Raw genomic sequence first — 46,318 nt, forward strand, 5'->3', positions numbered from 1 at the left:
GCGAATTCTACAGCGTTACACGCTGCTGTCAACACCTCTTTTTCAACTTCCTTTTGGCTTCGATGAACTGAAGCAACTTGCTGCCGAAAACTGCATAACTCATTGTTTACCAAGGAGTTTTCCGTTTCGACTGCGCCGGAAGTGGGGCGAATTATAGGCTTCCAGAATCTGTCGTCAACACAATTATTCGGTTTTTCTATCAAATACCTCAAAAACCCGATATTCCCACTATATAGATAGCTACAAGTCAGTACTTGAGCAATATATTGCTCATTCACTGACAGGCAAGCATCATAGCGCCACGTATTTATCGATCATGACTTCGGAAGAACTACCGCAATGACCACTCCACCTCGCAGCCTGGCAACCGCATTGTTTCCGATCGGCCTGCTATTGATCGCCATGGCGTCCATCCAATCCGGCGCGTCATTGGCCAAAAGCATGTTTCCTATTGTTGGCGCACAAGGCACGACTGCTCTGCGTTTGATTTTCGCCAGTGTGATCATGCTGGTGCTATTACGCCCATGGCGCGCCACGCTGACAGCCAAGTCCTTGCGCACGGTGATCATTTACGGGATGGCGCTGGGCGGCATGAACTTCCTCTTCTATATGTCCCTTCGCACCGTACCGCTGGGGATTGCCGTAGCACTCGAATTCACAGGCCCGCTTGCCGTCGCTATCTATGCCTCGCGCCGAGCTGTCGACTTCCTGTGGATTGCCCTGGCTATCATCGGCCTGCTGCTGTTGATTCCGACGGGCGAGGCCAGTAGCGGTATCGACTGGGTCGGCGCGGCGTACGCACTGGGCGCAGGCGGATGCTGGGCCTTGTATATTTTGTTCGGCCAAAAGGCTGGGAACGACAATGGTGTTCAGACCGCCGCACTCGGCGTAATGATTGCCGCCCTGTTCGTCGCACCGATCGGCATCGTGCATGCGGGCGCCGCGCTGCTGACGCCCGCCCTGATCCCTATCGCCATTGGCGTCGCGATTCTGTCCACCGCCTTGCCCTACACCTTGGAGATGGTCGCACTGACTCGCCTCCCCGCTCGCACCTTCGGCACGCTCATGAGCATCGAACCAGCGTTCGGCGCCCTCTCCGGCCTGCTCTTTCTGCATGAGCACTTATCCCTGGCCCAATGGCTGGCCATCACCTGCATTATCCTGGCTTCCGTAGGCGCCACGTTGACGATGCGCAACGAATCCAAACCACTGGTGCCTGCCGACTGATCATCTTTAAAGCCAGCTCTGGTATTTGCCGCTCATTTAGGCCATGTTTAGTCCGTAACCGAATGTCATTCATGGAGAATTTCGACACGGACAGCATGAACGCTTCGCTCGAGAGCGAGTAAAGCGGCTCTGTTATTTTGCAGGGCGGCTATTAAGGATGGGAATGAAACGAATTTTGATACTGTTGCTGGTTGTGGGCATCGCTGGCTGTGCTGCAACCACAAAAACAGAAGTGAAACGGGGTAAAAAAGGGCTGCATATCAACTGTTCGGGCCTGTCCTCCTCCTGGGACCAGTGCTACACCAGTGCAGCCAATTCATGCGGTGCCAAGGGCTACCGGGTGATAGCCAAATCCGGCGACAACTCCGAGGAGCCTGGGGACTATCCCTTCGGCCTCAACCCTGCCGGCTATACCAGCCGCAGTATGATCGTCATCTGCAAATAGCTGCCCGAGCAGTCTTTCCTGACTGCTCATCTTAAATTCCGGCCAATTGCGGCACGAAGGCTAAACTCCTGCTCGATCATCGAGCCAATGGAGTTCCCATGCCGCACAACAAGAAAATCGTATTAGTAGTGGGTGCCGGTGACGCAACCGGCGGCGCCATAGCCAAACGCTTTGCCCGCGAAGGCTACATCGCCTGCGTCACCCGTCGCAGCGCCGACAAACTGCAGCCCCTGGTAGAAAGCATTCAATTGGCAGGCGGTGAAGCCCATGGTTTTGCCTGTGATGCCCGCAAAGAAGAAGACGTGATCGCACTGGTCGAGCAAATCGAAACCGAGCTGGGGCCTATTGAAGCGTTCGTCTTCAACATCGGCGCCAATGTGCCTTGCAGCATTCTGGAAGAAACCGCACGCAAGTACTTCAAAATCTGGGAGATGGCGTGCTTCTCCGGCTTCCTGAACGCACGGGAAGTCGCCAAGCGCATGGTCATGCGTAACCGCGGCACTATCCTGTTCACCGGCGCCACCGCCGGCTTGCGCGGAAGCGCGGGGTTTGCCGCCTTCGCTGGCGCCAAGCATGGGATACGCGCGCTGGCACAAAGCATGGCGCGGGAGTTAGGCCCGATGAACATCCATGTCGCCCATGTGGTGGTCGACGGTGCCATCGATACCGACTTCATTCGCGAGAACTTCCCGCAAAAATACGCCCTCAAGGATCAGGACGCCCTCCTCAACCCGGACCATATTGCCGACAACTACTGGTTCCTGCATCGCCAGCCACGGGACGCCTGGACGTTCGAACTGGACCTGCGTCCCTGGAACGAAACCTGGTGACTCCCTCTATAACAATAAGTAGTGAGTACAGACCATGAGTAAAACCCTGGAGTTCTTCTTTGATCTCGGCAGCCCCGCCACTTACCTGGCCTATACCCAGTTGCCGGCGCTGTGCGCCAAAACGGGCGCACAGGTGGTGTATCAACCGATGCTGTTGGGCGGTGTATTCAAGGCCACGGGCAATGCCTCGCCGATCATGGTACCCGCCAAGGGTCGCTACATGCTCGATGACCTGGCGCGTTACGCCAAACGCTACAACGTGCCGCTCAGGTTCAACCCGCACTTTCCCATCAATACCTTGGTGCTGATGCGCGCCGTCACCGGCATTCAAATCCACCAGCCTGAGCGTTTCCTCGACTTCATCGACTGCCTGTTCCGCGCACTCTGGGTGGAAGGCCGTCACCTGGGCGACCCAGAGGTCGTGGCCAATGTGCTCACCAAACAGGGGTTCGATCCCGAGCAGGTACTGGCCCTGTCCAATGACGCAGCCGTCAAGGACGCTCTCAAGGACAAAACCGAACAAGCCATTAAACGCGGCGTGTTCGGCGCTCCCAGTTTCTTTGTAGGAAACCAGCTGTTCTTCGGCCAGGACCGTCTGGACTTTGTGCGTGAAGCCCTCAGCTAGATGTTGATTGCGGCCGGCAATGCCTTGGCCGCAACCGATCAAATCGCCGCAGTGCGCACCTGCAACCATTCAAGCGCTGCACCCTTGAGCAGCGGGCTCAAACGCTCACGCACCTGGGCGTGATACGCGTTGAACCATTCGCGCTCATCCGCCGTCAGCAACGACGGCTCCAGGCAGCGGGTATCAATCGGGCACAGGGTCAGGGTTTCGAACTTGAGAAATTCGCCAAACTCGGTCTTGCCCGCTTCACGGTTCAACACCAGGTTCTCAATGCGCACGCCCCAACGGCCAGGGCGATAAGTACCCGGCTCAATTGAAGTGATCATCCCTGGCTGCATCGCCGTTTGTGGCGCCGCAGCAGCCTGATAGGCAATCACCTGCGGGCCTTCATGCACGTTGAGGAAATAACCTACGCCATGGCCTGTGCCGTGACCGTAGTCGACGCCTTCTGCCCAGATCGGCGCACGGGCAATGGCATCCAGCAACGGTGAAAGAATGCCCTTGGGGAACTGCGCACGGGACAGAGCAATCACGCCCTTGAGCACTCGCGTGCAATCGCGTTTCTGCTCCTCACTCGGTGTACCGACAGGCACCATCCGCGTGATGTCCGTGGTTCCGCCCAGGTACTGGCCGCCGGAGTCGATCAAAAGCAAGCCATCACCTTCGATCAGCGCATGCTCTTCTTCGGTGGCGTGGTAATGCGGCATCGCGCCGTTGGCATTGAAAGCGGCAATGGTGTTGAAACTCAGCGATACATAGCCGGGGCGGCGGGTACGCGCAGCGGTCAGGTGCTCGTCAATCGTCAGTTCGGTAATGCGTTCACGGCCCAGGGCGCTATCGAGCCAGGCAAAGAATTCACACAGCGCCGCCCCATCCTGCTCCATGGCTTGGCGGATATGTTCCGCGTCCGCCAGGCTCTTGCGGGATTTGGCCAGTGTGGTGGGGTTGAGGCTTTCAACCAGCTTGACGCCCGCGTCGAGGTTTTCCAGCAAGCCGGCGGTGACGCGGGCGGGGTCTACTTGCAAGCTTGCGCCCGCCGGTACCGCTCGCAGCGCTTGCGCCACCTCGCTGTAACCACGCAGGGTCACGCCATCCTGCTCAAGCACCGCCCGCAGTTGCGCATCGACCTTGCCCAACGCCACAAACAAAGTGGCCTGTTGCTGATTGATCAAGGCAAAGGACACAAACACCGGATTGAACGACACATCAGCGCCGCGCAGGTTGAATAGCCAGGCGATGTCATCCAGCGTCGCGATGAAATGCCAATCGGCGCCCTTGTCTTTCAAACTGGCACGCAAGGCGGCCAGTTTCTCGCCACGACTGACGGTGGCTTGGGGCGGCAGATGCTGATAAATCGGCTGGTTCGGCAACGCCGGGCGGTCTTGCCAGACTTCATCGAGCACATCGATATCGGTACGCAGACGCGCGCCACGCTCGGCCAACTTGCCACCCAGGGTACGTGCCGAGGCCACGGCCATGACCGCACCGTCCACCGCCACCACGCCACCCTCAGGGGTTTGCTCGGCCAGCCACTCCAGCGGACCGGGCTGACCCGGTTGCAGCTTCACCAACTCGATACCGCTGCCCTTGAGCTCCTTGGTCGCCTGTTCCCAATAACGGCTATCCGCCCAGACCCCGGCGAACTCCGCCGTGACGATCAGAGTGCCCACCGAGCCATGAAAACCGGACAACCACTGGCGCCCTTGCCAGTAACCCGGCAAATATTCGGACAAATGCGGGTCCGCCGATGGCACCAGCAAGGCATGAATGCCTTCGCGGCGCATCAGTTCACGGGTGTGCGCCAGGCGCTGGGGAACCGTTCCATGGGTCAAAGGCTGCGTACTCATTGTGTCTCCTGCTAACCACTAATAATTGTTATGTATTGCGAATGAAGTATCAGACAGCCCAGAACGCTGGTGCGCTGGCCTGTACCGTCTTGATCAATTGCACAGCGTCGTCGATATCCCGTTCGGTGGTGAACCGGCCCAGGCTCAAGCGAATAGTGCGACCAGCGCTGCGGGCATCATGCCCCAGGGCCACCAGGACGTGGGACGGTGCATTGCTCGCCGAATTGCACGCTGAAGTCGCCGAAAAGGCAATGCCCGCACTCAAGGCGGCAGCATTGAATTCGCCTTCACTGAACGTCAGGCTGAGGGTGTGGGGAATACGCTGGGTTGAGCTGCCATTGAGGCGTACTCCGGGAATCGACGCCAACTGGTCCAACAAACGCTCACGCAAGGCCACGATCTGCGCCTTTTCCTCAGCAAAGTACGCCGCCGCCAGAGCGAACGCCGTGCCCATGCCCGCAATCTGATGCGTCGCAAGGGTGCCCGAACGCAAGCCACCTTCGTGGCCGCCGCCATGAATTTGCGCCAACACTTTCTGCTGCGCACGAGGCCCAACGTACAGCGCGCCGATGCCTTTGGGGCCGTAGAGCTTGTGGGCGGAAAAAGACATCAAATCCACCGACCACTGCGCCAGGTCAATGGCAACCTTGCCCGCCCCCTGTGCCGCGTCCACGTGAAACAGCGCGCCCTGCTCACGCACCCGCGCGCCGATAGCCGGAATGTCGTTAAGGGTGCCCAGTTCATTATTGACCAACATTAAAGACACCAGGAAGGTGTCCTCACGCAATGCCTCACTGACAGCCTGAACGCTGATCAAGCCATCGGCATCGGGCACCAGATAGGTCACAGCCACGCCGGCTTCCTGCAACTGCCGCGCGGTGTCGAGTGTGGCCTTGTGCTCGATCTGGCTGGTGATGATATGCCCACCCGCCAGCCCTCGCGCCTGGGCCACCCCTTTGATCGCAAGGTTGTTGGACTCGGTGGCACCGGAAGTCCAGACAATTTGCTCTGGCTGGGCGCCGACCAATTCGGCCACCTGCCGTCGCGCCTGTTCAACCGTTTGCCGGGCCGCCTGGCCGAATGCATGGGAACTGGACGCCGGGTTGCCAAAATTGGCATTGAAACCCAGGCACTCGACCATCACCTGGATAACTCGCTCATCCACTGGCGTGGTGGCGGCATAGTCGAAATACAACGGACGTTTATTCATGGCGTAAAACTCGCAGAGCGTGTTCCCGAGAGCGGCGTCCCGGGGGCATCGAACAGAACAGAGGTCGTCAGGTTTAACTGATCGAGTGCCATTGAAGAAGAATCACGTGATGTAAATGTGCGTAGGAACGCTCCTGATTTTCAGCTTAACAGGCTCAAAGGCGATTGGGTGCAAATGCAAAAAGCCGAAAAATCCGCCATACGGACTTTTCGGCTTTTAGTGCAGCGCCAGGCGACTCAAACGTTAGTAAACAACCCGCTCACAGGATCGATGTTTCCGTTGTAGGGCACAACGGTTCCGGCTGCCCGGGCGATGGTGGCCCAGATTCGCTGCATATCGACCATTTTATTGCCAATGACCGGGTTGCCTTCTTGTTGACGATCACCCTGGGCCGTGATGTTGAAATAGCGTCCTGCGCCATCGCCGCTCTTCAACAACCCGCTGGCCCCGCCCATCAGTACCAGCGGCATATCCTTCGTATGCTCCGGGGCACCATCGGCCATCTCGCTGGTGAATACCACAAGCGTGTGTTCAAGCAGGCTGTCACCCGGCACATCGGGATCGGCATGCTTCGCCAACTCGTCCATGAACAACTTGGCTCGCTGGGTATACCACTGCCGGGATCGTTTCCATACGTCCAGCCCAGCATAACGATGGGCGCAGTCATGGGGGTTGGTCACATTGCTGACGTCCAGGATATTGAGCGACTCCGCCGAGCGCCCGACTTGAATTGTCGCTACACGCGTGATGCCACACCCCAGCGCTGTGGCAACCACCTGATGGTGGTGATGCTGTACCTGGTTACGAAATTCCGCAGATTTGAACGGCAACGTGTCCATCTGCAAAGGCGAACATTCGCCAATGGGTGGCAGAGTTTCTTCCATGTCTTTCATGACCTGCTCAACCGAATCAAGCTGCATATCGAGCTTCTGCTTTTGCGCCCCCGCAAGCCTGCCTCGCAGCTCGTTGATATCCGCCAGCACCGGATCAAATACATGCATGTTTCGCACCTGCTGCTCGCGCACCTCACGACTGACCGCGCCAAAGATTTTCTCGTACATCAACACCGGGTCCTGCTCAGGCCTGCGCATTGCGCCGCCATTTTCCGGCCCTTCCCAGGATACCTGCCAGGCGGTCCCGTCAATGCCTGAATGCGGTCCGGCAAAAAGACTCCGCTGGGACGGATCGGTCCCCGGCATATGGCGGCCAAGCAACACATCAATCGACGCCATCTTCTTCTCACGGTCGCGCAACGCCCACGTCCAGCCGTTATGGCCTTCATTGCCAGGGCCCAGAATCGTGCCACGCAGGTACAAGGACTGGTCTTTATAGGCCGCAAGCTCCTGGCTGACCTCGTTGAGCTGGAAGTCGGAAGTGTCCAAAGCTTCGGCAGCGGGATGCCAGAGGCCTCGACCATCACTGGAATAGGCGGTTGCAGAGTCGACTGCCAGGCCATCAGGTACCACAAAGAAAACCACTTTTAACTTGGCCTGCTGGTTTTGCCCGGCCAAGGCCATACGCGCCAGGCCACACTGGGTGAGCGGGCCGAACACACCTACCGCAGCCAGGCCGGCCAGAAAGCGACGACGACTTTTCAAGATATCCATGATCAATCCCTCTGCGTCTTGAATTGGAACGCGTTGGAGGTACCCAGCGTGCGCAGCATCCCTGGTAATGAGCCATTGCCCTTCAGCCCGTCGACCAATGCCTTGACCGTTGCGGAAGTGGACTCGTCGGATTTGTTGCCCGAAGCGAAACGGAAATAGCTATCCGCCATGCAGAACAGAGACGCCGAGTTGTGCGCGATCAGCTTGGAAATACCTCGCACATCGTCGATAGGCACCGCGCCATCAACCCCAATGAACGGACCGGACGCTTTGATCGGCAACTGCACAGGGAACTGCGCGTAGTTATAGGCAGGCTCCTGCTGGCGATAGCGCCCGGCAGCGTCGTAATGCTCCATCGATGCGCCGGTGTCGTTCATGTACTGATGACACTGCCAGCAACGCCCTCCCGAAGCCTGCTCACCATTAATCAGGTCCCAGCGTTCACGGGTACTGATCGCACGCGCAGGGTAGGCCGGCTCTGTGGGCTCGGCTTCGACCGGCGCCCCAAACTCCCGGCAGAAAAGCTGCTCGCGAATGGCAATGCCGCGCTTGACCAGTGAGGTGACCTGATAGTCAGAGGTAGAGGCCTGAAAAAGCCCCAAGTGCAACAAGCCACCCCGTTTCTCATCCACGGCGACTTTGTGCAGCGTGTCACCGGTTACGCCGCCGATACCGTAGTGTTCGGCCAGAGCCTTGTTGAGGAACGTCACACCGGGGTTGAACAGCTCGTCCAACGTCCCCTTGCCGTCGAGCATCACGTGACGGGTCAACAGGGCCTGCTCCTGGGTCATCAACTGGATCATCTGTGCGCTCAGGCCGGGCTTCTCCTGCACCCCGCGCTGAGTCTTGATGTAGTAACTGATGAACCGATTGAACTGCTCAAGCCCGCGCTCACTGCGCATCATTCGGTCTATTTCTGCGCTGATTTGCTGCACTGTCTGCAACTCGTTGCGCTCTGCCTTGGCCAGCAGTTGCGCGTCCGGAGTGGTGCCTTGATAGGTGTAGGACAATGCGGTTGCGGTCTCATAAGGGGTGAGCTTGTAGACCTCGGCCTGCCGTGCGACAGCCTGGCCCAACTCCGAGCGATACAGGAAGTTGGGCGACAACAGCAGCGCAGCGATCAGCGCCCGCTCCCCGTGCTCATCCAACACCGTCTGATAACGCGACAACTCAGACGGGCTCAAAGGACGACGGAACACTTGATAACCCAGGGCACTGACCTCAAGGGTACCGGCAGTGGATTTGAAGCGTTTTACACGTTGAGGTGCCACCTGCTCGGCGATCGACACCGCCATGCCATACAGCTGCTTGATGTCTTCAGCCTGCAGCAGCCCTTCGCTGGCTTCACCTGGGAACTTGAAGTCTTTCTCGGATTTATCTGCCGGCAGCTTCTGGGTATTGACCTCCACGCCGAGTATGTCCTTGACACTGGCCGCGTATTCATCGCGCGTCAGCAAGCGCAACTGGCGCTGACCGTGAGCCTCGTTCGGGCTCAGGTAAGGCGCCCACACCACCTCAAACAAATGCTTGCTGATTTCGGTCGCACAGGTGGTGTCGCAATGCCCGGCCACCGGCATGCTCTGGATTTGCCGCACCAACGCATCCTGGCCAGCACTGCTCCACGCCACCGCCATGCGCAGGTTGTTGAAAAACTCCACCGCGTGGCATTTGGTGCAGGATTCGGCAAGCACTGTTTCGCCCAACTTCGCTTCATGACGGTAACTGATAGGTGTCAGTTGCTCGTCCTGGCTGTCCTCGTTGATACGCAGCGCTACCTGTTCCGGCTGTGGCAGTTCCTGTGGGTAAAAGGGATAGATGACCTCGTAATCCCCATAGTCCAGAAGCTCGGTGACACTTTCGCCCCAAGGCACCTGCACCACTTTGGGCTCGGTGCTCGTAGAGCCCTTGAGCTTGAGGGTGAAATGCCAAGTGGAATCCGTTACTGACGCAGGCTTGGGCGGCGCCAACACCGTGATGTTGATATCCAGCTTGATCGGCCGCTCACGGTACTGCATGTTCAACACGTGCTTGTTGTCGTCGGCAGACAAGGTAAGTGAAGTATTGCGCGTCTGTGGAATCCAGTTTTTCACATCATTGAGCCGAACCTGGTAAGTCCCGTAGGGCAAACCCTTGAGCACCAATGCGGCATAACTGTCAGCAGGGTTGAAGGATGCATGGAACTGGCGGGTATTACCGCCCGGCGCAATCAACGTGCCACTGATCATCTCATTCTCCAGCTCAGGTGCCGGTGCGAGCGCCGGCCGCAGGGTCAACTCTGTGTTCGGCAACCCTGCTGGGTCATAACTGACGCGATAAATCACCCCGGCGACGTCATCGGAGATCAGCAGGCTGTTGTCCGGTAGCACCAGGAAGTCAGCCGGCCGACCAATGCAGGAGTCGTCCAGGCAATACACATCGAAACGCAGGGGGTCTTGGATAAACCCATTGATCAACGGGATCTGATTGACCACTCGCGTTCCGTCCTGGATCGAGACGAGTCGCACATCCATACCCGGCCGCTCGGCCGTGCCCGCCCCATGCACGGCAACCAGCATGTTCTGCGAACGTGCGCGAGCCGGGTAACCACTCCAGAACTTCAGCCCCAGAGGTGCGGTGTTGGTACCCAGCTCGAAGGCGGCAGGCACGTAGTCTTTCGGGTCGATCTGCTGCCGGGACTTATCGGAAACAATCGCTCCCTGAACCAAGGGCGGCTGGATCACCGCCGGGTTGCCAAACTCCTCATCGGTGAAACCCGGCGTGCCTTTGCCAAACAGATAGGGCACACCGAAGTGCTGGTTTGGGCCGCTGATGCGGTTGATTTCGTCGGGGTTGGGGTAGCCCTGGCGGTTGTTGTCGGTGAACCAGATTTCACCGGTCTGCGGGTTCCAGTCGAACCCCACAGAGTTGCGCACCCCTTTTGCAAGAATCTGCGCTTTACCGGTCACGGTGTCATAACGCAGTAACGTGCCGTAACGCGGGTCAGGCGGGATCATGCACAAGTTGCAAGGAATGCCGACGGCGGTGTACAGGCCAGTGTCGGCGGGGTCCAGCGGGTTGAAATGCAAAGGGTGCTTCATATGCCAGAAGCGCGTGCTGGAGCCAGACGCCACGGAAGGCAGAGGAAATGGCGCATCGTCGGCGGGGAATTTGAACACCCGCTCAGGCGAAGGATCCTTGTAATGCGCATCGGCATCGCGCAAACGATAGAGGCCGCCAGTGGTCGAGTAGTACAAATCACCGTCGCGATACACAACCCCGTGCGGCTCCTCCAACCCGCTGGCAATCACGTAGATGCCGGTGGGTTTGCCGGCATTGTCCAGGGGCAAGGCATAGATCATATCGGCGATTTTCCCGTCATAGACGTAGGATGGAATCGCACTGGAGCCCACATAGAGCACGTCCTTGCCCATCGCCATCTGCCGAGGCTGTATCAGCCCCTGGGCAAACAATTCAATCTTGACCCCTGGCAGGCCGCTGAGCCTGCCCACCTGCACCGGTGGCCGATACTTCAGGGTGACCGCCTGTTCTTCGCCCTCCTCTCGCTGGAAGGAAACGATACGCGGTGTGTTCAAGGGCACAAACCCACCAGCAGGGTTCATCACCAGTTGGTAGTCGCAGGCCTTCAGGTTATCGAGGTGAATAGTTTCGCCGGACTTGGCACTGATCGGGATTTCCTCGGCTTTGCAGCGCAATACGCCAGTGACTACCTGATCGGCCCGCGCCACGCCCGGGGTTGGCTGGCTGATCGGCCCCCGGCCGCTTAACGTGCTGAAGTTCAGGGTCAGACGGTTACCCTGGAAGCCACCGCATTCCCCCAGATCCTTCCAGGCATCGCCCCAAATCTCGACACCATGAGAGGATGGCTGCCCGGGGTTGTAATCGGACTGGTTGCACCATTGCCAACTGCCCGGCCCGTGCGGCGACTTGTCAGTGTCTTTCCAACATTCAAACTCGTGGGCTTTGTCCTGCTGGTTTTTGTTCTGCACCCGATTGCCTTGTTCATAGACGGTCCCAGCTTTGTAGGCAGGTGCCGTAAAGGCCGCCGCCGAAACCTCCACACTCAGCAACGCGAAGAACACGCCAGGCAAACCCCAACCACAGCGCGAAACAAGCAAACCCCACCCGATCGACATCCTCATGATCACCAGCCTCAATGGCAGGCCAGGCGTATTTCTATCGAAGAAAGACTGCGCAGTTTTACGATCCCGTCAGAAAGCACCCGGCACGGAGTCACGCGCCCCGAACGGCTGACGCAACCCGAAGTACATTCAATTTGGAATGTCTTGCAATGCTATTCCACAGCGAAACTACGACATGGCACGAAGCCAAAGAGACAGGAAAAATCAGACACTCGACTCAACCATCCGCCTGCATCATGCAGCCGTGATGCGTTGCTAAGGCTAAGTTCTAGCCGACAGATATCAGCTCGTCAAACTGGAAGACGTACCTATCGTCACCCGGCTCTCAACTCGCACGGCCGCTGCGCTGTGCGGCGCGCTGTGCGTTCATTTCAGCCTGCTGATCAAAGCCAAAGGTTTTCTGTGGCTGGCCAGTCAGGGCAGCACGCTGCTGTTGGTATTCATCAAATGACAACCCGCGACGACTCAACGCTTCCAACGCCAACTGTTTGGTTTCTTCTGCCGTGTAAGGGCGCATCTCAGGCGATGGGTGAGTCGCGCACCCGGCGAGAACAGAGATGACAAACAATAACGAAATAGCGAATAGACGGTTCATGGCGGCGGTCCTGCTGAGGAGGTTTCGAGTCAATGAACACAGGCTACTCCCGCCCCCCTGCCATGAAAAATCAACGCCCGTGATAGTCGCTATCAACCGTTACAGCAGGTTCGATAGCGCAACCTATATATTCGTTTTCGATCTATAAATATTTAAATGCATTCGTTTACGGAATAAATTCAACCCTCTATAAATGGCGTCACGTAGCCCGACTGTTCGCCACGCAACGGTCACCCTGGCGACAGCCCTTCAACGAGGTGCCCATGCAGTTGTTGACTCTACCGCCCTCCCCCACACTCGCGACCTCGATCCGCGCCACCGCTCAGGTCTTTGAAGACCCTAAATCCCAGGCCTTGCTCAACCACATCCAGCAAGTGGCGCCCAGCGACGCAAGCGTGTTGATCATCGGCGAAACCGGTACCGGCAAAGAGCTGGTGGCGCGCCATATCCACAACCTCAGCGCACGGCGCAACCGGCCGTTCGTGGCGGTGAACTGTGGGGCATTCTCCGAATCCCTGGTGGAAGCCGAGCTGTTCGGCCATGACAAAGGTGCCTTTACCGGCGCCCTGAGTGCCAAGGCTGGCTGGTTCGAAGAGGCCGAAGGCGGGACCTTGTTCCTCGATGAGATCGGCGATCTGCCAATAGCAATCCAGGTCAAACTGTTGCGGGTATTGCAGGAGCGTGAAGTCGTACGCCTGGGCTCGCGCAAAAGCATTGCGATTGATGTGCGCGTGCTCGCCGCGACCAACGTACAACTGGAAAAGGCCATCAACGCCGGGCATTTCCGCGAAGACCTCTACTACCGTCTCGGCGTGGTCGGCCTGGAACTCAGCCCACTGCGCGAGCGCCCTGGCGATATCCTGCCGCTGACCTGGCACTTTATCGAAGTCTACAGTCGGCGCCTGGGCTACGGCCCCATCACCATCAGCCGTGAGGCCGAGCACAAGCTCAAGAGCTACAGCTGGCCAGGCAACATCCGCGAATTGGAAAACGTCATCCATCACACCCTACTGATCTGCCGCAAAGGCGTGATAGGGGGCGACGATTTGCGCCTGTCGAACATGCGTATCGAGCGCCAGGACGACAACCCGCACCACATTGGTAACAGCGCCGAAGCCTTGCTGGCGCGGGCGTTTCAAACGCTGTTCGAGGAACAGACCGGCGCCCTGCATGAAAAGGTCGAAGACGCACTCTTACGTGCGGCCTACCGCTTCAGCCATTACAACCAGGTGCATACCGCCAACCTGCTGGGCCTGAGCCGCAACGTCACGCGCTCGCGCTTGATCAAGCTCGGCGAGCTGGCGGTGAACAAACGTCGACCTGGCGAAAACGTGCAGGGCGGGCGGATGCTGCATTTATCCATTTAGGCGACAGTGCAGCGCGTTGTCATGGCTGCGCTCAAAGCTTTGCAGCACCTGGAACGAACCGAAGGTCACCGCCGTTGCCTGGTGGGCGCGAATCAGCGTCCAGAAATCTTCGCCGCGCTGCTCGAAGAACTTGAACGCCGCCTCGCCATCTGCGCGCGATTGCCATTGCAAGTAATTGAGCACCCGCCGGCCGTCCTCGCTGACCTGCACGCTGGCACTCAGAAAACCATCGTGGCCCTCGGCCAGTCGTTCGCTTTGAGTGGACAAGGCCGCCACCAGGGCATCTTGCTGCTGGGGGTTGATCTGAAACTCGATCAATTGAGTGAAGCCGCGACACTTCTCCGATACCTGCATGAACACTCCCCTCTCTTTGTAGGCAGAATCTTGCGATTCGATGCCACGCAGGGTAAAACCTCTACTTAAGTCGAGGTCAAGCACTGTTTGGGAGATGTTCATGCTCAATAAGGAACTCAGCGTCGGGCAGCTCGCTGCTCGCAGCGGCGTAGCGGTTACTGCCCTGCACTTCTACGAGGCAAAAGGGCTGATCAAGAGCAATCGCAATGCAGGTAACCAGCGGCGTTATCCACGGGATGTATTGCGGCGCGTAGTGGTGATCAAGATCGCCCAGCGCCTGGGCATTCCGCTGGCTACCATTGGCGAGGCATTACGCACCTTGCCCGATGAGCGCGCACCCAATGTTCACGACTGGGAGCGCCTATCGGCGTTGTGGCGTGAAGATCTGGATGAGCGCATCAACAAACTGGTGCTGCTGCGCGACAAGCTCAATGGCTGCATCGGTTGCGGGTGCTTATCGATGGAGGCGTGCCCGTTGCGCAATCAGGACGATAAGCTCGCTGAGTATGGGCCGGGCGCCCAACTGCTGGAGCCCACCACACCGCCTTGATAAAAGCACCTCGTCGGTTGCCCGCAGGCCACGCATTACGTGGCCTATAGTGAAATGTTCATACCTCGACTCAGGGAGAATGTCATGAACGTTAAAGCTATTCCCGACGGTTATCACAGCCTCACACCTTATATGGGCATCGACAAAGCGGGCGAGGCCATCGAGTTCTACAAAAAAGCCTTTGGCGCCACGCAAGTCATGCGCCTGGACATGCCCGACGGCAGGGTGGGTCATGCCGAACTGCGGATTGGTGATTCGTCGCTGATGCTCGGTACGCCCTGCGATCAAATGGCCCTGCGCAATCCGGATGAGCACACCAGCATTGGTCTGCATCTGTATGTGGAAGATGTGGATGCACAATTTCAACGAGCGGTTGATGCCGGCGCCACCGTGGTGTCCGAGCCAAAGGATCAGTTTTATGGCGACCGCTCTGCGAGCGTGAAAGATCCGTTCGGTCATCTCTGGTTCCTGGCCACACACAAGGAAGACCTCACCGAGGAGCAGATACGCCAGCGCGCCATGGAGTTGTTCAAGCAAGGCTGATAGTTGCAACGCAATACACATCCCATGTGGGATTTGGCGTGCCTGCGGTGCAGACGACTCGGTGCATCCGTTGGATCGAGTCGATGTCATCGCAGGCAAGCCAGCTCCCACAGGGTTACGCCATACACCCTGAATGCAATCCTGAAACATTTTCTTTCATATACGCCTTAGGGATTTCTCATTCTCATCCGTCTTAACTTAGATACAGCCTGTCGCGTCAGCAAAAGCTACGACTGGCCTTTTCCGGGCCTCCATCGCCCCCTCCGATCAAGACCCTCATTCATATGTCGAAGAAGTCACGCTCCAAACTCTGGTTTCTCGTTCATAGCTGGCTGGCGTTGCCCATCTGGTTCTTTGTGCTGATCGTCTGCGTCACCGGCACGCTGGCCGTGGTGAGCCAGGAAATCGTGTGGCTGGCCAACCCGGATATCCGCGCCAGCAAGCCGTCGGATGAAGCCCAGCCGTTGAGCTTTGACCAGGTGATCGCGGCCATCAAGCGCGATGAACCCAAGGCTATCGTCCAGTCCATTATCCGCCCGGATGAGTCGCACTTCGCGCTAAGCGTCGGCCTCAGCTACCCGGATGGGCGCTCCGTGGAGGTGTATGCCAACCCCTACACCGGCGCGATCCAGGGCATCAGCCCCTCGTTCAACTTCCAGCAATTCACCCGCGCCCTGCATGGCTGGTGGCTGGTGCCGTTCACCAATGGGTACAGTTGGGGCTGGTACCTGGTGTCCGCGCTGGGCTTGCCGCTGCTCGCCTCGCTGATCACCGGGCTGGTGGTGTACAAGCGCTTCTGGAAAGGCTTCCTTCGTCCTACCCTGCGCATCCGCCATGGCGCGCGAATCTTCTGGGGCGACTTTCACCGCCTGAGCGGCATCTGGTCGATCTGGTTTATCGCGGTCATTTCAATCACTGGCACCTGGTTCCTGATCGAGGCTGTCCTGGGCGACAACCAGATATCCATTTCCAGTGAACCCATCGTGCCAGTTATCGCACGGGACAAGGTGCCGCTGTCGGCGCCGGGCGTGCCGGCACCGATGATCCCTATCGACAAGGCGATCGACATCGCCGCCGAGCGAATCCCCGGCCTGGACGCCAGCTTTGTGTTCATGCCAAGCAACGCCTACAGCCACCTGCAGATCGGCGGGCGTGGCTGGTACCCGTTGATGTTCCAGACCGCACAGCTGAACCCCTATGACGGTGAAATCGCGGTCTCCAACCTGTTGTCCGACCGTACCCCGCTGGAATTCGTCACCGAGTCGATGCGCCCACTGCACACCGGGGACTTTGGCGGTTTGTGGATCAAGCTGATCTGGGCATTCTTCGGCCTGGTGCTGAGCATGATGGTATTGAGCGGCTTGCTGATCTGGACCAAGCGCACCGCCCTGGCCACCCTCAACGCCCTCAAGCGCGAGGCCAAGACGCAACGTCAGCACGCGCCCATCCCGGCCATGCACGCCGACACCTCGGAGGCTCAGCGATGAGCAAGGTCGCAACCGTACCCCCGTCCCCGCTGCGCGCCTTTTGGCTGAAATGGCGTTTCCATATCAACATCCTGCTGTTGCTGGTGCCGCTGGGGTTCATGCCCAAATACTTTGCCGACGCCGCGTTGTTTCGCGGGGATACCGGCATCGGCGAGCGCGTGGCCGGGCAAGTGCAAGTCGGCCCCTGGAGCCTGACGCTGGCTGAGTTTCGCAACGAAGGCCCGAGCCCGAACCCGGCTGGCCCGATGAAGTTCTTCAACGCTGCCCTGTGCGATACCTGCGCCGAGCAGGTCAAGGCCACTTACCTGCGTATCGGCAAACCTCGCAGCCTGCGCGCCGCCGGAGTGATCTTCTTCGGCACGCCGTACCGTATGGGCGCCGCCCTGCCGATCCCCGAACGCACCCCGGCGGACGCCGAAATATGGGTGACCATGGAAGGGTGGGACGGCAGCATGCACCAGGGTTCCATCCCGCTGAGCCAGGCCTCGCCTGCCACCATTGCCTGGCTGAACAAGCAAGGAGTCAAACCATGACGTTCAAGCGCCTCACCCGCGCCGCGCTATTGCTGTGCGCCGGCCTGAGCACCACCGCCTTCGCCCACAACCCGATGTGCGAATGCAAGGAAATCCCCGGTGAGCAGATCCAGTGCAAAGGCGGGTTCTCCGACGGCAGTGGCGCCCCCGGCGTTACCCTGGATGTGATCGGCTACGACGAAACCATCCTGGTGCCGGGCAAGCTCGGCGAGGATTCGACCCTGACCTTCAAGAAGCCCGCCGCCGAGTTCTACGTGCTCTTCGATGCCGGCCCCGGCCACGTGGTGGAAATCGACCAAGCGGATATCCCGTCGCAATGAGTATCACACAGGTTGTACGCCCCGCCGGCGCGGGCCACGAAACCCTTTATGTGTTGCTGTTGTGTCTGATCATCCTCGCGGTGGCGGGCACGGTCGTGGCGCTGCATGGGGAAACCCAGGAAGTCGCGGCGGTGCCAAGCCATCAGCTGGACGCCCGCCGCGACCTGAGCGCCGCCGAGCAAGGCATCTACGCCGACCTGCGGGTGACCCTGGATGAAATCCACCTGTTGCAGCAGGAACACAGCGCCCTGCCGACGCCTGAGCAACTGGCCGAAGAAGGCTTCGCCCCCTTTGCCCAGGACGCTAGCTCAGTAAGCCGAGGCGGCCACCGCTGGCAGTTGCTGGCACCGGCTGCCTACCTGGGCTTGAGCCAGGCGCCGGCCACCAGCGGTTCGCTGCTGATGCGCGTGCAAGGCAGTGAGCCGGATATCTGGCTCAACCGCAGCGCCAACCTTGCCGCTCCATCCGACCTCACTGACCAGGCGCTGATCGCGGCCGGCTGGCAGCAGGTGGTCGCGCAATTCGATGCCGGCGTTACCCGCCAGCACCGTCACTGAACGAGAAGACCGATTGCCCATGTCTATGTCATCGCCCCTGTTGCGCCTGTTGCTGGTTGGCCTGTTCAGCCTGATGCTCGCCCCCCTTGCCAATGCCGAGGCGGCCAAGCGCCTGCGTATCGGCATTACCTTGCACCCCTATTACAGCTACGTGGCCAATATCGTGGGCGACAAGGCCGAAGTGGTGCCGCTGATTCCCGCCGGTTTCAACCCCCATGCCTACGAGCCGCGCGCCGAAGACATCAAGCGCATCGGAACCCTGGATGTGATCGTGCTCAACGGCGTCGGCCATGACGACTTCGCCGACCGTATGATCGCCACCAGCGAGCGCCCGGACATCCCGGTGATCGAAGCCAACGCCAACGTGCCGCTGCTCGCCGCTACAGGTAACGCGGCACGCGGTGCGGGCAAGGTGGTCAACCCGCACACCTTCCTGTCGATCAGCGCGTCGATTGCCCAGGTCAATAACATTGCCCGTGAGTTGGGCAAGCTCGACCCGGACAACGCCAAAACCTACACCCAGAACGCCCGCGCCTACGGCAAGCGCCTGCGCCAGATGCGCGCCGACGCCCTGGCCAAGCTGACCAGCGCGCCCAACCCGGACCTGCGCGTCGCCACCGTACACGCGGCCTACGACTACCTGTTGCGCGAGTTTGGCCTGGAGGTCACCGCCGTGGTCGAGCCGGCCCACGGTATCGAGCCAAGCCCCAGCCAACTGAAAAAGACCATCGATGAACTGCGTGCTCTGGATGTGAAAGTGATCTTCTCGGAGATGGATTTCCCGTCCACCTACGTCGATACCATCCAGCGTGAATCCGGGGTCAAGCTGTACCCGCTGTCGCATATTTCCTACGGCGAATACAGCGCCGAGAAGTACGAAGTGGAGATGACCGGCAACCTCAACACCGTGGTACGGGCGATTCAGGAGTCGGGAGCATGACCGCCGCACAGCAACTGAACCCCGTCAGCGTCGGCCCCACCCTGAACTTCGACCAGGTCTCGCTGACCCTGGGGCGCACCGTGATCCTTGATGGCGTGAGTTTCCAGGTACAACCGGGCAGCATCCATGCGCTGGTCGGCCCCAACGGCGGCGGCAAAAGCTCGCTGATCAAGACCCTGTTGGGGCAGACGCCGCACCAGGGGCGTTTGAGCCTGGAATGGCCAACCACACCCGGCACCATCGGTTACGTGCCCCAGGCGCTGGAATTTGACCGGGGCTTGCCGATGACTGTGGACGATTTCATGGCTGCCATGTGCCAGCGTCGCCCGGCGTTTCTGGGCCTGTCCAGGCATTACGCAGCAGCGATTGGCGATGCCCTTGAGCGCGTCGGCATGCAAGACAAGCGCAAGCGCCGCATGGGCGCGTTGTCCGGCGGTGAGCGCCAGCGCGTACTGCTGGCCCAGGGGCTGATTCCGGGGCCGCAGTTGCTGGTGCTGGATGAGCCGATGTCGGCCCTCGACGAGGCGGGTATCCAGGTGTTCGAACGGCTATTGAACGACTGGCGCCTGGCAGGGATTACGGTGCTGTGGATCGAGCACGACCTGGAGGCCGTTGGCCGCCTGGCCGACCGCGTCACCGGTCTGAACCGCCGCGTGCTGTTCGACGCCACACCGAAAGAGGCGCTGACCCCGGACCGCCTGCTCACTCTGTTCTCCACCCACCCTCGGAGCCCGGCGCCATGAATTATGAAGCCTTTCGCTTGATGGTCCAGGGCTGGGCCTCCTCCGGTTACCTGCCCGAAGCCCTGGCCTACGGGTTTGTGGTCAACGCCCTGCTCGCCGGCTTGCTGATCGGCCCGGTACTCGGCGGCCTGGGCACGCTGGTGGTGGTCAAGCGCTTTGCGTTTTTCTCCGAAGCGGTCGGCCATGCCGCGCTGACCGGCGTGGCCGTGGGCATCCTGCTGGGAGAACCCTATACCGGGCCTTATGGCAGCCTGTTTGGCTACTGCCTGCTGTTCGGCATCCTGCTCAATTACCTGCGTAACCGCACCGGCCTGGCGCCCGATACCTTGATCGGCGTGTTCCTGTCGGTGTCCCTGGCACTGGGGGCAAGCCTGCTGCTGATCCTGGCCGGCAAGATCAACGTGCACATTCTCGAGAACGTGCTGTTTGGCTCGGTGCTGACGGTCAACGGCAACGATCTGCTGGTACTGGCCATTGTCGGCTCGCTGGTGATGGCCCTGGCATTGCCGTTGTACAACCGCATCATGCTGGCCAGTTTCAACCCGCAATTGGCGGCAGTGCGCGGGGTGGCGGTGAAAAGCCTGGACTACCTGTTCGTGATCCTGGTGACCCTGATCACCGTTGCCGCGGTCAAGGTCATCGGCGCAATCCTGGTCGGCGCCTTGCTGGTGATTCCTGCCGCTGCGGCGCGCCTGTTGAGCCAGTCACTCAAAGGGTTTTTCTGGATCTCGGTGTTGATCGCTACCGTCAGCACCCTGTGCGGCATCCTGCTGCCGATCATCTTCGACCTGCCCATCCCATCCGGCGCCGCCATCATTCTGGTTGCCGGTATCGCCTTCGCCTTCGCCGCCATCGCCCGTGGCGTTGTGCCCAGCCTCAAAGGGAATCTTGGATAATGCGCCCTGTCTTTCGCCCACTGGCCCTGGCCATCGCTTGCTTGCTGAGTACGTCGGCGCTGGCCGTCGACGGTTTCGACGCCAAGGACTTCAAAGTCAACCAGGGCCTCGGTCACGCAGCCCTGACCAAGACCAAGCAGCCGGTCAAGGTGCTGGCCTCGCTGCCGATTACCTACGGCTTGGCCGAGGCGCTGCTCAAAGGCACCAACGTAGCGCTTGAACGCGCCGCGCCGGCCAATCTGCCGGGTTCGCGGCAAGTGTCCTACTTCACCGGCCGCGGTGCTGCGGCACTGAACAAGTTGGCGCTGGACGCCGACGCGGCCATCGGCCTGCGCTCACTGTGGGCCGATGACCCGCTGTACCCCGTGGCGCGGCGCAGCAATATCCGCATCGTCGAAGTCGATGCCGCACGCCCGGTGGACGGCGGCTTGCCGGGTATCGCAGTACAACCGGGTGTCACCGATGGCTTGAACAGCCAACCCTGGCAATCGAGCAACAATATGGGGCGCATGGCCGACGTGATGGCCGCCGACCTGAGCCGCCTGGCGCCGGCTGCCAAACCCAGGATCGACGCTAACCTGGCCGCGCTCAAACAGCGTTTACTCAAGCTCACCGCCGACAGCGAGGCGCGCTTGGCCAAGGCCGACAACCTGAGTGTGCTCAGCTTGAGTGATCACTTCGCGTACCTGGTCAGCAGCCTGAACCTGGAAGTGCTCGGCACCGATGCACGGCCCGATGCCGAGTGGACGCCCGAGGCGCTGCAAAAACTCAGCAGCACGTTGAAGGACAACGATGTGGCCGTGGTGCTGCATCACCGTCAACCCAGCGATGCAGTCAAAACCGCCATCACTGCCGGCGGCTCCAGACTGTTGGTATTGAATGTGGACGGCGCCGACCCGGTGACGGAGTTGGAAACCAATGTGGACCAAGTGATCAAGGCACTCACACCCTAGGCAAGCCACCGATCCGTCAGAGATAAACTCGGTTCATTGTGGGAGCTGGCTTGCCTGCGATGCGGACGCCTCGGTTTATCAGGCGCACCGAGTCGATACCATCGCAGGCAAGCCAGCTCCCACATGGGTTCGCGGTGCACCAGCCGCTACACCACATCCACACCCACATGAATCGCATCATGCCGCCAGAACTCCAGGTCACAGTCGATCAGGCGTTGATGCTGGTCGTAATTGACCCGGGCGATGCGCAAGCCCGGGCTGCCTACCGAGACCCGCAGCGCAGCGGCCGCTTCCACCGGCAGTGAGGTCGGCACAATCTCGAAGCGCACCCGCCCGTAGCGCAAGTCATATTTGCTGGCATACAGCTCAGTCATCGACTGATTCAAATCACACGCCAGGATTCCCGGAAAATACTGCGGGTTCAGATAGTGCTCCACATACAACACCAGGCGCCCGTCAATCCTGCGCCCCCGGCAAATCTGGATCACGCTCGACAACGCCGGCAACTGCAACCACGCGCACACCGCCGCCGACGCCGGTTGCAAGCGTGCTGAGATGACCTGCGTGGAAGCCTCACGCCCCTGGTCGCTGACCATCGCGTGAAAATGGCTGCGCTGCATCAGGTTATAGGCCAGCCGTGGCGGCGAGACGAACCAGCCCCGACGCTCTTCGCGGTAAATCTGCCCTTGGGCCTCAAGCTGTAACAAGGCTTCCCGCACGGTAATCCGAGTGGTACCAAACAACTCGCTGAGCTTGCGTTCGGCGGGCAGTTTGCTGGCAGGCGGCAACAGGCCATGGTCGATCTGCTCTTGCAGCGCCAGGCCGATGGAGGTTACCGCCTTGATTGCCTCATCACGCATCAACGTTACCTATCTGGACTAGACCAGCACCGTTCAGGTGCACAAAACGCGCTCTATCTGGGCTTCTGCTGCTGTGTGCCAGCCTAGGCACTCCACATGACCGACAGATGACAAAGGCTGTCGACTGCCTCTACCACCCCCTGCAATACATCGGCCAAGTCCAGAGCCTGCGGGCACTTGGACATGGTCTACGCTAAGTCGGAGCTGAGCGACATCAGCGCTTCAAAAACGACATCGACATGAAACTGTCATCCAGGGGGCCTAGATTGGCTCAGGTATTGCTGACCTAGACCAAACCACCGCTAACGTTCAGATAAAACGCCGCGTTGAAAACGCCCAAAGGAGCTTCGGATGAAACAGCTTTTCCTGGCATCACTGTTAGGCTCGACCATTGCCATGTGCACCGCCGCCATGGCTGCTGATACCGATCTAAAAACCTTGGAAGCCGCCGCCAAAGCGGAAGGCGCCGTCAACAGCGTCGGCATGCCCGATGACTGGGCCAACTGGAAAGGCACCTGGGAAGACCTGGCCAAGACCTACGGCCTCAAGCACATCGACACCGACATGAGCTCGGCCCAGGAAATCGCCAAGTTCAAAGCCGAAAAAGACAACGCCAGCGCCGATATCGGTGACGTGGGCGCAGCCTTCGGCCCGATCGCGGTGAAACAGGAAGTCACCCAGCCATACAAACCGTCCACCTGGGCGCAGGTGCCGGATTGGGCGAAAGACAAGGACGGTCACTGGGCCCTGGCCTACACCGGCACCATCGCCTTTATCGTCAACAAGAAGCTGCTGCACGGCTCCGAAGTGCCCACCACCTGGGCTGACCTGCAAACCGGTAAATACAAGGTCTCGGTGGGTGACGTGAGCACCGCCGCCCAGGCTTCGAACGCAGTACTCGCCGCAGCCATCGCCAACAAAGGCGACGAGAAAAACATCGCGCCGGGCCTGCAATTTTTCACCAAGATCGCCCAGCAAGGTCGGCTCTCGCTGTCCAACCCGACCATCGCCACCATGGAAAAAGGCGAAGTCGAAGTGGGCCTCGTCTGGGACTTCAACGGCCTGAGCTACAAGGCCAAGATGGCCAACCCGGATGACTACGTGGTGCTGATCCCCTCGGATGGCTCGGTGAAATCCGGCTACACCACCATCATCAACAAATACGCCAAGCACCCGAACGCCGCCAAGCTCACCCGCGAATACATCTTCAGCGATGCCGGCCAGCTCAACCTGGCACGCGGCAATGCGCGTCCGATCCGGGCTGAAACCGATTTGAAACTGCCGGCGGACGTTGCCAAAAACCTGATCCCGGGCGAGCAGTACACCAAGGCCAACCCGCAGCCGATCAAGGATGCCGATGCCTGGGAAGCGACGTCCAAGAAGCTGCCACAGATGTGGAACGAGCAAGTCATCGTAGAAATGAAGTAATCGGTCTCTCTGATCCAAAGGCGGTCAGTGTGGGAGCTGGCTTGCTGTGGCGAGGGAGCTTGCTCCCGCTCGACAGCGTAGCTGGTGCCGGCTTTTTGGGGGTGCTCCGCACCCCAGCGCAAGCAAGCTTGCTCGCCACAACAAGCCAGCTCCCACATTTGATCCCATCCCAAGTTGATACTGAGCCATACCCTTTGTTGCGGAGCCCCAGCCCCCATGAAGCATAATGTCATCCTTGTGGTGCTCGACGGCCTCAACTTCGAGGTTGCCCGGCACGCCATGGGGCACTTGCAGGCCTATGTCGGCGCAAGACGCGCAGCCCTCTACACACTGGAATGTGAACTGCCTGCCCTGTCCCGCCCGTTGTACGAGTGCATCCTCACCGGCGTGCCGCCGATCCAAAGCGGTGTCGTGCACAACAACGTCTCGCGCCTGTCCACCCAGCGCAGCATTTTCCATTACGCCACCGACGCCGGCTTGAGCACCGCGGCGGCGGCTTACCACTGGGTCAGCGAGTTGTATAACCGCACGCCCTTTCTCGCCGCCCGCGATCGTCACACCGACGACAAGGCGCTGGCGATCCAGCACGGGCATTTCTACTGGAATGACCACTACCCCGATTCCCACCTGTTCGCCGACGCCGAAAGCCTGCGGCTCAAGCACGCGCCAAACTTTTTGCTGGTGCACCCGATGAACATCGATGACGCCGGCCACAAGCATGGCCTCGACACCGCGCAATACCGCAACAGCGCACGCTCGGCCGACATTATCCTGGCCGACTACCTACAGGGCTGGCTCGACGCCGGCTACCAGATACTGGTCACCGCCGACCATGGCATGAACAACGACCGCTCCCATAACGGTCTGTTGCGCGAAGAACGGGAGGTGCCACTGTTTGTCATCGGTGACGCCTTCAGCCTGGAAACCGACGCCGTGCCTAAACAGACCGACCTGTGCGGCACCGTCTGCGAACTACTCGGCGTGCCCCACGACAAACCTGTGTGCCGGGAGTTGCTCAAGTGAATGCATTGACCCGCGGCAAATGGCTGGCCCTGCTATGCCTGCTGCCCTTCGCACTGTTCTTTATCGTGTTCGAGATCGCGCCGCTGGTGTGGGTGCTGATCAGCAGCCTGCAAACCGAAGAGGCCGGCTGGAGCCTGGAAAACTTCACCCGCATCTTCACCTCGAAGTTCTACCGGCAGGCCATCCAGTTCAGCCTGGAGATCAGCTTTTACTCCAGCATCTTCGGCATCATCATCGCCACCTTGGGCAGCTACTCACTGCGCCGAGTGGATTCGCCGCTGCGCAACTTCGTCACCGCGTTCGCCAACATGACCAGCAATTTCGCCGGCGTGCCCCTGGCCTTCGCGTTCATCATCCTGCTGGGGTTCAACGGCAGCATCACCCTCATGCTCAAGCAGGCCGGGATCATTGAGGACTTCAACCTGTACTCGAAAACCGGCTTGATCATCCTTTATACCTATTTCCAGATCCCCCTCGGCGTACTGTTGCTCTACCCGGCCTTTGACGCATTGCGCGAAGACTGGCGCGAATCTGCCGCGCTGCTCGGTGCGAATGGCTGGCAGTTCTGGCGCCATATCGGCCTGCCGGTGCTCACCCCGGCCCTGCTCGGCACCTTTGTGATCCTGCTGGCCAATGCCCTGGGCGCCTACGCCACGGTCTATGCGCTTACTACCGGCAACTTCAACGTGCTGCCAATTCGCATTGCCGGCCTGGTCTCCGGCGATGTGTCGCTGGACCCGAACATGGCCAGCGCCCTGGCCGTGGTGCTGGTGGCGCTGATGACCGTGGTCACGGTGGTGCATCAACTGCTGCTCAAGAGGAGCTACCATGTCTCGCGCTGAAGCCGGTACGGCCTCCCTCTACCATCGGGTGGTGGTGTACCTGTTGTTCCTGATCCTGGTGCTGCCGCTGGTGGGCACTTTTGTCTACTCGATTTCCAGCAGTTGGTCGGCAACCATCCTGCCCGCCGGCTTCAGCGTGAAATGGTATGTACAGCTGTGGAGCGACCCGCGCTTTCTGATGGCCTTCGGGCAATCGTTGCTGGTATGCGTGGGCGCACTTATCCTCTCGGTGGTGTTGATCTTGCCGCTGCTGTTCGTGGTGCATTACCACTTTCCCAAGCTCGACGCGCTGATGAACATCCTGATCCTGCTGCCCTTTGCGGTGCCGCCGGTGGTGTCCTCGGTGGGTCTGCTGCAACTGTACGGTTCCGGGCCGCTGGCGATGGTGGGCACGCCGTGGATTTTGATCGGCTGCTACTTCACCGTCGCGCTGCCGTTCATGTACCGCGCGATCACCAACAACCTGCAAGCCATCAACCTGCGCGACCTGATGGACGCTTCGCAACTGCTCGGCGCCAGCACCTGGCAGGCCGCGATTCTGGTGGTGCTGCCCAACCTGCGCAAGGGCCTGATGGTGGCGCTGCTGCTGTCGTTCTCGTTCCTGTTCGGCGAGTTCGTGTTCGCCAACATCCTCGTCGGCACCCGCTACGAAACCCTGCAGGTGTACCTCAACAACATGCGCAACAGCAGTGGCCATTTCACCAGCGCCGTGGTGATCTCTTATTTCTTCTTCGTGCTGGTACTGACCTGGGCCGCCACTCTCTTGAACAAGGACAAAAGCCAATGAGCTTCGTCAGCGTCCAACACCTGCAAAAAGGCTACGCCGGCACCCCGGTGTTCAGCGATATCAATTGCGAGGTCGCCAAAGGCGAGTTCGTCACCCTGCTCGGCCCGTCCGGTTGCGGCAAATCCACTTTGCTGCGCTGCATCGCCGGGCTTACGCCGGTGGACAGTGGCCAAATCCTCCTGGATGGCCAGGACATCGTGCCCCTGAGCCCACAGAAACGCCAGATCGGCATGGTGTTCCAGAGCTACGCGTTGTTCCCCAACATGACTGTGGAACAGAACGTTGCCTTCGGCCTGCGCATGCAAAAGGTCAATGCCGACGACAGCCACAAGCGCGTGCAAGAGGTGCTGCAACTGGTGGAGCTCAAGGACCTGGCCGGCCGCTATCCGCACCAAATGTCCGGTGGCCAGTGCCAGCGCGTCGCCCTCGCCCGCTCACTGGTGACCCGCCCGCGCCTGCTGCTGCTGGATGAACCGCTGTCGGCATTGGATGCACGGATTCGCAAGCATTTGCGCGAACAGATCCGCCAGATCCAGCGCGAACTGGGGTTGACCACGATCTTCGTGACCCATGACCAGGAAGAAGCCCTGACCATGTCCGACCGCATCTTCTTGATGAACCAGGGCAAGATCGTGCAGAGCGGCGATGCCGAAACCCTCTATACCGCGCCGGTGGATGTGTTCGCTGCTGGGTTTATCGGCAACTACAACCTGCTCGATGCCGACAAGGCTAGCCAACTGCTGCAGCGACCGATCAGCGGGCGTATCGCGATTCGCCCCGAGGCCATCGAGTTGAGCCGCAGTGGCGAGCTCGATGCGTTGGTGCGTAGCCACAGCCTGCTGGGTAACGTGATTCGCTACCGCATCGAAGCCCGTGGTGTCGAGCTGGTGGTGGACGTGCTCAATCGTTCGGCCGACGACCTGCATCCGGACGGCCAACGCCTGGCACTTTCCATCGACCCCAGCGCACTGTGTGAAGTAGCCTGACAGGCAGCGACCTATTGAGAGAGAGCATCACCGATGGCATTGGTAATTTTTGATCTGGACGACACCTTGATCCACGGCGACTGCGCCACGCTGTGGAGCGAACAGATGGGCCGCCTCGGCTGGGTAGACCCTGAGTCATTCATGCGCAGGAACAACGAGCTGATGGATGCCTACAGCCAGGGCAAGCTGTTGATGGAAGATTTCATGGATTTCAGCCTGGAGCCGATGATCGGCCGAACCCCGGAAGAAATCGAGCACCTGGTGGAGCCGTGGGTCGAGGACGTGATCGAGCCGCTGATCTACAGCGACGCCACCAAGACCATCGCCCGCCACCGCGCGAACGGTGACCGGATCCTGGTGATTTCCGCTTCGGGCACTCACCTGGTCACGCCGATTGCTGCGCGTATCGGTATCGAGGAAGTGCTGGGGATTAACCTGAGCGTCAGCCATGGGGTATACGACGGCAAGACAGAGGGTGTACTGACTTACCGTGAAGGCAAGATCACGCGGTTGCTGGAATGGCTGGAGCAGGAAGGCGAAACCCTTGAAGGTGCCTATTTCTATTCGGACTCGCGCAATGATTTACCGCTGCTGCTCAAGGTGGATCACCCGCACGTGGTGAACCCGGACCCGGTGTTGCGCGCCAATGCCGAACAGGCCGGCTGGCCGATCCACCACTGGACCTGAATTAATAGACATCAACCTGTGGGAGCTGGCTTGCCTGCGACAGCGGTGCGCCAGATGAAGAATTCTTCACTGTTGCACCGCTGTCGCAGGCAAGCCAGCTCCCACACTGACTGCATTTCAATCTAGGATTCGGTCAGGCTATTGGCAATATGGACTACACCGGACGTAGGACGAGGTTGTTCTAGCCCCCCACATCACCGTCAACGCCTTGCAATGCTTTCACAGTGCCTCCATAGTGAGTCTGGACTGAGCCCGGTGCTGTAGCGCCGGGCTTTTTGCATTATGCGACCGGACCATATGGAACCGGCTCCCTCAAAGACGGCCTAATATGCGTTATCAATTGCCCCCGCGTCGAATCAGCATGAAGCATCTGTTCCCCAGCACCGCCCTCGCTTTTTTCATTGGTCTCGGCTTCGCGTCGATGTCGACCAATACGTTCGCAGCCAATAGCTGGGACAACCTTCAGCCTGATCGCGATGAGGTGATTGCCAGCCTTAACGTCGTCGAGTTGCTCAAGCGCCATCACTACAGCAAGCCGCCGCTGGACGACGCTCGCTCGGTGATCATCTACGACAGCTACCTCAAGCTGCTGGACCCCTCGCGCAGCTACTTCCTGGCCAGCGATATCGCTGAGTTCGACAAGTGGAAGACCCAATTCGACGACTTCCTCAAGAGCGGCGACCTGCAACCCGGCTTCACCATCTACAAGCGTTACCTGGACCGCGTCAAAGCGCGTCTGGACTTCGCGTTGGGTGAGCTGAACAAGGGCGTCGACAAACTTGATTTCACCCAGAAAGAAACCCTTCTGGTAGACCGCAAGGACGCCCCTTGGCTGACCAGCACCGCAGCCCTGGACGACCTGTGGCGCAAACGCGTCAAGGACGAAGTGCTGCGCTTGAAGATCGCCGGCAAAGAGCCCAAGGCCATTCAAGAACTGCTGACCAAGCGCTACAAAAACCAGCTGGCACGCCTGGACCAGACCCGTGCCGAGGATATCTTCCAGGCCTACATCAACACCTTTGCGATGTCCTACGACCCGCACACCAATTATCTGTCGCCAGATAACGCGGAAAATTTCGATATCAATATGAGTCTGTCCCTGGAAGGCATCGGTGCCGTCCTGCAAAGCGACAATGACCAGGTGAAGATCGTACGTCTGGTGCCGGCAGGCCCTGCTGACAAAACCAAGCAAGTGGCACCGGCCGACAAGATCATCGGCGTGGCCCAAGCCGACAAAGAGATGGTCGATGTGGTCGGCTGGCGCCTGGACGAAGTGGTCAAGCTGATCCGTGGGCCTAAAGGCAGCGTGGTGCGCCTGGAAGTGATTCCGCACACCAATGCACCGAACGACCAGACCAGCAAGATCGTGTCCATCACCCGTGAAGCGGTGAAGCTCGAAGACCAGGCCGTGCAGAAGAAAGTCCTCAACCTCAAGCAGGATGGCAAGGACTACAAGCTGGGCGTGATCGAGATCCCGGCCTTCTATCTGGACTTCAAGGCGTTCCGTGCCGGTGATCCGGACTACAAGTCCACCACCCGCGACGTGAAGAAAATCCTGACAGAACTGCAGAAAGAGAAAGTCGACGGCGTGGTCATCGACCTGCGCAACAACGGCGGCGGCTCCCTGCAGGAAGCTACCGAGCTGACCAGCCTGTTTATCGACAAGGGCCCGACCGTATTGGTACGCAACGCTGACGGCCGTGTCGACGTGCTCGAAGACGAGAACCCGGGTGCCTTCTACAAAGGGCCGATGGCGCTGCTGGTCAACCGTCTCTCGGCCTCGGCCTCGGAGATTTTCGCCGGCGCCATGCAGGACTACCACCGCGCACTGATCATCGGCGGCCAGACCTTCGGCAAAGGCACCGTGCAGACCATCCAACCGCTGAACCATGGCGAGCTCAAGCTGACACTGGCCAAGTTCTACCGGGTATCCGGGCAGAGCACCCAGCATCAAGGCGTACTGCCGGATATCGATTTCCCTTCGATCATCGACACCAAGGAAATCGGCGAAAGCGCCCTGCCTGAAGCCATGCCGTGGGACACTATCCGCCCTGCGATCAAGCCGGCGTCGGATCCGTTCAAGCCCTTCCTGGCTCAGTTGAAGGCTGACCATGACACCCGCTCTGCCAAGGACGCCGAGTTCGTGTTTATTCGCGACAAGCTGGCCCTGGCCAAGAAGCTGATGGAAGAGAAGACCGTCAGCCTCAACGAAGCGGATCGCCGTGCACAGCACTCCAGCATCGAGAATCAGCAACTGGTGCTGGAAAACACCCGCCGCAAGGCCAAGGGTGAAGACCCGCTCAAAGAGCTGAAGAAAGAAGATGAAGACGCGCTGCCGACCGAGGCGGATAAAACCAAGCCGGAAGACGACGCTTACTTGGCCGAGACTGGCCGGATCCTGCTGGATTATCTGAAAATCACCAAGCAGGTGGCCAAGCAGTAAATGATGGCGATTTAATGTGATCGCTCCTCGGAGTGTCATCATATAGACATCATTCTGTCGTGAAATAAAAGGACCGCAGGTTTACGCCTGCGGTCCTTTTTTTTGATCGAGACCGCCATGACCATGACCGAACAGCTGAATGCATTGGGCTCAATCCTGGCTCAAGGCAGTTTGCACAGCCTGTTCCAACCGATCATCTGCCTGTCGGAGCGGCGCATCCTCGGTTATGAAGCTCTCAGTCGTGGCCCGTCCAACAGCCCGCTGCACTCCCCCGTCGCACTGTTCTCGGTGGCCAGCCACGCCGGGCGCCTGAGCGAATTGGACATGGCGTGTCGAGAGAGTGCATGCCGGCGCTTCAGCGAGCAGAAACTGCCCGGCAAGCTGTTCCTCAATATCTCTCCCGAATCCTTGATGGAGAACGCACATCAGCCAGGGCGCACGCTGCAACTGTTGCGCGACTTCGGCATTTCTCCCAGCCAAGTGGTGATCGAGCTAACCGAGCAGGCACCCACCGACGATTTCGCGCTGCTGCAAACTGCCTTGCACCACTACCGCGACATGGGTTTTGCCATCGCACTGGATGACTTGGGCGCCGGTTATTCCAGCTTGCGGTTGTGGTCCGAACTGCGCCCGGACTACGTGAAGATCGACCGGCACTTTATCGACGGCATTCACCAGGACGCCCTCAAGCGTGAGTTTGTCGGCTCGATCCTGCAGATCGCCAGGGCGTCCCGCGCCCAAGTGATTGCCGAGGGCATCGAGTTGCCGGAAGAACTGGCGGTGTTGACGGAGATGGGCGTCGACCTGGTCCAGGGCTACCTGCTCTGCCGCCCTCAGGAAAAGCCGCCGCAGGAAGCGCGCCTGATGCTGCCCAAGCCGGATAACGCCACGCTGGCCCTCAATGACGAAGGCAGTGACTTGAGCGCCCTGCTCAATGAGCAGCCCGCCGTGGATCAAGACACCGCCACCGCTCAAGTGCTGGAATCGTTCCGCCGCCAGGCCAACCTCAACTCGCTGGCGGTATTGGACGGCCGCGGTTGCCCGGTCGGCATTGTGCACCGGCACTCGTTGTCGGACGCGTTGCTCAAGCCGTTCGCGACCGATCTGTTTGCACGTAAACCCATCAGCCGCTTGATGAGCGATGACTTTTTGGCGGTGGAACTGAGCCAGTCCTTGCAGCAGGTCAGCCGCTTATTGACCAGCCGCGCGCGGCAACGCATCGAAGAGGATTTCATCATAACCCTGAACGGTGATTACCTGGGGCTGGGTCGGGTCATCGACGTGCTCAAGTTGATCACGGAGCTGAAAATCCAGCAGGCCCGCTACGCCAACCCGTTGACCTTGTTGCCTGGCAATGTGCCGATCCAGCAGTGCCTCACCCGGCTGCTGCAGCAACAGCGCGAGTCGGTGATCTGCTATGTGGATATCGACAGTTTCAAACCGTTCAACGATATCTACGGCTACGGGCGCGGGGATGAAGTGCTGCTGTGCCTGGCGCAGTGCCTCAACGACCGGGTAGACCCCAGCCGCGACTTTGTCGGGCATATTGGTGGGGATGATTTTTTGCTGGTGCTGGGCCCGCAGGATTGGCGCAAGCGGCTCAACCAGTTGCTGGATGACTTCCATACCCAATGCCGACGCTTCTACCGCGCTGAACATCTGGAGGCTGGGTGCTTCGTGGCCCTCAATCGCCAGGGCGTGCGCCAGGAGTTTGCGTTGCTGTCGCTGTCCATCGGTGTAGTGCACTTGTATCCACAGGCCTGCGCACAACTCGATGCCAGCCAGTTGGCAGAGCTGGCGTCACAAGCCAAGCACCATGCCAAGGATGTGGCGGGCTACAGCATCCACGTGATCGACAGCATGGACATGTATACCCCAGCGCTTTAGACCTCGGCAGATTTCGATCAACCTCGCAAATACTGGGCGTAATCAACGAGACCTCAGAAAGATCAATACTGGAATGACCATTGGATTGAGTACTAATGCGGACGGAGTTGGACTCCACTGCCCGACCCTTGCCTTCGCAGACTGAGCAAAAATCGGTCAACATTCAACAGTTATGGCAATTCCCTTTACAAAAACTCAGGGTGGCGCAGTGGCGCGCTGAGACTATTGCCGAATGCCCTCGAAAGAGGTAATGTCGAACGGAGTGATAGCCTTGCGCCATCACCCCATATACTTACGTCAGTAAAATTTAAGGATAAATATGACTGTCCCATCAATGATTTGTAATCACGTATCTGTTCTAAGGTCTTACCTATCAACTATTGAGCACCATCTGGAATCCAAACCTAATGGGCAGCTTAAATATACGTTCCCCGATCAATTGATTTTAAATGTCTATGAAACGACAGGATCGGTAGTATTCCAAGGGCCCGGGGCTGGTGGAGATCTTGCGTATAAAATTGCCGCCATGGTAAAGCAAATAAACACTCCTGTATTGAGCTAACGCGCCCACCCAATAATACTACATCTGCGCAGACTGCACCTTACTCAAGGAAGTGATTGCGCGCTCAAATCACGCATAAAAATCAATTCAACTTTAAGGAAACATCATGGAAAAGTTTATTTACCATGTCTATCTAGATCGAGGAAAGAGCAATAAGAACTTTACTAAATTCCATGAGAATGTCGACAATCTTAATGGAAAAACCCCCGATTATGCTGGAATAAACAACTCTTGCATAATTGCTCACCATGCAGATATCGACACGATATTTGACAAATGCACGGAAGGCTTTCGTGACGATAGAGATGATGTTGTAGTTACGGAGGTAACTCGAAAAAGCATGGAGGACATCTATGGATCCCACCGTGCATATACCACCCTAATAGAAAAATACTTTTTGCCGCACGGCACCTTCCCTAAATTCTGACCTTTAATACTCATTACAGTTGGCTTCATTATAGAAGCCAACTTTAAACCACTCCTCGGCAGCAAATACAACAATACAAGATATGAACGGGCGGGCCGCCCGACAAACTTCATCTGCCTAGAACGACTTCCTAACATCAAAATGTCGGCCCGTTACGAATTCGGATCACAGGCCAGACACTGAACCAAGCGGTAGGACGATAACAACATCCTTGCCGTCGCATTCTAAGCCTCGGCGGACTCCGGGTACTCGTACTCGAACACCCGCACCACTTCGGAAGCATGCCAGGACGCGGCGGCCACGCCGTCAGAAGGCCCGCTGAACCGCCCCAGGCGCTCCACACATTCGAAAAAACCGGTGCGCGGCAGGCGGCTGGCGCCCTGGCTGATCACCAGGGAACTGCGCAGCGGCTGCTCGGCCTTGGCATCCAGTGCCGCCAGGTGCTCCAGGGCCGCCGCCAGGGTCTGCATGGCCGGCGTGGGGAATTGCAGGCGCTCAAGCAGTGCACGGTAGGTGAGCAAATGGCGCTGGCGCCGCGCCTGATCCAGTTCGTTGAGCAACCCATCCCAGTGTTGACGGCTAATACGTAGGCTCAAGACTCATCCCTCCAACCTGCTACGCCCAATTCCCAAGCCAGGCTGCGGCGAATGGCGGCATCCGGCTGGCGTTCACCACTTTCAATCAATCCAAGGTATGAGGGGCTGATCCCCACTGTGCGTGCCAGGGTCTCGATAGCCAGCCCCTTGGCTTCACGCAGGCCGCGCAGGGCTGCGAGCGGGCGCAGGTCCTGATCAATGGCGGTAGAGGCGGCAGGGGAAGAAGCGGGTGTAGGTTGCTGCTGACCGGCAGCTTTTAGCAGCGCCTGGTACTGGTCCCATGGCAACACCGCGTATTCGGGTGCGCCATCGCGTGAAATGATCTGAATATCCATGACTGCCCCGTAGGATAAAAACACTTACTAAGTAAGTTCTTTCCTTAGAAGTGTAATCCTAACAGCCACGAAGGTCGCAGGGGATACCGGGCAACATTAGTTTTTTTGCGGGTTTTCCCGAGCCAGCAGCTCAGGCGTCGCTGGCAGGCGCTCAACCACCGCGAGTTTTTCCGGGCGTTGCGCATCGCGCCAGGCGCGAAAGGCGCTCAGTTCGCCGCTCAGGGTCTTCATGACCCATGCCAGCACGGCGATGTCATCCAGCATGCCGAACATCGGGAGGAAATCCGGAATCGCATCAATCGGGCTGAGAAAATACATCAGCCCCGCCACCACCGAGATCAGCGCCTTAGGGCTGATCGCACGGTATTCGCCGCGCCAGTAAGCCAGGCACAGGGCCTGCAGTAACTTGAGATCATCCTTGAGCTGGCCGAGCCGATTGCCTTGGCTTGAACCTTTGGCAGCGACGGCAAACAGCAAGGTTGGCAAACGCCCCCGACCGAGCAAGCGTGCGGCCATGGGCAGGAAACGGGTGAAATTGAACGGTGGTTTCATTGGGCACTCCAGTTCCAGGCGACATAAAAGGTTATCCACACAAATTGTGGATAACCTTGTGAACAGAGCCTGTTTTATCGGCTGAAAGCCACGGACTACAAGGCCTACAGTCAGATCGGGCGTTTTTTGCGCACATAAAAAAAACCCAAGAATTCATTGACTTGGCATGTATGTGCGGCTACCCGTGCTCGAGTCTTATATCAGACTGTGTCCGGTTGCGGACGTTCGTTTGGATTTGCAGAGGCTTCAACGTAGGGGCTGGCTGGCGTGCGATAGCCATAGACATCTACACGACCCGGTACGACGTGGCAGCCTGCCAGCCGATGCCTATCTCCCAGACACCCCCGGCTCCAAATGTGGGAGCTGGCTTGCCTGCGATTGCCTTAGGCATCAACACAACTTTACAGGCCGTAGCAGCCAACGCTAACCACGATGCGAAGCGAGCCGCTCTTGATCTTGATCTGCTTTTGATCTTAGGCGCCCCGTTAAACCACGCTGGCCGGAATTCGACAGGGATTTGGGGGGTAAACCGGCAGGGATGCCGGTTTAGCCGCCCCGCGCCATGGATGGCGCGTGGCGGCGGCCCCCCAAATCACTGGCGGATTACGGGCACACCGAGCCTGAGCGAGGTGCCGAGTGGTGGGGCAAGAGCGTTTTGCTTACTTTGCCGCTCTTGCAAAGTGAGCCGCCGTCAGGGCGGAACCCTATGTGGCCGTTACCGCAGCAATGGATATGTACACAATCCAACTGTGTTGATTGCCAGGCCGCCTTCGCGAGCAAGCCCGCTCCCACAGGTTGATCGTGGTGTGTCAGTTAGTAGGTGTAGGCTGGCAGGCCGTCATCGCAGGCAAGCCAGCTCCCACATTTGGAGTGCTGAGCGTCTGGCGGTCATCACAGCGATGCGGCGACCCGACAAGCCAGCTCCCACAGAAGATTTTTGCATCCTTTGATACAGCCCCGAAAACAACAACGCCCCGTCGAGACGGGGCGTTGTGTGTTCAGGCGCCGATTACTTCTTGGCGGCTGGTGCAGCAGGTGCGTCCGCTGCTTCTGCCTTGGCTGGGTCCTTGATGGCCAGCAGCTCCAGGTCGAATACCAGCACGGAGTTGGCTGGAATCGCCGGGCTCGGGCTCTGGGCGCCGTAGGCCAGGTCGGACGGGATGTACAACTCGACCTTCTCACCAACATGCATCAGTTGCAAGCCTTCGACCCAACCCGGGATCACGCCGCTGACCGGCAGGTCGATCGGGCTACCGCGATCTACGGAGCTGTCAAAGGTAGTGCCGTTGGTGAGCTTGCCGGTGTAGTGAACAGTCACCACGTCGGTTGGCTTAGGCTGGGCGCCGTCGGCCTTCTTCACGATCTTGTACTGCAGGCCGGAAGCGGTGGTGACGACACCGTCTTTCTTCGCGTTGTCTTCGAGGAATTTCTTGCCAGCGGCTGCCGACTCTTCGCTCATTTTAGTCATGCGTTCTTCAGCACGCTTTTGCAGTGCGGCAAACGCTTCAACCAGTTCGTCATCTTTGAGCTTCTGCTCTTTCTTGCCGACAGCATCTTCAATGCCTTGGGCTACCGCTTTGGAGTCCAGGTCATCCATGCCTTCTTGGGCAAGGCTCTTGCCCATGTTCAGGCCGATGCCGTAGGAAGCTTTTTGCGCCGGGGTTTTCAGCTCTACGCTGGTTTGCGAATCACAACCCGCAAGTACCAGGCTAACCAGGGCCACCGCCGCCGCCAACCGATGCTGTTTCATGCTATTTCCTTGTTCATGCGCCAAAAGGGCATTCGAATAAAGTCGCGAGCTTATCAGGCGGCCCCGACCAATGGCTACCGGCATGTGAGCAGGAAACTTCTGATAAGTTCACGTGTTTAAAAGCATTTCCATTTATCATGGGGGCCCGCGACGGATCGCGGAACCGGCTGATAGCAGGCTAATCGTCACTTGCCGCACCTGTGGCGCAGTGGCATAACAACGCGACAATTCGACAAGGATAGTTATCTTGCGCATTTTTTCCCGAGTTTTACTCCTGATACTGATCGCACTAAGCCTGATCCTGGCCGTGATGCTCTATTACACCCTCAACCCCAAGCTGCCGGATTACGTGCCCGTGAAACAGGTGCACTATCAGGAGCAATGGAGTGCCGCCGACCGCCAGACCTACTACTTCACGCCCCAGGGCACTCAAGTAAAAGGCCTGCACTACGACTGGTTCACCGCCCTGGAGCTGCCGTTCTCCGAGCAACGCTTTGCCGCGCCGCAGTACCTGGCGCGCTTTGGCTTCCTGGTCGATCCCAAACAGGTGCCCACCGCGCAAAACCCTGGCAACCTGCCGGTAGGGTTCGCCCGGCACCAGAACGCCGACAGCAAGGCTCAGTACCTGGATATCACCTGTGCGGCCTGCCACACCGGCGAATTGCACTTCAAGGGTCAGGCCCTGCGTATCGACGGCGGCTCGGCGCAACACGTACTGCCCTCCAGCGTTCCCACGTTGCGTGGCGGCAGTTTCGGCCAGGCCCTGGTCGCCAGCCTGGCCGCTACCTATTACAACCCATGGAAGTTCGAGCGCTTTGCCCACAAGGTCCTGGGGGATCAGTACGACGCCCAGCGCGATCAACTGCGCAAGGACTTCAAGCAATCGCTGAACCAGTTCCTCAAGGTTGCCTGGAATGACACCCACCGCGGCCTTTACCCCTCCGAAGAAGGCCCGGGCCGCACTGACGCCTTTGGGCGCATCGCCAACGCCAGTTTTGGCGACGCTATTTCCCCAGACAATTATCGCGTCGCCAATGCGCCGGTGGACTACCCGCAGTTGTGGGATATCTGGACCTTCGACTGGGTGCAGTGGAATGGCTCGGCCCAACAGCCCATGGCGCGCAACATCGGCGAAGCCCTTGGTGTAGGCGCGACCCTGACGTTCTTCGACACTGCCGGGCAACCGCTCAAAGGCGATGCCCGCTACCCGTCCAGCGTACGGGTGCGCGACCTGCACCTGATCGAAGAAACCCTGCAACGGCTCAAACCGCCGACCTGGCCGCAAGACTTGTTCGGTGCCATCGACAAGCCCCTCGCCGCCCAGGGTCGCGCACTCTTTGCCGAGAACTGCGCCGGCTGCCACCTACCCACCGTCACCCAGGAAAACGGCCGTTCGGTGCAGCAGTTGAAAATGCTGCCGGTGAACTACATCGGCACCGACCCCGGCACGGCCAACAACATTGCCGACCAACGCTATGACCTCAGCGCGTTGCAATGGGACCCGGCCGAACTGGCCCGGCTCAATGTCGAACTGCACCCCACCCCCACCGCGCCGCTGGACCTGAAAAAAATGTCGGTGGCCCAGGGTTTAGCCTATGTCACCGCCTTCGTCGAAGAGCATGCCTACCGTGCGGCCGGCGTTACCGCGGCCGAGCGCCCAGGCCTGGACGGGTTCGGCCTGCCCATCGGCGTGCGCGAATTGCGTGCCTACAAGGCGCGGCCACTGGCCGGCGTATGGGCCACCCCACCGTTCCTGCACAACGGTTCGGTGCCGACGATCTACCAACTGCTCTCGCCCCAGGACGAACGCAGCACTACCTTCTATAAGGGCACCTTCAACTACGACCCGCGTCACCTGGGGTTTGAGACCATCGCCTTCAAGAATGCCTTCCTGTTCGATACCAGAATCACCGGCAACCACAACAGCGGCCACGAATTCCGTGCCGGCAAGCGTGGCAATGGCGTGATCGGCCGCGGCTTGCTGCCGCAGGAACGCTGGGCGCTGCTCGAATACCTCAAAGTGCTGGGCGGCCCGCTGGAGCAACAACTGCCATGATTATCCGCTCGCAAAACAAGGACCGCTCCATGCTTGCTCGTCTCTGGCTACGCCTTGGCGCCTTTGTTGGCAAAACCCTGCTGTGGCTGCTGGGCCTGGGCCTGCTGGGGTGGGTGTTGGCCACGGCCTGGTTCGCCTGGCAGCACAGGGGCCCGGTGTCGGTGAAGGAACAGATCCCGCCGGGTGAAGCGGCGATGACCCAAGGCATCATCCAGACCGCCGTGCGCATCGTTGATCAGCATCGCGAAGGCACTCGCTACCTGCGTGATGCCCATGCCAAGGCCCATGGGTGCGTGAAAGCCGAGGTCAGCGTTCTGGCAGATCTCGACCCGGCCTTGCGCCAGGGCGTGTTCGCCGAGCCGGGCAAGACCTGGCAGGCGACGATGCGCCTGTCCAACGGCAACGCTTATCCACAATTCGACAGCATCCGCGATGCACGCGGCATGGCCATCAAGCTGTTGGATGTGCCGGGCAAGCAACTGATGGCAGATCAGCAAGCGCGCACCGAACAGGATTTCGTAATGTTCAGCCACCCGAACTTTTTTGTCAGCGATGTCGCGGAATACGCGCAAAACATCGGCGCGCAAGCGGATGGCAAGAAGGTCCTGGCTTTCTTTCCCAAGCTCGACCCGCGCAGTTGGCAAGTGCGTCACCTGTTTATCGCCCTGGCAACCCTGGCGCCCGCACCGGCCAGCCCGACGCAGACGACTTACTTTTCAGTGTCGCCCTACAAGTTTGGCGCGGCCAACGCCAAGTTCCGCGTCGCGCCCGACCCACAAAGCTGCCCGGGTTATGTGCTGCCCAAACAGAACCAGGCCCTGCCGAACTTCCTGCGCAGCGCGCTCAACCAGCAACTGTCCACCGACCGTGTAGATGCGTGTTTTGTGCTGCAGATCCAGCGGCAAAACCCGCAGGCGTTCATGCCGATCGAAGACACCAGCATCGAATGGAAGGAAAGCGACGCGCCGTATGAAACCGTGGCCAAGGTCAGGATTCCCGCCCAGGACTTCGACACGCCGGCGCAGAACCTGGCGTGCGATAACCAGTCGTTCAACCCCTGGTTCGGGCTGGAAGCGCACCGCCCCATCGGTGGCATCAACCGGCTGCGCAAAGCGGTGTACGAGGCCGTCAGCGATTACCGCCACAGCCGCAACGCACCGTAAGGCGCGTTAAATCGCAGGCGAAAAAAAACCCGCTCAATGAGCGGGTTTCTTTTGGCTACCTGGCGTTCAGTATTCCAGGTGACCGAATATGGCGCAGCGGACGGGACTCGAACCCGCGACCCCCGGCGTGACAGGCCGGTATTCTAACCGACTGAACTACCGCTGCGCGTAACACTTGAAGCGAATGGTGGGTGATGACGGGATCGAACCGCCGACCCTCTGCTTGTAAGGCAGATGCTCTCCCAGCTGAGCTAATCACCCTTCGTTTCGGTGTGGCGCGCATTCTACGGAGCGACCCTAAGTCTGGCAAGCACTTTCTTAAATCTTTTTTTTCAGCCCTTCCAATGGCTTAGGCAGGGTTGGCCTGCGGCGTGATCAAGAGAATAATGCCCCCCTTTGTATAGAGGAGAGACTCACCCCATGTGGTTCAAGAACCTGCTTATCTATCGCCTGACCCAAGATCTGCCTGTTGATGCCGAGGCGTTGGAAGCGGCCATGGCCACCAAGCTGGCGCGCCCTTGTGCAAGCCAGGAGTTGACCACTTACGGTTTCGTCGCGCCTTTTGGTAAAGGTGAAGACGCTCCCCTGGTTCACGTCAGCGGCGATTTCCTGCTGATCGCCGCTCGCAAGGAAGAACGCATCCTGCCGGGTAGCGTGGTGCGTGATGCACTTAAAGAGAAAGTCGAAGAGATCGAAGCCGAGCAAATGCGCAAGGTCTATAAGAAGGAGCGCGACCAGATCAAGGATGAAATCATCCAGGCCTTCCTGCCGCGTGCCTTTATCCGTCGCTCGTCGACCTTCGCTGCAATCGCGCCGAAACAGGGCCTGATCCTGGTCAACTCGGCCAGCCCCAAGCGTGCCGAAGACCTGCTGTCGACCCTGCGTGAAGTGATCGGCACCCTGCCCGTCCGCCCTCTGACGGTAAAAACCGCACCAACTGCAATCATGACTGACTGGGTCACCACCCAGAAACCGGCTGATGACTTCTTCGTCCTCGACGAATGCGAACTGCGCGACACCCACGAAGACGGCGGCATCGTGCGCTGCAAACGCCAGGACCTGACCGGCGAAGAGATCCAGCTGCACCTGACCACCGGCAAGGTCGTAACCCAACTGTCCCTGGCGTGGCAGGACAAGCTGTCCTTCATGCTCGACGACAAAATGACAGTCAAGCGCCTGAAGTTCGAAGACCTGCTGCAAGACCAGGCGGAACAGGACGGCGGCGATGAAGCTCTGGGCCAACTGGATGCCAGCTTTACCTTGATGATGCTGACCTTCGGCGATTTCCTGCCGGCGTTGGTCGAGGCACTGGGCGGCGAAGAGACACCACAGGGCATCTAAGCAACACCGATCCAATGCGGGCACAGTCAGTGTGGGAGCTGGCTTGCCTGCGATAGCGGAGTGTCAGCCAGAGGAGTGCCGACTGATACACCGCTATCGCAGGCAAGCCAGCTCCCACATTTGATTGCATCGACAACTCGGAAATCGAATAAAAAAGGACATCCCCATGCGCGCACTCGCCGCCTTGAGCCGCTTCGTCGGCAATACCTTCGCTTACTGGGTGCTGATATTTGCCGTGCTCGCCTTCCTCGAACCCAGCTGGTTCATCGGCCTGAAAAGCGCCATCGTCCCGCTGCTGGGCCTGGTGATGTTCGGCATGGGGCTGACCTTGAAACTCGAAGACTTCGCCGAAGTCGCTCGCCACCCGTGGCGCGTGGCCTTGGGCGTGGTCGCGCATTTCGTGATCATGCCGGGCGTGGCATGGTTGCTGTGCCAGGCGTTCCATTTGCCTGCGGAAATTGCCGTTGGCGTGATCCTGGTCGGCTGTTGCCCAAGTGGCACGTCGTCCAACGTCATGACCTGGCTGGCCCGGGGTGACCTGGCGTTATCGGTGGCGATTGCCGCGGTCACCACCCTCCTCGCCCCGCTGCTCACACCGGCGTTGATCTGGCTGCTGGCCTCGGCCTGGCTGCCAGTGTCGTTCATGGAACTGTTCTGGTCGATCCTGCAAGTGGTGCTGCTACCCATCGTACTGGGCGTGGTCGCGCAGCGTTTGCTCGGTGATCGGGTAAGGCATGCGGTGGATGTGCTGCCACTGGTGTCGGTGGTCAGCATTGTGATCATCGTCGCGGCCGTGGTTGCCGCAAGCCAAGGCAAGATTGCCGAGTCGGGCCTGCTGATCATGGCCGTGGTGATGCTGCACAACAGCTTCGGTTACCTGCTGGGCTACTTCACCGGGCGCCTGTTCAAGTTGCCCTTGGCGCAACGCAAGTCGCTGGCCCTGGAAGTGGGCATGCAGAACTCCGGGCTGGGTGCCGCGCTGGCCAGTGCGCACTTTTCGCCACTGGCGGCGGTGCCCAGTGCGTTGTTCAGCGTCTGGCACAATATTTCCGGCGCATTGCTGTCGACCTATTTCCGCCGCATGAGCGAAAAGGAAGACCGCCGCGCCCTGGAAACCACGCCGTAACTTGATCGCCCGGTCCAATTTCGGCACTCTACCGAACTTCGCGGGGACGACCTCGCGACGCTATCAAGCGCTCACCCGGGGACGACCCCACTTTGATAGAAGCGAGGTCATCATGTCCTGGATCATTCTGTTTTTTGCCGGGTTGTTTGAAGTGGGCTGGGCCGTCGGCCTGAAGTACACCGACGGGTTCAGCAAGCCGCTGCCCACCGTCCTGACGATTGCCGCGATGGCCGTCAGCCTTGGGTTGTTGGGGCTGGCCATGAAGGAATTGCCGCTGGGCACCGCCTATGCCATCTGGACCGGCGTGGGGGCCGTGGGCACCGTGATTGCCGGGATTATCCTGTTTGGAGAATCCATGGCGTTGTTTCGGTTGGCGAGTGTGGCGTTGATTATTTGTGGGCTGATTGGGCTAAAGATTTCCACTTAAGCCACTACCGCTATCGCAGGCAAGCCAGCTCCCACCTTTTGAATTGTGAATACAGTCAAATGTGGGAGCTGGCTTGCCTGCGATGATGCCCTGACAAACAACGACAAACTACCTGGCACTCCCCCGCAAACCGCCCACCACAGCGTGCAACTGCTCAGGCGTTGCCGCTTCCACAGCCACCGGCTCGCCCGCCACCAACACCACCCGCGACCAGATCCGATGAAACAAACCCTTGTTCGGATCACGGCTGAAGAAACTCCCCCACAACCCCTGCAATGCCATCGGGATCACCGGCACCGGCGTCTCCTCCAGGATGCGCGTCACCCCACCGCGAAACTCATTCATCTCGCCATCGGCTGTCAGCTTGCCTTCCGGGAAGATGCACACCAACTCGCCATCCTTGAGGTACTGGGCAATGCGCGCGAACGCCTGTTCGTAGATCTGAATGTCTTCATGGCGCCCGGCAATCGGAATAGCCCCTGCGGTGCGGAAGATAAAATTGAGCACCGGCAAGCGGTAGATCTTGTAGTACATGACAAAGCGAATCGGCCGACGTACTGCGCCACCAATCAACAGCGCATCGACAAACGACACATGGTTGCACACCAGCAACGCCGCGCCTTCATCCGGGATGGCTTGCAGGTTGCGATGCTCCACGCGGTACATGGAATGGCTGAGCAGCCAGATCATGAAGCGCATGGTGAACTCGGGGACGATTTTAAAGATGTAAGTGTTAACCGCGATGTTGAGCAGCGACACCACCAGGAACAACTCGGGGATCGACAGCTTGGCCACGCTCAACAGCAGAATGGACACGATGGCCGAGACCACCATGAACAGTGCATTGAGAATGTTGTTCGCCGCGATCACCCGTGCCCGTTCGTTCTCGGCGGTACGCGACTGGATCAGCGCATACAGCGGCACGATGTAAAAGCCGCCGAACACCCCCAGGCCGAGGATATCGAACAGCACCCACCACGCCTGGCCGTAGCTGAGCACCGCGAGCCAATCGTTGGCTTGCACGTTCTGCGGGAAGCCGCCGGAGTGCCACCACAGCAGCAGGCCGAACACGGTCAGGCCAAACGAACCAAACGGCACCAGGCCGATTTCCACCTTACGCCCGGAGAGTTTTTCGCACAGCATCGAGCCCAAGGCGATGCCCACCGAGAACACCGTGAGGATCAAGGTCACCACGGTTTCGTCGCCGTACAACCATTCCTTGGCATAGGCAGGTATTTGCGTGAGGTAAATCGCGCCGACAAACCAGAACCATGAGTTGCCGACAATCGAGCGCGATACCGCCGGCGTCTGCCCCAGGCCCATGCGTAAAGTCGCCCAGGACTGAGTGAAGATATTCCAGTCCAGGCGCAGCTGCGGTGTCGAAGCCGCTGCGCGCGGGATGCTGCGGCTGGCCAGGTAGCCCAGCACCGCCACGGCCACAATCGCCACCGCCACCACCGGCGCGTAATGGGTGGAAGACATCATGATCCCGGCACCGATGGTGCCGGCCAAAATTGCCAGGAACGTGCCCATCTCCACCAGGCCGTTACCGCCGACCAACTCATCGTCGTGCAATGCCTGGGGCATGATCGAGTACTTCACCGGGCCGAACAGCGCCGAGTGAGTGCCCATGGCAAACAGCGCCAGCAGCATCAGTTCAAGATGATTGGTCAGAAAACCCGTCGCACCCACCGCCATGATCACGATCTCGCCGATCTTGATCGCACGGATCAACGCGTCCTTGTTGAATTTCTCGCCAAACTGCCCGGCCAACGCCGAGAACAGGAAGAACGGCAGGATAAACAACAAAGCACACAGGTTGACCCAGATGGAGCGGTCACCCTCGATGGTGAGCTTGTAAAGGATGGCCAGGATCAGCGACTGCTTGAAGATGTTGTCGTTGAACGCGCCCAGCAACTGGGTGATGAAAAACGGCAAGAAGCGCCGCGTGCGCAGCAAGGTGAATTGGGAAGGATGGCTGATCGTCGTCCGTGTTCCTGCGTGGCCTTTATTTATCAGGCCACGACTTTACCTAATCCTGCTTACTTATTCGCTAGCCCGGCAATACAAGGCGAAACAAAAAGCTCGCCTTTATAAGCACCCTGCACGGTGCGCTTGGCCACGATCAGCCACATCAGCGCCAGCGCAACCACCAGCACACTGCCAAACACACTGAAAAACGCCAGCTGTAACAGGCTCGCCAATTTAAGCGTGGCCAAGGCGTAAACCCCCAATGGGAAGGTGAAGCCCCACCAGCCCAGGTTGAACGGGATACCGGCGCGCAGGTAACGCAGGGTGATCAACACCGCAATCAACATCCACCACAAGCCGAAGCCCCACAGGGTGATGCCCGCAATCAGGCCCAGGCCGTGGGCCATTTCACCGACACTGGCCAGGCCATTGGCGGCAAAGATCGCGGGGGCATCCGTACCGAGCAGCAACATGCCCAGGGCACCGGTACCAATCGGGCCCAGGGCCAACCAGCTCGACGCGGCCATATTGGCGTGAGGCAACTTATGCAAGGCCATGCGCAGCATCAGGATGGTCAGGATGCTGAACGCTACCGGCAGGGAAAACGCCCACAGCACGTAGCTGGTCACCAACATCACCAGTTGCGAATGGGCATCGGCCAAGTGCGGCGCGAGCAAGCCGCCGCTGGCCGCCGCCACTTCGGCCGCCACCACGGGCAACAGCCAGACGGCGGTCATCTGGTCGATGCTGTGCTCCTGGCGCGTGAACATCATGAACGGGATCAGCACGCCGCAGGCCAGGGACATGGCCACGTCCAGCCACCACAATGCCTCGGCCAACGGGATCACATCACCGCCCCAGCGCGGCAGGCCGAACAGCAGCAAGCCGTTGAGAATGGTCGCCAGCCCCATGGGGATGGTGCCGAAGAACATCGAGACCGTTGAGTGCCCGAAGATGCGTCGCGCCTCGTGGAAAAACATCACCCAGCGGGCGGCGTAGAGCACGCTGAACAGCACAAACAAGCCGATGGTGAACAGCCACAGGCCCTCGGCGACGGCATGCAAGCCGGGCAGGTTGACTGGCAGCTGGGCCAAGGCCAGGGCCAGCACACCGGTGCCCATGGTCGCGGCAAACCAGTTCGGGGTGAACTGGCGAATCACTTCCCGGGGACGGGCCAGGTGACTGAAGGGTTTGTAGCGGTGAGTGGTCGAGCAGGTCATGGGTTAATCCTCTTCCTCATTTGAGGTTGGGGCCATGATAGAACCTGATCGAATATCTATATAACGGGTAATATCTCTAAC

General features: G+C 59.3%; 42 protein-coding genes and 2 tRNA genes. 29 read left to right on the plus strand and 15 right to left on the minus strand.

Going from position 1 to position 46,318, the window contains the following annotated elements; genetic code table 11:
- The first annotated feature begins 339 nt into the window (after positions 1-339).
- The 4 genes from rhtA to GIW79_RS22460 all read left to right on the plus strand — a co-directional run bounded on the left by rhtA (position 340) and on the right by GIW79_RS22460 (position 3,127).
- On the plus strand, positions 340-1,227 hold the full coding sequence (gene rhtA / locus GIW79_RS22445; RefSeq protein ID WP_034127259.1) for a threonine/homoserine exporter RhtA: 888 nt from the start codon (positions 340-342) through the stop codon (positions 1,225-1,227).
- Positions 1,228-1,390: 163 nt separating this feature from the next.
- Entirely contained in the window at positions 1,391-1,672 is a 282-nt protein-coding gene (locus GIW79_RS22450; RefSeq protein ID WP_003190182.1) for a hypothetical protein, read from the plus strand.
- A gap of 98 nt (positions 1,673-1,770) precedes the next feature.
- Positions 1,771-2,502 carry an SDR family oxidoreductase gene (locus GIW79_RS22455; RefSeq protein WP_057978097.1) on the plus strand — a complete coding sequence of 244 codons (732 nt, stop codon included), beginning with the start codon at positions 1,771-1,773 and terminating at the stop codon, positions 2,500-2,502.
- 34 nt (positions 2,503-2,536) lie between these two features.
- Positions 2,537-3,127 (plus strand): 2-hydroxychromene-2-carboxylate isomerase, encoded by a 591-nt coding sequence (locus GIW79_RS22460; protein ID WP_072448074.1) that lies wholly within the window; start codon positions 2,537-2,539, stop codon positions 3,125-3,127.
- Positions 3,128-3,165: 38 nt separating this feature from the next.
- Here GIW79_RS22460 and GIW79_RS22465 read toward each other — a convergent pair whose 3' ends face one another.
- The 5 genes from GIW79_RS22465 to GIW79_RS22485 form a co-directional block, all read right to left on the minus strand.
- The gene (locus GIW79_RS22465) at positions 3,166-4,974 is read right to left on the minus strand and encodes an aminopeptidase P family protein (RefSeq protein ID WP_236282747.1); all 1,809 of its coding nucleotides are present in this window, start codon (positions 4,972-4,974) and stop codon (positions 3,166-3,168) included.
- A 49-nt stretch (positions 4,975-5,023) separates the two neighbouring features.
- Complete coding sequence (locus tag GIW79_RS22470) at positions 5,024-6,184, minus strand: cysteine desulfurase family protein (protein WP_197901163.1); 1,161 nt, start codon at positions 6,182-6,184, stop codon at positions 5,024-5,026.
- A gap of 236 nt (positions 6,185-6,420) precedes the next feature.
- Positions 6,421-7,791 carry a DUF1552 domain-containing protein gene (locus GIW79_RS22475; protein WP_057978103.1) on the minus strand — a complete coding sequence of 457 codons (1,371 nt, stop codon included), beginning with the start codon at positions 7,789-7,791 and terminating at the stop codon, positions 6,421-6,423.
- 2 nt (positions 7,792-7,793) lie between these two features.
- Positions 7,794-11,924: a DUF1592 domain-containing protein gene (locus GIW79_RS22480; protein WP_236452541.1), complete on the minus strand. Its 4,131-nt coding sequence runs from the start codon at positions 11,922-11,924 to the stop codon at positions 7,794-7,796.
- Between the two features lie 331 nt (positions 11,925-12,255).
- On the minus strand, positions 12,256-12,525 hold the full coding sequence (locus GIW79_RS22485) for a hypothetical protein (RefSeq protein ID WP_236452540.1): 270 nt from the start codon (positions 12,523-12,525) through the stop codon (positions 12,256-12,258).
- Between the two features lie 263 nt (positions 12,526-12,788).
- Between GIW79_RS22485 and GIW79_RS22490 the strand changes: the two genes are divergently transcribed.
- A complete protein-coding gene (locus GIW79_RS22490) occupies positions 12,789-13,892 on the plus strand; it encodes a sigma-54 interaction domain-containing protein (protein ID WP_236452538.1) in 1,104 nt (367 codons plus the stop codon).
- Here the strand turns inward: GIW79_RS22490 and GIW79_RS22495 are convergent.
- Positions 13,881-14,246 (minus strand): antibiotic biosynthesis monooxygenase, encoded by a 366-nt coding sequence (locus GIW79_RS22495; RefSeq protein WP_034127271.1) that lies wholly within the window; start codon positions 14,244-14,246, stop codon positions 13,881-13,883. The two genes, GIW79_RS22490 and GIW79_RS22495, sit on opposite strands and share 12 nt — an antisense overlap.
- Positions 14,247-14,346: 100 nt before the next feature.
- Here GIW79_RS22495 and soxR point away from each other — a divergent pair, with 100 nt between their 5' ends.
- From soxR to GIW79_RS22545, 10 genes are all read left to right on the plus strand, one after another.
- Positions 14,347-14,796 (plus strand): redox-sensitive transcriptional activator SoxR, encoded by a 450-nt coding sequence (gene soxR / locus GIW79_RS22500; protein ID WP_034127251.1) that lies wholly within the window; start codon positions 14,347-14,349, stop codon positions 14,794-14,796.
- Between the two features lie 84 nt (positions 14,797-14,880).
- Positions 14,881-15,339 (plus strand): VOC family protein, encoded by a 459-nt coding sequence (locus GIW79_RS22505; protein WP_054897881.1) that lies wholly within the window; start codon positions 14,881-14,883, stop codon positions 15,337-15,339.
- A gap of 284 nt (positions 15,340-15,623) precedes the next feature.
- Entirely contained in the window at positions 15,624-16,826 is a 1,203-nt protein-coding gene (locus GIW79_RS22510) for a PepSY-associated TM helix domain-containing protein (protein ID WP_105226337.1), read from the plus strand.
- Complete coding sequence (locus tag GIW79_RS22515) at positions 16,823-17,359, plus strand: hypothetical protein (RefSeq protein ID WP_019817260.1); 537 nt, start codon at positions 16,823-16,825, stop codon at positions 17,357-17,359. The genes GIW79_RS22510 and GIW79_RS22515 overlap by 4 nt, the downstream gene beginning before the upstream one ends.
- Positions 17,356-17,679 carry a hypothetical protein gene (locus tag GIW79_RS22520; RefSeq protein ID WP_014717808.1) on the plus strand — a complete coding sequence of 108 codons (324 nt, stop codon included), beginning with the start codon at positions 17,356-17,358 and terminating at the stop codon, positions 17,677-17,679. The genes GIW79_RS22515 and GIW79_RS22520 overlap by 4 nt, the downstream gene beginning before the upstream one ends.
- The gene (locus GIW79_RS22525) at positions 17,676-18,236 is read left to right on the plus strand and encodes a DUF6162 family protein (protein ID WP_057978110.1); all 561 of its coding nucleotides are present in this window, start codon (positions 17,676-17,678) and stop codon (positions 18,234-18,236) included. Before GIW79_RS22520 ends, GIW79_RS22525 begins: the two co-directional genes overlap by 4 nt.
- 19 nt (positions 18,237-18,255) lie before the next feature.
- Positions 18,256-19,176: a metal ABC transporter substrate-binding protein gene (locus GIW79_RS22530; RefSeq protein WP_054897879.1), complete on the plus strand. Its 921-nt coding sequence runs from the start codon at positions 18,256-18,258 to the stop codon at positions 19,174-19,176.
- Complete coding sequence (locus GIW79_RS22535) at positions 19,173-19,919, plus strand: metal ABC transporter ATP-binding protein (RefSeq protein WP_054921674.1); 747 nt, start codon at positions 19,173-19,175, stop codon at positions 19,917-19,919. The genes GIW79_RS22530 and GIW79_RS22535 overlap by 4 nt, the downstream gene beginning before the upstream one ends.
- The gene (locus tag GIW79_RS22540; protein ID WP_054897877.1) at positions 19,916-20,815 is read left to right on the plus strand and encodes a metal ABC transporter permease; all 900 of its coding nucleotides are present in this window, start codon (positions 19,916-19,918) and stop codon (positions 20,813-20,815) included. Before GIW79_RS22535 ends, GIW79_RS22540 begins: the two co-directional genes overlap by 4 nt.
- Positions 20,815-21,768, plus strand: a complete 954-nt coding sequence (locus GIW79_RS22545; RefSeq protein WP_054921676.1) for a metal ABC transporter substrate-binding protein — start codon at positions 20,815-20,817, stop codon at positions 21,766-21,768. Before GIW79_RS22540 ends, GIW79_RS22545 begins: the two co-directional genes overlap by 1 nt.
- 146 nt (positions 21,769-21,914) lie before the next feature.
- Here GIW79_RS22545 and GIW79_RS22550 read toward each other — a convergent pair whose 3' ends face one another.
- Positions 21,915-22,628 carry a UTRA domain-containing protein gene (locus GIW79_RS22550; protein ID WP_054897875.1) on the minus strand — a complete coding sequence of 238 codons (714 nt, stop codon included), beginning with the start codon at positions 22,626-22,628 and terminating at the stop codon, positions 21,915-21,917.
- Between the two features lie 351 nt (positions 22,629-22,979).
- Between GIW79_RS22550 and GIW79_RS22555 the strand changes: the two genes are divergently transcribed.
- The 9 genes from GIW79_RS22555 (at position 22,980) to GIW79_RS22595 (ending at position 33,700) form a co-directional block, all read left to right on the plus strand.
- Entirely contained in the window at positions 22,980-24,056 is a 1,077-nt protein-coding gene (locus GIW79_RS22555; protein ID WP_003190150.1) for an ABC transporter substrate-binding protein, read from the plus strand.
- Positions 24,057-24,272: 216 nt separating this feature from the next.
- Positions 24,273-25,079 (plus strand): alkaline phosphatase family protein, encoded by an 807-nt coding sequence (locus GIW79_RS22560; RefSeq protein WP_236452535.1) that lies wholly within the window; start codon positions 24,273-24,275, stop codon positions 25,077-25,079.
- Positions 25,076-25,921, plus strand: coding sequence for an ABC transporter permease (locus GIW79_RS22565; protein ID WP_003190145.1), 846 nt, complete (start codon positions 25,076-25,078; stop codon positions 25,919-25,921). Before GIW79_RS22560 ends, GIW79_RS22565 begins: the two co-directional genes overlap by 4 nt.
- Complete coding sequence (locus GIW79_RS22570) at positions 25,908-26,708, plus strand: ABC transporter permease (protein WP_032892564.1); 801 nt, start codon at positions 25,908-25,910, stop codon at positions 26,706-26,708. Before GIW79_RS22565 ends, GIW79_RS22570 begins: the two co-directional genes overlap by 14 nt.
- On the plus strand, positions 26,705-27,694 hold the full coding sequence (locus GIW79_RS22575; RefSeq protein ID WP_034127242.1) for an ABC transporter ATP-binding protein: 990 nt from the start codon (positions 26,705-26,707) through the stop codon (positions 27,692-27,694). The genes GIW79_RS22570 and GIW79_RS22575 overlap by 4 nt, the downstream gene beginning before the upstream one ends.
- A 33-nt stretch (positions 27,695-27,727) precedes the next feature.
- Positions 27,728-28,381 (plus strand): HAD family hydrolase, encoded by a 654-nt coding sequence (locus tag GIW79_RS22580; RefSeq protein ID WP_072448092.1) that lies wholly within the window; start codon positions 27,728-27,730, stop codon positions 28,379-28,381.
- 361 nt (positions 28,382-28,742) lie between these two features.
- The gene (locus tag GIW79_RS22585; RefSeq protein ID WP_223816873.1) at positions 28,743-30,824 is read left to right on the plus strand and encodes a carboxy terminal-processing peptidase; all 2,082 of its coding nucleotides are present in this window, start codon (positions 28,743-28,745) and stop codon (positions 30,822-30,824) included.
- Between the two features lie 117 nt (positions 30,825-30,941).
- Positions 30,942-32,711, plus strand: a complete 1,770-nt coding sequence (locus tag GIW79_RS22590; protein WP_197901156.1) for a bifunctional diguanylate cyclase/phosphodiesterase — start codon at positions 30,942-30,944, stop codon at positions 32,709-32,711.
- A gap of 668 nt (positions 32,712-33,379) precedes the next feature.
- Positions 33,380-33,700: a hypothetical protein gene (locus GIW79_RS22595; RefSeq protein ID WP_034127239.1), complete on the plus strand. Its 321-nt coding sequence runs from the start codon at positions 33,380-33,382 to the stop codon at positions 33,698-33,700.
- Positions 33,701-33,924: 224 nt separating this feature from the next.
- Here the strand turns inward: GIW79_RS22595 and GIW79_RS22600 are convergent, their stop codons facing one another.
- The 4 genes from GIW79_RS22600 to GIW79_RS22615 all read right to left on the minus strand — a co-directional run bounded on the left by GIW79_RS22600 (position 33,925) and on the right by GIW79_RS22615 (position 36,933).
- Complete coding sequence (locus GIW79_RS22600; RefSeq protein ID WP_005786715.1) at positions 33,925-34,296, minus strand: hypothetical protein; 372 nt, start codon at positions 34,294-34,296, stop codon at positions 33,925-33,927.
- Positions 34,293-34,631, minus strand: a complete 339-nt coding sequence (locus GIW79_RS22605) for a helix-turn-helix domain-containing protein (protein ID WP_034127238.1) — start codon at positions 34,629-34,631, stop codon at positions 34,293-34,295. Before GIW79_RS22605 ends, GIW79_RS22600 begins: the two co-directional genes overlap by 4 nt.
- Positions 34,632-34,727: 96 nt before the next feature.
- Positions 34,728-35,183, minus strand: coding sequence for a YkvA family protein (locus GIW79_RS22610; protein ID WP_056788425.1), 456 nt, complete (start codon positions 35,181-35,183; stop codon positions 34,728-34,730).
- A 1,009-nt stretch (positions 35,184-36,192) separates the two neighbouring features.
- A complete protein-coding gene (locus GIW79_RS22615) occupies positions 36,193-36,933 on the minus strand; it encodes an FKBP-type peptidyl-prolyl cis-trans isomerase (RefSeq protein ID WP_003190133.1) in 741 nt (246 codons plus the stop codon).
- 247 nt (positions 36,934-37,180) lie between these two features.
- On the opposite strand from GIW79_RS22615, the gene GIW79_RS22620 reads away from it, so the two are divergent.
- Positions 37,181-38,989 carry a di-heme-cytochrome C peroxidase gene (locus tag GIW79_RS22620; RefSeq protein WP_236452531.1) on the plus strand — a complete coding sequence of 603 codons (1,809 nt, stop codon included), beginning with the start codon at positions 37,181-37,183 and terminating at the stop codon, positions 38,987-38,989.
- A 29-nt stretch (positions 38,990-39,018) separates the two neighbouring features.
- Positions 39,019-40,152 carry a catalase family protein gene (locus GIW79_RS22625; RefSeq protein ID WP_054897889.1) on the plus strand — a complete coding sequence of 378 codons (1,134 nt, stop codon included), beginning with the start codon at positions 39,019-39,021 and terminating at the stop codon, positions 40,150-40,152.
- 89 nt (positions 40,153-40,241) lie between these two features.
- Here GIW79_RS22625 and GIW79_RS22630 read toward each other — a convergent pair.
- Together GIW79_RS22630 and GIW79_RS22635 are read right to left on the minus strand one after the other, a co-directional pair.
- Positions 40,242-40,318 (minus strand) — tRNA-Asp (locus GIW79_RS22630).
- Positions 40,319-40,337: 19 nt separating this feature from the next.
- A tRNA-Val gene (locus GIW79_RS22635) sits at positions 40,338-40,413 on the minus strand.
- Between the two features lie 159 nt (positions 40,414-40,572).
- Here GIW79_RS22635 and rdgC point away from each other — a divergent pair.
- From rdgC to sugE, 3 genes are all read left to right on the plus strand, one after another.
- Complete coding sequence (gene rdgC, locus GIW79_RS22640; protein ID WP_005786703.1) at positions 40,573-41,493, plus strand: recombination-associated protein RdgC; 921 nt, start codon at positions 40,573-40,575, stop codon at positions 41,491-41,493.
- A gap of 166 nt (positions 41,494-41,659) precedes the next feature.
- Positions 41,660-42,619 carry a bile acid:sodium symporter family protein gene (locus tag GIW79_RS22645; protein WP_096142930.1) on the plus strand — a complete coding sequence of 320 codons (960 nt, stop codon included), beginning with the start codon at positions 41,660-41,662 and terminating at the stop codon, positions 42,617-42,619.
- A 112-nt stretch (positions 42,620-42,731) separates the two neighbouring features.
- Complete coding sequence (gene sugE / locus GIW79_RS22650) at positions 42,732-43,046, plus strand: quaternary ammonium compound efflux SMR transporter SugE (protein ID WP_054897869.1); 315 nt, start codon at positions 42,732-42,734, stop codon at positions 43,044-43,046.
- A gap of 108 nt (positions 43,047-43,154) precedes the next feature.
- Here the strand turns inward: sugE and GIW79_RS22655 are convergent, their stop codons facing one another.
- Both GIW79_RS22655 and GIW79_RS22660 read right to left on the minus strand, forming a co-directional pair.
- Positions 43,155-45,029 (minus strand): MFS transporter, encoded by a 1,875-nt coding sequence (locus GIW79_RS22655; RefSeq protein WP_054921686.1) that lies wholly within the window; start codon positions 45,027-45,029, stop codon positions 43,155-43,157.
- Between the two features lie 59 nt (positions 45,030-45,088).
- Positions 45,089-46,237, minus strand: a complete 1,149-nt coding sequence (locus GIW79_RS22660; protein WP_127881412.1) for a TDT family transporter — start codon at positions 46,235-46,237, stop codon at positions 45,089-45,091.
- Positions 46,238-46,318: the final 81 nt, after the last annotated feature.

The organism is Pseudomonas sp. PA-7-1E, assembly GCF_021605325.1.
Classification (GTDB): domain Bacteria; phylum Pseudomonadota; class Gammaproteobacteria; order Pseudomonadales; family Pseudomonadaceae; genus Aquipseudomonas; species Aquipseudomonas fluorescens_BV.

What these genes read in the sequence shown, in the direction of transcription:
- GIW79_RS22555 (WP_003190150.1), top strand. Translation starts at nt 22,980, where the DNA reads ATGAAACAGCTTTTCCTGGCATCACTGTTAGGCTCGACCATTGCCATG.
- sugE (WP_054897869.1), top strand. Translation starts at nt 42,732, where the DNA reads ATGTCCTGGATCATTCTGTTTTTTGCCGGGTTGTTTGAAGTGGGCTGG.
- GIW79_RS22545 (WP_054921676.1), top strand. Translation starts at nt 20,815, where the DNA reads ATGCGCCCTGTCTTTCGCCCACTGGCCCTGGCCATCGCTTGCTTGCTG.
- GIW79_RS22615 (WP_003190133.1), bottom strand. Translation starts at nt 36,933, where the DNA reads ATGAAACAGCATCGGTTGGCGGCGGCGGTGGCCCTGGTTAGCCTGGTA.
- GIW79_RS22550 (WP_054897875.1), bottom strand. Translation starts at nt 22,628, where the DNA reads ATGCGTGATGAGGCAATCAAGGCGGTAACCTCCATCGGCCTGGCGCTG.
- GIW79_RS22560 (WP_236452535.1), top strand. Translation starts at nt 24,273, where the DNA reads ATGAAGCATAATGTCATCCTTGTGGTGCTCGACGGCCTCAACTTCGAG.
- GIW79_RS22595 (WP_034127239.1), top strand. Translation starts at nt 33,380, where the DNA reads ATGGAAAAGTTTATTTACCATGTCTATCTAGATCGAGGAAAGAGCAAT.
- GIW79_RS22515 (WP_019817260.1), top strand. Translation starts at nt 16,823, where the DNA reads ATGAGCAAGGTCGCAACCGTACCCCCGTCCCCGCTGCGCGCCTTTTGG.
- GIW79_RS22625 (WP_054897889.1), top strand. Translation starts at nt 39,019, where the DNA reads ATGCTTGCTCGTCTCTGGCTACGCCTTGGCGCCTTTGTTGGCAAAACC.
- GIW79_RS22470 (WP_197901163.1), bottom strand. Translation starts at nt 6,184, where the DNA reads ATGAATAAACGTCCGTTGTATTTCGACTATGCCGCCACCACGCCAGTG.
- GIW79_RS22490 (WP_236452538.1), top strand. Translation starts at nt 12,789, where the DNA reads ATGCAGTTGTTGACTCTACCGCCCTCCCCCACACTCGCGACCTCGATC.
- GIW79_RS22525 (WP_057978110.1), top strand. Translation starts at nt 17,676, where the DNA reads ATGAGTATCACACAGGTTGTACGCCCCGCCGGCGCGGGCCACGAAACC.
- soxR (WP_034127251.1), top strand. Translation starts at nt 14,347, where the DNA reads ATGCTCAATAAGGAACTCAGCGTCGGGCAGCTCGCTGCTCGCAGCGGC.
- GIW79_RS22520 (WP_014717808.1), top strand. Translation starts at nt 17,356, where the DNA reads ATGACGTTCAAGCGCCTCACCCGCGCCGCGCTATTGCTGTGCGCCGGC.
- GIW79_RS22590 (WP_197901156.1), top strand. Translation starts at nt 30,942, where the DNA reads ATGACCATGACCGAACAGCTGAATGCATTGGGCTCAATCCTGGCTCAA.
- rhtA (WP_034127259.1), top strand. Translation starts at nt 340, where the DNA reads ATGACCACTCCACCTCGCAGCCTGGCAACCGCATTGTTTCCGATCGGC.
- GIW79_RS22480 (WP_236452541.1), bottom strand. Translation starts at nt 11,924, where the DNA reads ATGTCGATCGGGTGGGGTTTGCTTGTTTCGCGCTGTGGTTGGGGTTTG.
- GIW79_RS22575 (WP_034127242.1), top strand. Translation starts at nt 26,705, where the DNA reads ATGAGCTTCGTCAGCGTCCAACACCTGCAAAAAGGCTACGCCGGCACC.
- GIW79_RS22605 (WP_034127238.1), bottom strand. Translation starts at nt 34,631, where the DNA reads ATGGATATTCAGATCATTTCACGCGATGGCGCACCCGAATACGCGGTG.
- GIW79_RS22580 (WP_072448092.1), top strand. Translation starts at nt 27,728, where the DNA reads ATGGCATTGGTAATTTTTGATCTGGACGACACCTTGATCCACGGCGAC.
- GIW79_RS22570 (WP_032892564.1), top strand. Translation starts at nt 25,908, where the DNA reads ATGTCTCGCGCTGAAGCCGGTACGGCCTCCCTCTACCATCGGGTGGTG.
- GIW79_RS22540 (WP_054897877.1), top strand. Translation starts at nt 19,916, where the DNA reads ATGAATTATGAAGCCTTTCGCTTGATGGTCCAGGGCTGGGCCTCCTCC.
- GIW79_RS22660 (WP_127881412.1), bottom strand. Translation starts at nt 46,237, where the DNA reads ATGACCTGCTCGACCACTCACCGCTACAAACCCTTCAGTCACCTGGCC.
- GIW79_RS22495 (WP_034127271.1), bottom strand. Translation starts at nt 14,246, where the DNA reads ATGCAGGTATCGGAGAAGTGTCGCGGCTTCACTCAATTGATCGAGTTT.
- GIW79_RS22485 (WP_236452540.1), bottom strand. Translation starts at nt 12,525, where the DNA reads ATGAACCGTCTATTCGCTATTTCGTTATTGTTTGTCATCTCTGTTCTC.
- GIW79_RS22460 (WP_072448074.1), top strand. Translation starts at nt 2,537, where the DNA reads ATGAGTAAAACCCTGGAGTTCTTCTTTGATCTCGGCAGCCCCGCCACT.
- rdgC (WP_005786703.1), top strand. Translation starts at nt 40,573, where the DNA reads ATGTGGTTCAAGAACCTGCTTATCTATCGCCTGACCCAAGATCTGCCT.
- GIW79_RS22505 (WP_054897881.1), top strand. Translation starts at nt 14,881, where the DNA reads ATGAACGTTAAAGCTATTCCCGACGGTTATCACAGCCTCACACCTTAT.
- GIW79_RS22465 (WP_236282747.1), bottom strand. Translation starts at nt 4,974, where the DNA reads ATGAGTACGCAGCCTTTGACCCATGGAACGGTTCCCCAGCGCCTGGCG.
- GIW79_RS22530 (WP_054897879.1), top strand. Translation starts at nt 18,256, where the DNA reads ATGTCTATGTCATCGCCCCTGTTGCGCCTGTTGCTGGTTGGCCTGTTC.
- GIW79_RS22450 (WP_003190182.1), top strand. Translation starts at nt 1,391, where the DNA reads ATGAAACGAATTTTGATACTGTTGCTGGTTGTGGGCATCGCTGGCTGT.
- GIW79_RS22585 (WP_223816873.1), top strand. Translation starts at nt 28,743, where the DNA reads ATGAAGCATCTGTTCCCCAGCACCGCCCTCGCTTTTTTCATTGGTCTC.
- GIW79_RS22645 (WP_096142930.1), top strand. Translation starts at nt 41,660, where the DNA reads ATGCGCGCACTCGCCGCCTTGAGCCGCTTCGTCGGCAATACCTTCGCT.
- GIW79_RS22475 (WP_057978103.1), bottom strand. Translation starts at nt 7,791, where the DNA reads ATGGATATCTTGAAAAGTCGTCGTCGCTTTCTGGCCGGCCTGGCTGCG.
- GIW79_RS22510 (WP_105226337.1), top strand. Translation starts at nt 15,624, where the DNA reads ATGTCGAAGAAGTCACGCTCCAAACTCTGGTTTCTCGTTCATAGCTGG.
- GIW79_RS22610 (WP_056788425.1), bottom strand. Translation starts at nt 35,183, where the DNA reads ATGAAACCACCGTTCAATTTCACCCGTTTCCTGCCCATGGCCGCACGC.
- GIW79_RS22455 (WP_057978097.1), top strand. Translation starts at nt 1,771, where the DNA reads ATGCCGCACAACAAGAAAATCGTATTAGTAGTGGGTGCCGGTGACGCA.
- GIW79_RS22535 (WP_054921674.1), top strand. Translation starts at nt 19,173, where the DNA reads ATGACCGCCGCACAGCAACTGAACCCCGTCAGCGTCGGCCCCACCCTG.